This is a genomic window from Janthinobacterium sp. BCJ23 (genome assembly GCF_059617945.1).
This window is the reverse complement of the sequence record NZ_JCAQAW010000001.1, coordinates 1-57,671: the sequence shown is the minus strand read 5'-3', so window position 1 is coordinate 57,671 and position 57,671 is coordinate 1. Positions and strand designations below refer to the sequence as shown.

At 63.5% G+C, this 57,671-nt stretch carries 50 protein-coding genes and 1 tRNA gene (1 of these 51 running past the window's edge); 34 read left to right on the top strand and 17 right to left on the bottom strand.

The window, feature by feature from the left end; translation table 11 throughout:
- The 20 genes from AC54AG_RS00255 to AC54AG_RS00160 form a co-directional block, all read left to right on the top strand.
- Positions 1-490, top strand: partial view of a lysophospholipid acyltransferase family protein gene (locus AC54AG_RS00255; protein ID WP_070305201.1) — the 3' portion only. It extends 302 nt beyond the left edge of the window; 490 of the gene's 792 nt are visible here — the last part of the coding sequence; the start codon falls outside the window, past its left edge; its stop codon occupies positions 488-490.
- Positions 483-737 carry a phosphopantetheine-binding protein gene (locus tag AC54AG_RS00250; protein ID WP_034750401.1) on the top strand — a complete coding sequence of 85 codons (255 nt, stop codon included), beginning with the start codon at positions 483-485 and terminating at the stop codon, positions 735-737. Before AC54AG_RS00255 ends, AC54AG_RS00250 begins: the two co-directional genes overlap by 8 nt.
- 19 nt (positions 738-756) lie before the next feature.
- The gene (locus AC54AG_RS00245; protein WP_374106831.1) at positions 757-1,023 is read left to right on the top strand and encodes an acyl carrier protein; all 267 of its coding nucleotides are present in this window, start codon (positions 757-759) and stop codon (positions 1,021-1,023) included.
- Positions 1,024-1,026: 3 nt separating this feature from the next.
- On the top strand, positions 1,027-1,572 hold the full coding sequence (locus AC54AG_RS00240) for a COG4648 family protein (protein WP_070305203.1): 546 nt from the start codon (positions 1,027-1,029) through the stop codon (positions 1,570-1,572).
- A complete protein-coding gene (locus AC54AG_RS00235) occupies positions 1,565-3,397 on the top strand; it encodes an ApeI family dehydratase (protein ID WP_496629254.1) in 1,833 nt (610 codons plus the stop codon). Before AC54AG_RS00240 ends, AC54AG_RS00235 begins: the two co-directional genes overlap by 8 nt.
- On the top strand, positions 3,391-4,479 hold the full coding sequence (locus AC54AG_RS00230) for a class I SAM-dependent methyltransferase (protein ID WP_070305207.1): 1,089 nt from the start codon (positions 3,391-3,393) through the stop codon (positions 4,477-4,479). Before AC54AG_RS00235 ends, AC54AG_RS00230 begins: the two co-directional genes overlap by 7 nt.
- Positions 4,472-5,227 (top strand): glycosyltransferase family 2 protein, encoded by a 756-nt coding sequence (locus AC54AG_RS00225; protein ID WP_496629253.1) that lies wholly within the window; start codon positions 4,472-4,474, stop codon positions 5,225-5,227. The genes AC54AG_RS00230 and AC54AG_RS00225 overlap by 8 nt, the downstream gene beginning before the upstream one ends.
- Complete coding sequence (locus AC54AG_RS00220) at positions 5,224-6,195, top strand: lysophospholipid acyltransferase family protein (RefSeq protein WP_072454035.1); 972 nt, start codon at positions 5,224-5,226, stop codon at positions 6,193-6,195. The genes AC54AG_RS00225 and AC54AG_RS00220 overlap by 4 nt, the downstream gene beginning before the upstream one ends.
- Complete coding sequence (locus tag AC54AG_RS00215; protein ID WP_496629252.1) at positions 6,182-7,750, top strand: HAL/PAL/TAL family ammonia-lyase; 1,569 nt, start codon at positions 6,182-6,184, stop codon at positions 7,748-7,750. Before AC54AG_RS00220 ends, AC54AG_RS00215 begins: the two co-directional genes overlap by 14 nt.
- Entirely contained in the window at positions 7,743-8,198 is a 456-nt protein-coding gene (locus AC54AG_RS00210) for an acyl-CoA thioesterase (RefSeq protein ID WP_034750379.1), read from the top strand. Before AC54AG_RS00215 ends, AC54AG_RS00210 begins: the two co-directional genes overlap by 8 nt.
- Positions 8,195-8,806, top strand: coding sequence for a LolA family protein (locus AC54AG_RS00205; RefSeq protein WP_034750377.1), 612 nt, complete (start codon positions 8,195-8,197; stop codon positions 8,804-8,806). The genes AC54AG_RS00210 and AC54AG_RS00205 overlap by 4 nt, the downstream gene beginning before the upstream one ends.
- Positions 8,807-8,811: 5 nt before the next feature.
- The gene (locus tag AC54AG_RS00200) at positions 8,812-11,196 is read left to right on the top strand and encodes an MMPL family transporter (RefSeq protein WP_496629707.1); all 2,385 of its coding nucleotides are present in this window, start codon (positions 8,812-8,814) and stop codon (positions 11,194-11,196) included.
- A complete protein-coding gene (locus AC54AG_RS00195) occupies positions 11,196-11,750 on the top strand; it encodes a DUF3261 domain-containing protein (RefSeq protein ID WP_496629251.1) in 555 nt (184 codons plus the stop codon). Before AC54AG_RS00200 ends, AC54AG_RS00195 begins: the two co-directional genes overlap by 1 nt.
- Positions 11,751-12,941, top strand: a complete 1,191-nt coding sequence (locus AC54AG_RS00190; protein ID WP_496629250.1) for a beta-ketoacyl-ACP synthase — start codon at positions 11,751-11,753, stop codon at positions 12,939-12,941.
- On the top strand, positions 12,938-13,411 hold the full coding sequence (locus AC54AG_RS00185; protein ID WP_496629249.1) for a hotdog family protein: 474 nt from the start codon (positions 12,938-12,940) through the stop codon (positions 13,409-13,411). Before AC54AG_RS00190 ends, AC54AG_RS00185 begins: the two co-directional genes overlap by 4 nt.
- The gene (gene fabG, locus AC54AG_RS00180; RefSeq protein WP_374106824.1) at positions 13,404-14,129 is read left to right on the top strand and encodes a 3-oxoacyl-ACP reductase FabG; all 726 of its coding nucleotides are present in this window, start codon (positions 13,404-13,406) and stop codon (positions 14,127-14,129) included. The genes AC54AG_RS00185 and fabG overlap by 8 nt, the downstream gene beginning before the upstream one ends.
- Complete coding sequence (locus tag AC54AG_RS00175) at positions 14,126-15,358, top strand: beta-ketoacyl-ACP synthase (RefSeq protein ID WP_496629248.1); 1,233 nt, start codon at positions 14,126-14,128, stop codon at positions 15,356-15,358. Before fabG ends, AC54AG_RS00175 begins: the two co-directional genes overlap by 4 nt.
- A gap of 73 nt (positions 15,359-15,431) precedes the next feature.
- The gene (locus tag AC54AG_RS00170; protein ID WP_034750358.1) at positions 15,432-15,881 is read left to right on the top strand and encodes an excinuclease ATPase subunit; all 450 of its coding nucleotides are present in this window, start codon (positions 15,432-15,434) and stop codon (positions 15,879-15,881) included.
- Positions 15,882-15,987: 106 nt separating this feature from the next.
- The gene (locus AC54AG_RS00165; protein ID WP_034750355.1) at positions 15,988-16,584 is read left to right on the top strand and encodes a hypothetical protein; all 597 of its coding nucleotides are present in this window, start codon (positions 15,988-15,990) and stop codon (positions 16,582-16,584) included.
- 133 nt (positions 16,585-16,717) lie between these two features.
- Positions 16,718-17,341: a 4'-phosphopantetheinyl transferase family protein gene (locus AC54AG_RS00160; RefSeq protein WP_496629247.1), complete on the top strand. Its 624-nt coding sequence runs from the start codon at positions 16,718-16,720 to the stop codon at positions 17,339-17,341.
- Here the strand turns inward: AC54AG_RS00160 and AC54AG_RS00155 are convergent.
- Genes AC54AG_RS00155 through AC54AG_RS00145 form a run of 3 tightly spaced genes read right to left on the bottom strand, consistent with a single transcriptional unit; the run spans position 17,338 to position 18,992 of the window.
- Positions 17,338-18,123, bottom strand: a complete 786-nt coding sequence (locus tag AC54AG_RS00155; RefSeq protein ID WP_496629246.1) for a DUF2145 domain-containing protein — start codon at positions 18,121-18,123, stop codon at positions 17,338-17,340. The two genes, AC54AG_RS00160 and AC54AG_RS00155, sit on opposite strands and share 4 nt — an antisense overlap.
- A gap of 5 nt (positions 18,124-18,128) precedes the next feature.
- Positions 18,129-18,545: a hypothetical protein gene (locus AC54AG_RS00150; RefSeq protein ID WP_034750348.1), complete on the bottom strand. Its 417-nt coding sequence runs from the start codon at positions 18,543-18,545 to the stop codon at positions 18,129-18,131.
- Between the two features lie 24 nt (positions 18,546-18,569).
- On the bottom strand, positions 18,570-18,992 hold the full coding sequence (locus AC54AG_RS00145; protein WP_072452518.1) for a hypothetical protein: 423 nt from the start codon (positions 18,990-18,992) through the stop codon (positions 18,570-18,572).
- A gap of 160 nt (positions 18,993-19,152) precedes the next feature.
- On the opposite strand from AC54AG_RS00145, the gene AC54AG_RS00140 reads away from it, so the two are divergent.
- Positions 19,153-19,896, top strand: coding sequence for a helix-turn-helix domain-containing protein (locus AC54AG_RS00140; RefSeq protein ID WP_034750344.1), 744 nt, complete (start codon positions 19,153-19,155; stop codon positions 19,894-19,896).
- Between the two features lie 37 nt (positions 19,897-19,933).
- On the opposite strand, the gene AC54AG_RS00135 is transcribed toward AC54AG_RS00140, so the two are convergent.
- Both AC54AG_RS00135 and AC54AG_RS00130 read right to left on the bottom strand, forming a co-directional pair.
- Positions 19,934-21,385 carry a DUF3999 family protein gene (locus tag AC54AG_RS00135; protein ID WP_496629245.1) on the bottom strand — a complete coding sequence of 484 codons (1,452 nt, stop codon included), beginning with the start codon at positions 21,383-21,385 and terminating at the stop codon, positions 19,934-19,936.
- Entirely contained in the window at positions 21,382-24,588 is a 3,207-nt protein-coding gene (locus AC54AG_RS00130) for a DUF2339 domain-containing protein (RefSeq protein ID WP_496629244.1), read from the bottom strand. The genes AC54AG_RS00135 and AC54AG_RS00130 overlap by 4 nt, the downstream gene beginning before the upstream one ends.
- 232 nt (positions 24,589-24,820) lie before the next feature.
- Here AC54AG_RS00130 and AC54AG_RS00125 point away from each other — a divergent pair, with 232 nt between their 5' ends.
- The gene (locus tag AC54AG_RS00125; RefSeq protein WP_034752172.1) at positions 24,821-26,707 is read left to right on the top strand and encodes an MFS transporter; all 1,887 of its coding nucleotides are present in this window, start codon (positions 24,821-24,823) and stop codon (positions 26,705-26,707) included.
- 3 nt (positions 26,708-26,710) lie between these two features.
- Here the strand turns inward: AC54AG_RS00125 and AC54AG_RS00120 are convergent, their stop codons facing one another.
- Together AC54AG_RS00120 and AC54AG_RS00115 are read right to left on the bottom strand one after the other, a co-directional pair.
- Positions 26,711-28,249 carry a hybrid sensor histidine kinase/response regulator gene (locus AC54AG_RS00120; protein ID WP_496629243.1) on the bottom strand — a complete coding sequence of 513 codons (1,539 nt, stop codon included), beginning with the start codon at positions 28,247-28,249 and terminating at the stop codon, positions 26,711-26,713.
- 7 nt (positions 28,250-28,256) lie between these two features.
- Complete coding sequence (locus tag AC54AG_RS00115) at positions 28,257-29,762, bottom strand: ATPase domain-containing protein (protein ID WP_496629706.1); 1,506 nt, start codon at positions 29,760-29,762, stop codon at positions 28,257-28,259.
- A 422-nt stretch (positions 29,763-30,184) separates the two neighbouring features.
- Here AC54AG_RS00115 and AC54AG_RS00110 point away from each other — a divergent pair, with 422 nt between their 5' ends.
- The 6 genes from AC54AG_RS00110 (at position 30,185) to AC54AG_RS00085 (ending at position 37,446) form a co-directional block, all read left to right on the top strand.
- A complete protein-coding gene (locus AC54AG_RS00110; RefSeq protein ID WP_496629242.1) occupies positions 30,185-31,399 on the top strand; it encodes an efflux RND transporter periplasmic adaptor subunit in 1,215 nt (404 codons plus the stop codon).
- A gap of 15 nt (positions 31,400-31,414) precedes the next feature.
- Positions 31,415-34,579 (top strand): efflux RND transporter permease subunit, encoded by a 3,165-nt coding sequence (locus AC54AG_RS00105; RefSeq protein ID WP_496629241.1) that lies wholly within the window; start codon positions 31,415-31,417, stop codon positions 34,577-34,579.
- A gap of 1 nt (position 34,580) precedes the next feature.
- Positions 34,581-36,029 (top strand): AdeC/AdeK/OprM family multidrug efflux complex outer membrane factor, encoded by a 1,449-nt coding sequence (gene adeC / locus AC54AG_RS00100; RefSeq protein ID WP_496629240.1) that lies wholly within the window; start codon positions 34,581-34,583, stop codon positions 36,027-36,029.
- Positions 36,030-36,097: 68 nt separating this feature from the next.
- Positions 36,098-36,712, top strand: coding sequence for a TetR/AcrR family transcriptional regulator (locus AC54AG_RS00095; protein WP_331778089.1), 615 nt, complete (start codon positions 36,098-36,100; stop codon positions 36,710-36,712).
- A 102-nt stretch (positions 36,713-36,814) separates the two neighbouring features.
- A tRNA-Pro gene (locus AC54AG_RS00090) sits at positions 36,815-36,891 on the top strand.
- Between the two features lie 132 nt (positions 36,892-37,023).
- Positions 37,024-37,446 (top strand): hypothetical protein, encoded by a 423-nt coding sequence (locus AC54AG_RS00085; protein WP_331778088.1) that lies wholly within the window; start codon positions 37,024-37,026, stop codon positions 37,444-37,446.
- Positions 37,447-37,579: 133 nt separating this feature from the next.
- On the opposite strand, the gene AC54AG_RS00080 is transcribed toward AC54AG_RS00085, so the two are convergent.
- The 7 genes from AC54AG_RS00080 to AC54AG_RS00050 form a co-directional block, all read right to left on the bottom strand.
- The gene (locus AC54AG_RS00080; protein ID WP_331778087.1) at positions 37,580-38,086 is read right to left on the bottom strand and encodes a phage baseplate assembly protein V; all 507 of its coding nucleotides are present in this window, start codon (positions 38,084-38,086) and stop codon (positions 37,580-37,582) included.
- Between the two features lie 181 nt (positions 38,087-38,267).
- Positions 38,268-39,182 (bottom strand): hypothetical protein, encoded by a 915-nt coding sequence (locus AC54AG_RS00075; protein ID WP_331778086.1) that lies wholly within the window; start codon positions 39,180-39,182, stop codon positions 38,268-38,270.
- Between the two features lie 213 nt (positions 39,183-39,395).
- Entirely contained in the window at positions 39,396-39,599 is a 204-nt protein-coding gene (locus tag AC54AG_RS00070; protein WP_331778100.1) for a phage virion morphogenesis family protein, read from the bottom strand.
- Positions 39,596-39,862, bottom strand: coding sequence for a phage virion morphogenesis protein (locus tag AC54AG_RS00065; RefSeq protein WP_331778085.1), 267 nt, complete (start codon positions 39,860-39,862; stop codon positions 39,596-39,598). Before AC54AG_RS00065 ends, AC54AG_RS00070 begins: the two co-directional genes overlap by 4 nt.
- 183 nt (positions 39,863-40,045) lie before the next feature.
- Positions 40,046-40,459, bottom strand: coding sequence for a hypothetical protein (locus tag AC54AG_RS00060; RefSeq protein ID WP_152546466.1), 414 nt, complete (start codon positions 40,457-40,459; stop codon positions 40,046-40,048).
- A gap of 174 nt (positions 40,460-40,633) precedes the next feature.
- Positions 40,634-41,044 carry a phage virion morphogenesis protein gene (locus tag AC54AG_RS00055; protein ID WP_425324006.1) on the bottom strand — a complete coding sequence of 137 codons (411 nt, stop codon included), beginning with the start codon at positions 41,042-41,044 and terminating at the stop codon, positions 40,634-40,636.
- Positions 41,041-41,406: a phage tail protein gene (locus AC54AG_RS00050; protein ID WP_331778098.1), complete on the bottom strand. Its 366-nt coding sequence runs from the start codon at positions 41,404-41,406 to the stop codon at positions 41,041-41,043. Before AC54AG_RS00050 ends, AC54AG_RS00055 begins: the two co-directional genes overlap by 4 nt.
- A 164-nt stretch (positions 41,407-41,570) precedes the next feature.
- On the opposite strand from AC54AG_RS00050, the gene AC54AG_RS00045 reads away from it, so the two are divergent.
- The 3 genes from AC54AG_RS00045 to AC54AG_RS00035 are packed head-to-tail and all read left to right on the top strand — an operon-like array spanning position 41,571 to position 47,415.
- Positions 41,571-42,737 (top strand): efflux RND transporter periplasmic adaptor subunit, encoded by a 1,167-nt coding sequence (locus AC54AG_RS00045; RefSeq protein WP_331778084.1) that lies wholly within the window; start codon positions 41,571-41,573, stop codon positions 42,735-42,737.
- Positions 42,737-45,925, top strand: coding sequence for an efflux RND transporter permease subunit (locus AC54AG_RS00040; RefSeq protein WP_331778083.1), 3,189 nt, complete (start codon positions 42,737-42,739; stop codon positions 45,923-45,925). Before AC54AG_RS00045 ends, AC54AG_RS00040 begins: the two co-directional genes overlap by 1 nt.
- Entirely contained in the window at positions 45,922-47,415 is a 1,494-nt protein-coding gene (locus AC54AG_RS00035) for an efflux transporter outer membrane subunit (protein ID WP_496629239.1), read from the top strand. The genes AC54AG_RS00040 and AC54AG_RS00035 overlap by 4 nt, the downstream gene beginning before the upstream one ends.
- Positions 47,416-47,437: 22 nt before the next feature.
- Here AC54AG_RS00035 and AC54AG_RS00030 read toward each other — a convergent pair whose 3' ends face one another.
- Genes AC54AG_RS00030 through AC54AG_RS00020 form a run of 3 tightly spaced genes read right to left on the bottom strand, consistent with a single transcriptional unit; the run spans position 47,438 to position 49,178 of the window.
- A complete protein-coding gene (locus tag AC54AG_RS00030) occupies positions 47,438-48,277 on the bottom strand; it encodes an MBL fold metallo-hydrolase (RefSeq protein ID WP_496629238.1) in 840 nt (279 codons plus the stop codon).
- A 21-nt stretch (positions 48,278-48,298) separates the two neighbouring features.
- Positions 48,299-48,625, bottom strand: a complete 327-nt coding sequence (locus AC54AG_RS00025; RefSeq protein WP_496629237.1) for a hypothetical protein — start codon at positions 48,623-48,625, stop codon at positions 48,299-48,301.
- A 7-nt stretch (positions 48,626-48,632) separates the two neighbouring features.
- Positions 48,633-49,178 (bottom strand): sugar ABC transporter, encoded by a 546-nt coding sequence (locus tag AC54AG_RS00020; RefSeq protein WP_219327474.1) that lies wholly within the window; start codon positions 49,176-49,178, stop codon positions 48,633-48,635.
- Between the two features lie 158 nt (positions 49,179-49,336).
- Here AC54AG_RS00020 and AC54AG_RS00015 point away from each other — a divergent pair, with 158 nt between their 5' ends.
- The 3 genes from AC54AG_RS00015 to AC54AG_RS00005 all read left to right on the top strand — a co-directional run.
- Positions 49,337-50,245, top strand: coding sequence for a LysR substrate-binding domain-containing protein (locus tag AC54AG_RS00015; protein ID WP_070305253.1), 909 nt, complete (start codon positions 49,337-49,339; stop codon positions 50,243-50,245).
- Between the two features lie 189 nt (positions 50,246-50,434).
- Positions 50,435-52,456, top strand: coding sequence for a S9 family peptidase (locus AC54AG_RS00010; protein ID WP_496629236.1), 2,022 nt, complete (start codon positions 50,435-50,437; stop codon positions 52,454-52,456).
- Positions 52,457-52,936: 480 nt separating this feature from the next.
- The coding region (locus AC54AG_RS00005; protein ID WP_496629235.1) for a beta strand repeat-containing protein at positions 52,937-57,671 on the top strand (4,735 nt) is incomplete at its 3' end.

Sequence of the window (57,671 nt, the reverse complement as noted above, 5' to 3'; positions counted from 1 at the left end):
GATCGACACGATTTTCCTGATGGCGTATGTCAAGCAGGCCGATTGCATCGTCAAGTCCGATTTGTGGAATAACCCGTTTACGGGCGGCCCCGTGCGCGCGGCCGGCTATATCAATAACACGGGCGGCGCCGAACTGGTGGACGCCTGCCTGGCATCGCTGGAGCGCGGCAATAACCTGATCATTTTCCCGGAAGGCACGCGCACGCCATGCAGCGGCGAAGTCGTGCTGAAGCGGGGCGCGGCGAATATCGCCGTGCGCGGCCGCCGCGACGTGACGCCGGTGCTGATACGTTGCCTGCCCAGGACCCTGGGCAAGGGCGAGCCATGGTGGCGCGTGCCGGCCCGCCGTGCGCATTTCGAGATCGCCGTGCAGGACGACCTGGCGATCGGCGAGTTTACCGGCGGTGGCGCCAGCGACGTGATGGCGGCGCGCACCTTGACCACTCATCTGCAACATTACTTTAGCGGGAAACAGGAACAACATGCTTGAACAAGAAGTGAAGGAACTGATCATCGAGGCGCTGCAACTGGAAGACGTGAGCGCTGCCGATATCGATACGGATGCACCCCTGTTTGTCGAGGGCCTGGGACTCGATTCGATCGATGCGCTGGAACTGGGCGTCGCCCTGCAAAAAAAATATGGCATTTCCCTGTCGGCCGATTCGGCCGATACGCGCCGCCACTTTGCCTCGGTACGGGCGCTGGCGGCGATGGTTGACACTCACAGAAAGAAGTAAGGAGCAGCAAATGGTAGATATGAGCGCAATGAGCCGCGATGAACTGTACGCATGGGTGGTGCAGCTGCTGGCCGAAATGTTCGAGCTCGATCCGGCGGCGCTGACGCCGCAATCGAATCTGTACGCCGAACTCGATATCGACAGCATCGACGCGGTCGACCTGGCGGTCAAGCTGAAGCAGCTGACGGGCAAGCGCCTGCAGCCGGAAGTATTCAAGACCATCCGCACGATCGACGATGTGGTCGAAGCGCTGCGCGCGATGTCGGTGTCGGAACAGGCGGCGTAACGCGTGCTGCTCAATGCCGTCGCGTTGCTGCTGACCGTACTGTATCCGCTGGCGATCTGGTTCGGTCACGGCCAGGTCGAGCCACGCTGGCTGGCGCTGCTGCTGTTGCTGGCTGCCGCCTGCCGCCTGCCCGCGCTGAAGCTGCAGCGCGCCGCGCGCTGGTCGGTGGCGGCCGCACTGCTGCTGGCCGCCATCGCCCTGTGGAGCAACCTGCTGCTGCCGCTGAAACTGTATCCGGTACTGGTCAACGTCGTCTTGCTGGCCACCTTCGGCTACAGCCTGTGGGCGCCGCCGTCGGTGGTGGAACGCCTGGCGCGCTTGCGCGAGAAGGATTTTCCACCCGCCGCCGTGCGCTATACGCGCCGCGTGACGCAGGTCTGGTGCGGTTTTTTCATCGTCAATGGCGGCATCGCGCTGGGTACGGCACTGTGGGCCAGCGAAGCCGTCTGGTCGCTGTACACGGGCGTCATCGCCTATATCCTGATGGCCCTGTTATTTGGCGGCGAGTATCTCGTCCGCCTGCGTTTTAAGCGTTTGCACCATGCCTGAATCCTCGTTGCCGCAAGCTCCCGTGCCTGACGCACATACGCCGATTTCCCCGCTGGCGCGCCTTGCGCTGTCCATGCATGGCCGCCCGCCATCCATGCCCGTCGGCTGGCGCGATGGCGCGGTACTCGATCATGCGCACTTTGCGGCGCGCATGTCCGCCTGGGCCGGCTTGCTGGAAGGCCAGGCAGGACGCCATTTCGCTTTGTATCTGGACGACAGCATCGAGTTTGGCGCCGCCTTGCTGGGCGCCTGGCAGGCGGGCAAGACCGTCTGGCTGACGGCCGATACGCTGCCGGCCAGCTGCGCTTCGCTGGCTGCGTCCGTCGATGGTTTCCTGGGGCAGTTCCCGGCTGCGCATGCGCCGCTGCCGCTGCCAGCGGACAGCCTGGCCGAGCGTGCGTGGACGCAGCTTGCCGACGATTTCCCGGCGCTGGTGGTGTACACCTCGGGCAGCACGGGCGCGGCGCAAGCGATCCCGAAAAAACTCTCGCAGCTGGCCAGCGAGGTGGTCACGCTGGAGCGGCTGTTTGGCGAACACGCCGATGGCGCGGCCGTCGTCGCCACCGTCTCGCACCAGCATATCTACGGCTTGCTGTTCAAGGTCTTGTGGCCGCTGGCCGCCGGGCGTGCCGTGCATGCGCACAGCGTGGATTATCCGGAACAGCTGGCCGCCTTGCTGGCGCGCGGTCCGTGCGTGCTGGCCGCCAGCCCCGCGCACCTGAAACGCCTGCCGGAACACATCGACTGGTCCGGCGCGCGCGCGCAACTGCGCGCCGTGTTTTCCTCGGGCGGTCCGCTGGCCCTGGACAGCGCGCTGGCGGCGGGCCATTTGCTGGGCCGCGTGCCGCGCGAAATCTACGGCAGTTCGGAGACCGGCGGCGTCGCCTGGCGCCAGCGCGTGCCAGAGCACCCTGACGACGAGAGCTGGCAGGGTTTTCCTGGTGTGGACTGGCGCCTGATGGATGACGGCGCGCTGGAAGTGCGTTCGGCGCACCTGGCCGACGATGGCTGGCTATGTTTGGCCGACCGCGCGCGCGTAACGGCACCAGGGCGCTTCCAGCTGCTGGGACGCAGCGACCGCATCGTGAAGATCGAAGAAAAACGCATTTCCCTCAATGCCATCGAAGCGGCATTGCTGGCCACGCCGCTGGTGCTGGATGCGCGCGTGCTGCTGTGCGATGCGCCGGCCGGCGAGCGCCAGAAGGTGGCCGCCTTTATCGTCTGCAGCGCCGCCGGCCGCGCGCTGCTCGACGCCGAAGGCAAGCTGGCCCTGAATCGCCAGCTGCAAACGGCGCTGGGCGGCCAGGTCGACGCCGTTGCCGTGCCGCGCCGCTGGCGCTACCTGGAACAACTGCCCATCAATGCGCAGGGCAAGACGACCCAGGCGCTGTTGCTGGCATTGCTCGAGAAACCCCGCTTGCCGCATGCGCGGCTGATCGAGCGTTCGGCCGAAGGCGAAACGCCACGGCTGCTGTTCGAGCTGCACGTCCCGGCGAATCTGTTCTATTTCGAGGGCCATTTCACGGGCGCCCCCTTGCTGCCCGGCGTGGTGCAAGTGGAGTGGGCGCTGCACTTCGCGCGCCAGCACCTGGACCTGCCCGCGCGGTTCCGCGCCATGCATGCGCTGAAATTCCAGCAGCCGGTCATGCCGGACCGGCCCGTGCGGCTGGCGCTCGAATACGACGCGCCCAAGGCCAGCCTGCAATTTCGTTATCTGTCGGACGCCGGCCAGCATGCCAGCGGCCGCATCCTGTTTCATCCGAATGCCGCTGCCGTTCCCGATGGCGGCGCCGATACACCCACTCCAGCAGCGAGCGCATGTTAGATAAAAAATTCTCACCCGAACGCCAGACCGCCTTTGCCGCCCGTTTCGAGGCGCAAAAAATCGCTTTCGGTCCCGTCGTCTTTCAATGCGTGCGCTATGCCTGGAAGCGCGGCATGCTGCAGGCCCTGGCCGACACGGGCCACAGCGGCCTGACGATTGCCGACATGGCCGCCAGCGGCCGCTGGACGGAGTATGCGCTGAAGGTGGCGCTCGAATCGTGCCTGTCTGCCGGCGTCGTCTCGCTGCGCGATGGCGCGTATGTGCTCGATAAAGTCGGTTTTTGCATGCTGACGGACAGCATCACCCAGGTCAACCTGGACTTCATGCATGACGTCTGCTACCAGGGCTTGTTCGACCTGGACCGCTCGCTCGACGCCGAGCAGCCGCTGGGACTGGCCGCGCTGGGCGACTGGCCCACCCTGTACCAGGGCCTGTCGGCCCTGTCGGAGCCGGCCAAGGGCAGCTGGTTCGCCTTCGATCACCATTATTCGGATACATCGTTCCCCGAGATATTCCCGGACGTCTTCGCCACGGCGCCGCGCCGCATCATGGACATCGGCGCCAATACGGGCAAGTTCGCCAGTGCGGCGCTGGCCTACCATGCGGGCGTGGAACTGCACCTGGTCGACCTGGAGCGCCAACTGGCGGTGGCCGACCGGACTCTCACCGATGCCGGCGTGCGCGAGCGGGCCCATTTGCACGCCTGCGACCTGCTCGACGACGCGGCGCCGCTGCCGGCCGGCATGGACCTGATCTGGATGAGCCAATTTCTCAGCTGTTTCAGCGAGCCGGCCATCGCCAGCATCCTGCGCCGCGTGGCGCAGGCGCTGGGGCCGAACGGGCAAGTGCTGATCATGGATACCTTCTGGGACCGCCAGCAGTACGATATCGCCGCCTACTGCCTGATCAACACCTCGCCGTACTTCACGGCCATGGCCAGCGGTAACAGCAAGATTTACCAGAGCACCGACTATATCCGCCTGGCGCAAGCGGCCGGACTGGAATTGCTGACCACGCGCGACGGTATCGGCTATTGCCATTCGCTGCTGCGCTTTGGCCGCGCCGGAGCACACAGTGACTGAAGTGCGTTTTCAACCGTGCATCGTGATCCCCGTGTTCAATCATGAATACGCGATCGGCGCCGTGGTGCAGCGCCTGCTACCGCATGGCGTGCCGCTGATCCTCATCGACGACGGCAGCGCCTCTGCCGGCGCGCGCACCCTGGACGCGCTGGCCGCCGCGCATCCGTCGCGCGTGACCCTGCTGCGCCATGCGCACAACCAGGGCAAGGGCGGGGCGGTACTGACGGGCTGCGGCCACGCGCATGCGCACGGCTACAGCCATGCGCTGCAGATCGATGCGGACGGCCAGCACGAAACGGACGACGTGCCGCGCTTCCTGGCGCAGGCGCAAGCCACGCCGGCGGCGGTGGTGATCGGCTATCCCGTGTACGACGCCTCGGTACCCAGGGCGCGCTACTACGGCCGTTATGCGACGCATATCTGGGTATGGATCAATACCCTGTCGCTGCAGATCCGTGACTCCATGTGCGGTTTCCGCGTCTATCCGCTGGCGCCCCTGGCGGCGCTGGCGCAGCGTGGCGTGCTGGGACAGCGCATGAATTTCGACACCGATGTGCTGGTGCGCCTGTACTGGGATGGCTTGTCGATGGCGAATCTGCCCACGCGCGTCGGTTACCCCAGCGACGGCGTCTCGCACTTTGAACTGTGGCGCGACAATGTGCTCATTTCGCGCATGCACGCGCGTCTGTTTTTCGGCATGCTGTGGCGCGCACCGCGCCTGCTGGCCCGCCACTGGCGCGCGCGATGACGGCAGCACCGCAGCAGCCGCGCGGACACTGGTCCGGCTTCAATGAAGTCAGCTTCGTGGCCGGCATGCGCCTGCTGTTCTGGATCTGCCGCGTCTTTGGCCGCTGGCCTTTCCGCATCGTGCTGTACCCGGTGCTGGCCTGGTACGTGCTGACCAAGCCGCGTGCGCGCCGCGTGTCGCGCAGCTACCTGCGCCGCGTCGCGGCCTGCGGCGGCCCGGCAAACCTGGGCGTGCTGCGGCACTTTGCCACGTTTGCCGAAACCATCCTCGACAAGATGCTGCTATGGGGAGGCTTGTACGACACGCGTAGCGTGAGCCTGCATGGCGTCGATGGCGACGATGGCGTCAACCGCTGCCTGGACGAGGGGCGCGGCGCCTTGCTGATCTGCGCCCACCTGGGCAACCTGGATTTGTGCCGCGTGCTCTCGCAGCGCAATACGCGCTTGAAGCTGACGGTGCTTGTGCACACGCGCCATGCGCAAGCGTTCAACCGCATGCTCGAGACGCTCAATCCGGACAGCCAGCTCAATCTGATGCAGGTAACGGAAATCACGCCCGCCACGGCCATGCTGCTGGCGGAAAAGGTGGCGCAAGGCGAGTTCGTGGTGATCGCCGGCGACCGCGTTCCCGTCTCGCCGCAGCCGCGCGTGGCTGTGGCGCCGTTCCTGGGCCAGCCGGCCGCTTTCCCGATCGGCCCGTATGTGCTGGCCAGCGTGCTGCAATGCCCCGTCTATCTGCTGTTTTCCATGCGCATCGGCCAGCGCTCCGAAATACATTTCGAACTGTTCCGCGAGTCGCTGCACCTGCCGCGCAAGGCACGCGAGGCGATGCTGGCCGAACTGGCGGCCGCCTATGCGGCGCGCCTGCAGTACCACTGCCTGCGTGCGCCGCTCGAATGGTTCAACTTCTACGATTTTTGGCAACTCCCCGATACTTCAAGACTGGATACTCCCGATGCAACTCGCTGACCTGAAAAACACCCGGCGCGCCGTCCGCTTCGACCGCGAGCGCCTGCGCATCGAAGACATTACCGACATCGCGCATGGCCGGGCCAGCGCCGAACTGTCCAGCGACCCCGTCTTTCTGGCGGCGATCGCGCGCGGCGCCGATTTCCTCGACCGCCTGCTGCGCGAGGATGGCACCATCTATGGCGTGACCACGGGCTACGGCGATTCTTGCACAGTGACCGTGCCGCCGGAACTGGTGGCCGAACTGCCGCACCACCTGTACACCTATCACGGCTGCGGCCTGGGTGAATTCTTCACGCCGGCACAGACGCGCGCCATCATGGCCACGCGCCTGGCGTCGCTCTCCAAGGGTTTTTCCGGTGTCAGCGTGGAACTGCTGGCGCAGATCGCGCGCCTGCTCGATGCGGGCCTGCTGCCGCTGATCCCGTCGGAAGGCTCGGTCGGCGCCAGCGGCGACCTGACGCCGCTGTCCTATCTGGCGGCCGTCTTGTGCGGTGAGCGCGAAGTGTGGCGCGACGGCGTGCAGGTGCCGGCGCAGCAGGCGCTGCGCGAAGCGGGCATCGCGCCGCTGCGCCTGCGTCCGAAGGAAGGCCTGGCGATCATGAACGGCACGGCCGTCATGACGGCGCTGGCCTGCCTGGCGTATGAGCGCGCCGAATACCTGACGCGGCTGACGACGCGCATCACGGCCATGGCCTCGTTTGCGCTCGACGGCAACGCGCACCATTTCGATGAAACCCTGTTCTCCGTCAAGCCGCATCCCGGCATGCAGCAAGTGGCGGCCTGGCTGCGCGCCGATCTGCCCACCGATTCCTGGGAGCGCAATGGCAAGCGGCTGCAGGACCGCTACTCGATCCGCTGCGCGCCGCACGTGATCGGCGTGCTGGCCGACGCCTTGCCTTGGCTGCGTTCGTCGATCGAGAATGAACTCAATAGCGCCAACGACAACCCGATCATCGACGCCGAAGGCGAACGCGTGCTGCATGGCGGCCATTTCTACGGCGGCCATATCGCCTTCGCCATGGACAGCATGAAGAATACGGTGGCCAACCTGGCCGACTTGCTGGACCGCCAGATGGCCTTGCTCGTCGACAGCCGCTATAACCAGGGCTTGCCGGCCAACTTGTCGGGCGCCACGGGCCCGCGCGCGGCCATCAACCACGGCCTGAAGGCATTGCAGATCAGCGCCTCCGCCTGGACGGCCGAAGCGCTGAAGCTGACCATGCCGGCCTCCGTATTTTCGCGCTCGACCGAATGCCACAACCAGGACAAGGTCAGCATGGGTACCATCGCCGCGCGCGACTGTCTGCGCGTGCTGGAACTGTGCGAGCAGGTGGCCGCGGCCCTGCTGATTACCGTGCGCCAGGGCGTCTGGCTGCGCTGCAAGGTCAATCCCGACGTGCCGCCGCAAGCGGCGCTGGCGGCGATGTTGGAAGCGCTGGCCGCCGATATCGCCCCCGTCGAGGAAGACCGCCGGCTCGACCCGGAACTGCGCGTGCTGCTCGAACGCATGCGCGCCCAGGCGTGGCCACTGTACGGAGCCGTGAATGACTGAGACGCATAAAGTGCGCGGCAAGAAGGCCACGCCCAGCCGCTGGCATGCCGAAGTGGAGATGCAGGTGCAGTTCTTCGACCTGGACCCGATGGAGATCGTCTGGCACGGCCGCTACGTGAAATACCTCGAAGTGGTGCGCTGCGCGCTGCTCGACAGCATCGGCTACAACTACGTCGACATGAAGGCCTCCGGCTATGCCTGGCCCGTGATCGACATGCACTTGCGCTATGTGGCGCCAGCCACCTTTGGCCAGCGCCTGACCTTGCGCGCCGACCTGGTGGAGTGGGAAGACCGCTTGAAGATCGAGTACCTGGTCAGCGACAGCGCGACGGGCAAGCGCCTGAACCGCGCCAGCACGACGCAGGTGGCCGTCGATATCGCCAGCGGCGAGATGTGCTTTGCCTCGCCGCCCATCTTGTTTGAAAAATTGGGATTGAAGGCCGTATGAAAAAACAATTCAAAATCCTGCTGGCGGGCCTGTGCCTGCTGGCGATGGCGCCGCTGCACGCGGCCGCGCCGGTAGCGAAGATCGAGGCCATGCTGGCCAAGCCGCAGCAGCTGTGCGGCCGCTTCGACCAGAGCAAGCAGCTGGCCGGCATGAAGAAGGCACTGGCGTCGAATGGCCGCTTTTGCGTGGTGGCCGGAAAAGGCGTGCTGTGGCGCACCTTGCAGCCGTTTCCGAATACCCTGCGCCTGACGCGCGACGAGATCGTGCATTTTCAGGGCGAGCGCGTGGCCATGCGCCTCGACGCGAAGACGGAACCGGTGGTCAAGATGATCAACAGCGTGCTGTTTTCGCTGCTGGCCGGCGACCTCGCGCAACTCGATACGCTGTTTGAAGTGGACGGCAGCATCGATGGCGGCACCTGGCAGGTGGCACTGAAGGCGCGCCAGCCGGCGCTGGCCAAGGCCATCGGCAGCATCCGCCTCGATGGCGGCGCCTTCGTGAAAAACATCAGCATCAGCGAAGCGAGCGGCGACCGCACGAGCATCGTGTTCTCGGCGATTGAAACGGGACCGTCCGCCATCACGGCGCAAGAGGCGGCCCTGTTTTGAACGCATTGACGAAGCGCGGCCGCAACGCCGGGCGCCTGCTGGCCATCGCCTGGGCGCTGGTGGTGGCGCTGCTGCTCGCGCATAACGCCTGCCTGTGGCTGGGCAAACGCATCGCGCCTGAAACCGACATTCTCGCCTTGCTGCCGGTGCAGGAGCGCGACCCGGTGCTGCAGGCGTCATTTACGCACATGGTCGACGCGGCGCAGCAGCGCGTGGCGGTGCTGGTCGGCGCGGCCGAATGGAGCGATGCGAAGCGCGCGGCCGACGCCTACGGCGCCGTGCTGGCGCGCCATGCTGGCCTGTTCCAGTCCACGCCGCTCGACGAGCAGACGCAGAACGACTGGCTGGCGCTGTTCCAGCAGCATCGCTTGACCTTGCTGACGGCGCCGCAGGAAATGCAGCTGCGCCAGGAAACGCCCGCGTTCTGGCGCGATTCGGCGTTGAGTCAGCTGTATAGCCCATTCGGCGGGCCGAAACTGGGCGCCTGGCAGGACGATCCCTTCGGCCTGTTTGGCGGCTGGGTGCAGGAACGCGCGCAGGAAACGCCCGTGCGTCCGCGCGACGGCCATCTGTTCGTCGCCGACGCCGAGCGCCAGTATGTGCTGCTGCCGCTGACCTTGAGCCTGCCCGCCTTTTCGCTGGGTGCGCAGGAAAGCGCGCTGCCCGTGCTGGCGCAAGCCGAGGCGGCGGCGCGGCAGGCCGTGCCCGGCGTGGACATCATCAGCGCCGGCGTGATCCTGCATGCGGCGGCCGCCAGCAGCCAGGCGGCGGGCGAAATGTCGACCATCGGCCTGGGCTCCCTGGCCGGCATCATCCTGCTGACGTGGTTTACCTTTCGCTCGTTCAAGCCGATCTCGCTGATCCTGCTGTCGATCGGCATCGGCTGCCTCGGTTCTTTGTCCGTATGCTGGCTGCTGTTTGGCAAAATACACTTGATGACCTTGGTCTTTGGCGCCAGCCTGATCGGCGTGGCGCAGGACTACGGCATTTATTTTCTATGCAACCGCCTGGGCGCCGATCCGTCGCTCGATTCGCGCACCTTGCTGCGCCGTTTGCTGCCGGGCCTGTGCCTGACCCTGCTGGCCGCCGTCATCGGCTACATGGGCCTGGCGCTGACGCCATTCCCCGGCCTGCGCCACATGGCCGTGTTTTCCGCCCTGGGCCTGGTGTTTGCCTGGCTGACGGTGGTGTTCTGGTTCCCCGCGCTGATCGGTGGCGGCACCTTGAAGAGCGGCGCGCTGGTCAAGCAGTATGGCGCGGCGCGCGCGCGCTGGCCGCTGTTGCGGGCCAACCGCGCCACCCTGGCTGGCGGCGTGGTGTTTGCCCTGTTTGCGCTCATCGGCATCAGCCGCCTGGGTGTCAACGACGATATCCGCTTGCTGCAAACGCCACCCGCGCACCTGATACGCGACCAGATCAAATTGAGCAAATTGCTCGATGGACCCACGCCGGTGCAGTTCTACCTGGTGCGCGGCGATAGCGCGGAAGCCGTGCTGCAGCGCGAGGAAGCGTTGAAACAGCGGCTGCTGCCGCTGATCGCGCAACAGCACATCAGCGGTGTCCAGGCCATGTCGAACTGGGTGCCGTCGCTGCAGACGCAGGCGGCGCGCCGGGCCTTGCTCGACACGGCCATCCTGCAGCCGGGCGCCGCGCTCGACCTGCTGGCGCAGTCCGTCGACGAAGGCCCGGAATGGGCCGGCAAGGTGCGCGCGCAACTGGCACAAGCGGGGGCGCCGCTGTCGATCGATGCCTTCCTGAAGGTGCCGGCCAGCGAGCCGTGGCGCCATCTGTGGCTGGGCAAGGTCGAAGGCGGCTATGCCTCCATCGTTGCCTTGCGCGGCATGCAGTATGCGGCCATTCCGTTGCTTGCGAAGGCGGGCGAGGGCATGCCCGGCGTGCAGTGGGTCGACAAGGTCAGCGAAATTTCCTCGGTGCTGGGCCGCTACCGCGTCTACATGGGCGCCGTGGTGCTGGGCGCCTACCTGGTGGTCTTCGGCTTGCTGCTGCCCCGTTACGGGCGCCGCACCTGGCGTGTGCTGGCGCCCACGGCGCTGGCCAGCGTGGCGGCCCTGGCCTTGCTCGGCTATTTGAACTTGCCGCTGCAGCTGTTCCACGTGCTGGCGCTGATGCTGCTGCTGGGCGTCGGCGTCGACTACGGCATCTTCATGCAGGAGCACCCCGACCGCCGCAACGATACGCCATGGCTGGCCGTGGGCCTGTCCGCGGCCAATACCATTCTGTCTTTCGGCTTGCTTGCCCTGAGCAAGACGGCCGCATTGCAGGCGTTTGGCCTGACCATGCTGATCGGCACGGCCCTGGTGTGGCTGCTGTCGCCGTGCTTTGCCGAAGCCGAGCACCGTAGCGCGGCCGATGCCGCAGGAGAAATCTGATGTTTTTGCACTGTCAACGATGGGCGCCGGCATTGCTGCTGGCATTGGCCGGCTGCGCCAGCACGCCGCCTTCGGCACCCGCACGCCTGGGCCTGAAACTGGCGCCGCAGGCGCTGGGCGCCACGGTCAGCGTGCAGCAGCACCTGGTCGTCGAACGGGCGGGCCGCATCGACGAACTCGATGCGGCGCTGGAAGTGGAGCCGTCGCATCTCGACCTGGTGGGACTGGCGTTCGGCCAGCGCGTGCTGTCGCTGCATTACGACGGCAAGGAGATGACGTCATGGCGCCACCTGATGCTGCCGGCGCAGGTACGCGCCGAGGACGTGCTGGAAGACATGCAGCTGACCCTGTGGCCGCGCGAAGTGATCGCGCAAGCGCTGCCGGCAGGCTGGCGCATCGAGGACAGCGGCTTGCGCCGCACCCTGTTCCTGCATGACGAGGCGGTGACGGTGATCGACTACAGCGGCATGCCGCGCTGGAGCGGCACGGTCGTACTCGACAACCTGCGCTACCGCTATCGCCTGACGATACAGAACGCCCCGGAAGGAAGCTGAATGACTGGCCTGACTGTGTACCTGAACGACTGCGGCATCGTCTGCGCGCTGGGCGCGGACCGCGAAGCAGTGCGCGCGCGCCTGTTTGCCGCGCACAGCGGCGTGATGCCCGTCGATACCTACACGCCGGGGCGCCTGCTGCCGCTGGGCGTGGTCGATGCGGCCTTGCCATCGGTGGCGCAGCACGGCATCGCCGCGCGCAGCCGCAACAACCGGATGGCGCTGGCGGCGCTGGCGCAGATCCGTCCCGCCGTGGAACAGGCGATCGCCCGCTACGGCGCGGACCGCGTGGCCGTGGTGATCGGCACCAGCACGTCGGGCATCGCCGAGACGGAAGGCGCGATCGGCCAGCATGTGGCAGGCGACGGCTTGCCGGACGCCTTCCACTACGGGCAGCAGGAGATGGCGTCGCCGGCATTGATGCTGGCCGAGGAACTGGGCATCGACGGCCCGGCCCTCGTGCATTCGAGCGCCTGTTCGTCGAGCGCCAAGGCCATGGCCAGCGCGGCGCGCCTGATCCGCATGGGCCTGTGCGACGCCGTGCTGACGGGCGGTGTCGATACCCTGTGCGGCTTTACCGTGGCCGGATTTTCCGCGCTGGCGTCCGTCAGTGCGCGGCGCTGCAATCCGCTGGGCGCTAACCGCGACGGCATCAATATCGGCGAGGGTGCGGCCCTGTTCCTGATGACGGCGCAAGCGGCCAGCGTGGCCTTGCGCGGCTGGGGCGAATCGTCCGATGGCCACCACATGTCGGCGCCCGATCCCGCAGGCGGCGGCGCGCTGCTGGCCATTGCCCAGGCACTGGCGCGCGCGGGCATCGCGGCGTCGCAAGTCGACTACGTGAACCTGCACGGTACGGCCACGCCGCAGAACGATGCGATGGAAGCGCGCGTGGTGTCCGACCTGTTCGGCGCCACGGCGATGGTCAGCTCCACCAAGCCGTTGACAGGCCATGCGCTGGGCGCGGCGGCCGCCATCGAGGCGGCGCTGTGCTGGCTGGCGATGCAGGACGATAACGCCGAGGGCTTGCTGCCGCCGCATCTGTGGGACGGCGTGCCAGATGAATCCCTGCCGCCGCTGCGCCTGGCCTTGCCCGGTGCGCGCCTGGGGCGTCCGCTCGACTGGGCGCTGAGCAATTCGTTTGCCTTCGGCGGCTCGAACGCCGCCCTGCTGTTCGGGAGGGGAGCATGAGTTTCCCCCCTATCCGTGAACTGGTGCCCCATTCCGGCGCCATGGTGCTGCTCGACCGGGTGTTGTCGGCCGATGCGGAAAACCTGTGCGCCGAAGTGGCCATCCATGCCGGCAGCGTGTTTTATGACGCGTCGTCGGCAGGGGTGGGCAGCTGGGTCGGCATCGAATACATGGCGCAGGCGATCGCCGCGCATGCGGGCTACCTGGCGCGGCTGGCCGGCGCGCCCGTGAAGATCGGTTTTTTGCTGGGGGCGCGGCGCTACGAAGCGCAGCTGCCCCTGTTTGTCGATGGCAGCGTGCTGCAGGTGCATGTGCAGCAGGCCTTGCAGGGCGAGAATGGACTGGGCGCGTTCGAGTGCCGTATCGAGATGGCGGGCGCCGTGCTGGCGCAAGCGACGATTACGGTATTCCAGCCCGAGGATGCAAAGCAATTTCTGCAGGAGAGTATGAATGGAGCGCAGCATGAGTAAAAGTGTATTGGTGACGGGGTCGTCGCGCGGCATCGGCAAGGCCATCGCCTTGCGGCTGGCGCGCGACGGTTTTGACGTGGTGCTGCATTGCCGCAGCGCGCGCGGCGAAGCCGACGCGGTGGCGCAGCAGGTGCAGGCCATGGGACGCGCGGCGCGCGTGCTGCAATTCGATATCGGCGACCGTGCCGCGGCAGCTGCCGCGCTGGAAGCGGACATCGCTGAACATGGTTGCTATTACGGCGTCGTGTGCAACGCCGGCGTGGCGCGCGACAATGCGTTTCCCGCCATGTCGGGCGAGGACTGGGACATCGTCCTGCAGACCAACCTCGATGGTTTCTACAATGTGCTCAATCCGCTGGTGATGCCGATGGTACAGCGCCGCAAACCGGGGCGCATCGTCACCATGGCGTCCGTTTCGGGCCTGATCGGCAACCGGGGGCAAGTCAATTACAGCGCCGCCAAGGCCGGCATCATCGGCGCGACCAAGGCGCTGGCGCTGGAACTGGCCAAGCGTGCCATCACGGTCAACTGTGTGGCGCCGGGCCTGATCGAGACGGACATGATCAGCGAGGTGCCGCTCGACGAAGCGCTGAAGATGATCCCCGCGCGCAGAGTCGGCACGCCGGAAGAAGTGGCCGCCGCCGTCAGTTTCCTCGTCGGCGAGGAAGCGGGCTACATCACGCGCCAGGTCATTTCCGTCAATGGAGGCATGGCATGAGCCGCCGGGTAGTTGTGACCGGCATGGCCGGCATCAGCCCGATCGGCAACGACTGGCCGGCCATCCGCCAGCGCCTGGGCGAGTACCGCAACGCCGTCGTGCGCATGGAGGAATGGGCCGATTACGAAGGCTTGAATACGCAACTGGGCGCGCCGGCCGCGCCGTTCGCGCTGACGGACCGCTATAACCGCAAGGCCGTGCGCAGCATGGGACGCATCGCGCTGATGGCCACGCGCGCCAGCGAACTGGCGCTCGAGCACGCGGGCCTGGCCGGGCACCCCGTGGTCAAGAGCGGGCAGATGGGCATTTCCTTCGGCTCGTCCGCCGGCACGCCCAGCGCCATCGGCGACTTTGGCCGCATGATGGAAGAGCGCACCACCAAGGGCATCAACGCCACTACCTACATCAAGATGATGGCGCACACGGCGCCCGTCAACATCGGCGTGTTCTTCGGCGTCACGGGCAGGGTGATCACCACCTCGAGCGCCTGCACCTCGGGCAGCCAGGGCATCGGCTATGCCTACGAGGCGATCGCCGGCGGCAAGCAGCTGGCGATGATCGCCGGCGGCGCCGAGGAGCTGTGCGCCACCGAAGCGGCTGTCTTCGACACCCTGTTCGCCACCAGCACGCGCAACGACGCGGGCCACACGACGCCGCGCCCGTTCGACGCCAGCCGCGATGGCCTCGTCATCGGCGAGGGCGCCGGTTGCCTGATCCTCGAAGAATTCGGCCATGCGCAGGCGCGCGGCGCCACCATCCATGCGGAACTGGTGGGCTTCGGCACGAACAGCGACGGCTGCCACGTGACCCAGCCGAACGCCGCCACCATGCGCCAGGCGATGCTGCTGGCGCTGGCCGACGCGGGACTGCAGCCATCCGATATCGGCTACATCAATGCGCATGGCACGGGCACGCAGCAGGGCGATATCGCCGAGTCGCAAGCGACGTTCGAGGTGTTTGGCGACCGCACGCCTATCAGTTCGCTGAAAAGCTACATGGGCCATACCCTGGGTGCCTGCGGCGCGCTGGAAGCGTGGATCAGCATCGAGATGATGCGCGAAGGCTGGTTTGCGCCCACCATCAACTTGCAGCAGGTCGACCCGCAATGCGCACCGCTCGACTACATCGCCGGCGAAGGCCGGGCCATCGAATGCGAGTACGTGATGTCGAATAATTTTGCCTTTGGCGGCATCAACACGTCGCTGATCTTCAAGCGTTACCGGCCGTGAAGTTAGCTTGCGCTGACGCAAGTGGCAAGTGTGGTTCCCTTTGTACTATCTTTAACTTATCGAGGAAAACAGCATGAAAAAAATGATGATCCTGGCGGCGCTGAGTGCGGCGCTGACGGTTGCCTTGCCGGCACAGGCAGGCGATACCAAACACATGATGTCGATCGCTAATGCGATGTCCGCCAACGACGCCCAGGCCCGCCTTGGCGACACCGTCAAATTCTATTTTGGCGACCAGGCAACGCCCCCGGTTGCCACGCGCATCAGCAGCGACAAGACCAGCCAGAAAACCAATGGCGTCGGCAAGTCGGCGGAAACCTCGTGCAACTGGGCCTTCCTGTCGGCCATGCTGGCGCTGCAAAAGCGCGCCCAGTCGGTGGGCGCCGATGCCGTCGTCAATATCGTCAGCAATTACAAAAACATCGAAAATTCCAGCGCCACGGAATTCGAGTGCCATGAAGGCACGATGATGACGGGCGTGGCCTTGAAGGGCGAGTTCGTGAAGTTAAAGGCAGGCAAGTAAGTAGCAGTAGCAGGAAGCAGCAGGGAAGTCCACCCCATCGGTAACCGGCGCAATCAGAGCAGCGATCGCGTCCGGAAGCCATTCCAATAAAAAGTAGAAAGAGAATATGCAAAAAGTATCGAAAACTGTCATCCTGGCTGGCGCACTGCTGGCATTGACCATGTTGCAAGGCTGCGCCACGCGCATCAAGGCATCGTCGACGACCAATCCGCCGCCGAGCGAGGCTTTCTCGTCGTTTGGCCGCATTGAAGTCAAGCCGACAGTCTTTGCCGAAGGCTACAAGGGCAACCAGGCCGGCATGGCGAAAATCGACGAGAATATCCGCAAGGACCTGGCCGAATCGCTGACCAGCTGGAATGCCGCTCCGGCCAATGGCCGCGTGCTGACCATCGAGCCTATCGTCGAAGAAATCCAGTTCAAGAGCGGCGCCAAGCGCGTACTGCTGGGACCATTGGCCGGCAGCTCGGGCGTGCGCATGCGCGTCATGATCCGCGACAACAAGGGTGCCGTGGTCGCAACGCCAGAGTTCTTCCAGCGCGCGGACGCGATGGCGGCCGGATTCACGTTCGGCGTGCACGATAACCTGATGCTGACCCGTATTGCCAACCTGACCAGCGCTTACATCAAGGCCAACTATGTACGTGCCGAAGGCGGCCCGACGGGCGCCGACAATAAAGCGGTCGAAGCAGCAATGACGAACTAGGACGGGCGCGGCGCGCAAGCGCCTGCAGACCTGCTGAGAATGGCAGCGACGGGCAACCGCGCTGCCATTTTTTTTGCCGCATGCATGCTGGCAATTTGTGGCAGACTGCGCCTTTGCCTATCCCGACCTTCTCATGCCACCAGCCTTGCCCAGTAGCGGCGCCAGCATCTGGCTGCTCGATTCCCGCAGCATTGATCTTGCGCAGATCAGCCAGTATGAAACGTGGCTGGGTGCCGCGGAAGCGGCCCGCTACGCACGCTTTGTGCGGCCGTTGCGCCAGCGCCAGTTCCTGCTGGGGCGCGCCTTGCTGCGCGTAGCGATGGGGAAACTGCTGGACGTGGCGCCGGAATCCATCGCGCTGATAGAGAGGCCGGGCCAGGCGCCGCTGCTGCAGTCGCCTGCGGAGGGGCCGCACTTCAGTATTTCGCACAGCGGCCACTGGGTCGCCTGCGCGTTGAGCGGTACTACGCGGCTGGGACTCGATATTGAGCTGCGCGACCCGCGGCGCGACGTGCTGGCGCTGGCCCGCCAGGCGTTTGGCGCAGATGTGGCCGCCGAGCTGGAAAGCATGCCGCTTGAAGCGCGGCTGGCGGCGTTTTACCAGCGCTGGAGCGAGGCCGAGGCGCGCTACAAGCTGGGCATGGACGCGGGCGCTTGCGCGACCTTGGCGCATGCCGAGCTGTCCATCGTGCTGTGCAGCGCGGCGCCGCTGGCGCAGGCGCCCGCCTTGATCGTGCAGGGTCTGGCGCCAGGCTAATTCCCCCGCACGACGATCTCCTGCGCCTTGGGCTCGCGCTGGCGCATGAAGCGCACGATGGAGTCGACGGTGACGACGTCGATCTGGCGCGTCATGCGGCGCTCGAACGGGTGATCGTCGAACGCGATATTCGCGCGGAACATGCGCGCGCCCAGGCGCGTGGCGGCGGGGATGCTCAGCGTTTGCGGGGCGTAGCTGGCGCTGCGCAGCCAGCCTTGCGCTTCGGCACGCGTTTCGATCTTGCCAGGTTCGTTGCTGGCAGCGGCCAGGGTTTCCAGCACCCACTGGTTCGAGTTCTGGTACTTGGTGGAAAACGGGTAGGCCAGCATATTGTAGTGCGGCTCATGCAGGCGCTTGGGCGTGTTCGACGTCAGCAGGCGCGCCAGTTGCTGCTGCGTATCCTGGCCGGGAACGAGAATCAGGGTTTCATACATGAACACATCATCCATGAAGAAATTGCCCAAGCCTTCGTTGTACAGCGACGATTGCGCCGTGCCGCATTCATTGAGTTCATGCACCACCAGCCAGCGGCCTTTCGGGTGGTCGCGCCAGGCCAGCGCCATGTGCGAGTAGCGCAAATTGTATTTCGACAGGTCTTGCCCGGCGCGCGCCACCAGCGCCACTTGCGCGCCCGAGGCGTCGAGTGCCTGCAGGGTCTTTTGCGCCAGATCCATCGATTTGACGAGGGTGGTCGCATCCGTTTGCTTTTCCTCGCACGAGCGTCCCGCATGGGCGGTACCGGCCAGGGCCAGGCTGATGAGAATCACGGTCAGGCGTTTCATGGGGTTCACGCTTTCGAATGGTGGAGAATCGCATTGCCGGCCGCATTCGGCACATAGGCGATGGCCTTGCCCGACAGCACCAGCATGTGTCCCGTCGAGACGGCCACCACCTTGATCACCGTACCGGCCGCCAGCGACAGGCCTTGCGCAGCCTTCTGGCTCAGCTTGACGGAGGCCGTGGCGGCGGAGGACGCGCCCCTGGCCGCGCTTTTGAGCACGAGGACGCTGCCGTCGGCCGCGTCTTCCACCTTGTCGATGACGATTTCACCGGCGGCGGCCAGCACCGACATGGAGCCGACCAATACGATGGCTGAGGCCATGCTGGCGTTGTCGGAGGCGTTGGTGGTATCGGAGTTGGCGGCCTGGGCCAGCGGCGCCATGGTGGCGGCGCACAGCAGGGCGGTGGCGAGCAGATGTTTCATGGAATGTCCGTTCTTTATTGGTGATTACACTTTGGAGTGGTGCAGCAGCGCCTTGCCCAGTTCGTTCGGGATGAAGGCGATGGCCTTGCCGGAAAGAACCAGCATATGGCCGGTGGACATCGCCACCACATTGACCACGGTGCCGGCCGCCAGCGACAGGCCCCTGGCCGCTTGCCCGCTCATCTGGATGGACGCGCCACCCGCTTCGGAGGCGCCCTTGAGCACGATGACGATGCCTTCGCCCACCGTTTCCACGCTGGCGACGACCACTTGGCCGGAGGCGACCAGCATCGACATGGAACCGGCGACGACCACGGCGGAACCTTCGCTGAGGTTTTGCGAGCCTTTCGACAGATTCTCGGAGGCGGCGGCGTGGACCAGGCCGGGAGCGGCCAGGGAGAGCGTCAACAGCGACAGGGACAAGCAGAGGGGCAGCAGGCGTTTCATGTGTTTCTCCTTCAAGTGTGCCAAGTGGCAACGCCATCATTGTAGACTGTGGGCAATTGGTCAATGAATACGCTACTCGTAGCGGGCAGGCATACCGCAGGTAGCATATTGCGCTACTTTTCTGCCGCCAGAATCGATGCTATTTTTATAAAGGAAGTGCATGCCGCAAACCCACGCCTTGATCGAAGCCTTGAAACGCCTGTTGAAAGCGCGCTCCGTCACGTATGCCGAGCTGGCCCAGCGCATCGGCGTGTCCGAAGCCAGCGTCAAGCGGATGTTTTCGCAGAAGCAATTTACTTTGCAACGGCTGGACCAGATCCTGGTGGCCATCGGCAGCGATTTCCAGCAGCTGGCGCTGGCCGTGCAATCAGCCCAGGCCGCGCCCACCCTGATCACGGGGCTGACGTATGCGCAGGAAAAGGAAATCATCGAGGACACCCGGCTGTTCGTGGTGGCCGTCTCCGCCCTGAACTTGCTGCCGCTGGAACAGATCGTCGCCATCTACGACATCAGCGAAGCGCAAGCCGTGAAATACCTGCTGCGTCTCGACAAGATCGGTTTCCTGGAACTGCTGCCGAATAACCGGGTCAAACTGCTGGTGGCCCGCACGTTTGCGTGGATACCGAACGGTCCCATCCACACGTATTTCAAAAAGGAAGCCTATGGCGACTACTTGAATTCGCAGTTCGATGGCGAGACGGAATTGCTGCGCCTGGTGAACGTGATGCTGTCGAAGAAATCCACGGCCGCCTTGCTGGAACGCCTGAAGCAAGTGGCAGTGGAATTCTCGCAGCAACATCAGGAAGACGCGCGCCTGCCTGGCAATGAGCGCCTGGCCATCAGCTTCATGCTGGCGGCGCGTCCCTGGATGCCGCAGACGTTCAAGGCGCTGCTGCGGCAGTGAGCTGGCGAGTGCAGCGCTCAAGCGGCGGATGTTGTGGCTAAGGTTGCTGCTTGTCGGTACTGCCTTGTTCCTCTTTCATCTGCGACAGCAAACGCCAGGCGAAAAAGCCCAGCACGGCCACGCCCAGCAGGAGCGCAGTCCACAGTGCGGCCAAGCGCCATGGTGCGCCGTCCTTTGTTGCCGGTGCTGGTGCTGCCGCGCCGGCGTTGGACTGGAGCGGTCCGGTGCTGGCCGTCTTGAGCGCCAGTAATTCGTCCGCCTTGAAGCCGGGCGCTACCTGCGACAGCGGCTGCGCGACGGCGGCGGCGTTGCTGTTGCCGAACGTGAGCTGATAAGGCGGCTTGCCGCTGGCCAGGAAAACGACGGTGGCCGGCGTCCAGCCCAGGTGCAATGTGGGCGCATCGCTGGCGGAGAACGGATGTTCCGTCTGCAGCACCCATTCGTTTGTCTGCGTCACGGGCATGGCCAAGTCGCCCGAGACCCTTTCCTTGCCGTCTAGGCCGATGCGGTAAAACGTGGTGCTCAGCAGGGGATCGAAATACGCGCCTTGCGCGGGACGCGCTTGCTGGCGCAGGTGCAGCCGGTGCCGGGGAACATAACTGTTCTGGCGATATACGCCCAAGGTCACTGGCAGTACCGTATTGGTCTGCGTCAATTGCAGAGCGATGCTGTCAGCGGGGATGGCGAGCGGAGTGGCATAGCGCCATTCATTTGCCTGCTTGCTCGGCGCGCCTTGTAGCAAGACGGTGGCGCGCGGCGCGGCGATGTCCGTTTCGCTGACGGCTTGCGCCGTGATTGCCGCAAAGGCCAGCGGTTCGCCCGCTTGCCAGCTCAGGCGCGCATAGCGAAACGCGCGCGGCGCAAAGCTGATGCTGTCGTTGGCCAGGGTTTGCGTGTCGCTGTTGCTGAGCCAATTCAAGGTGGTGGTGCCGATGGCGTCCCATTGCTTCAGGTCATCGCTCACTTCCAGCAGCACTTGTGCACTGTAATTGACCGTGCGGGCCGGTGGCGTGAAGCGCAAGGCGGCGATACGCTTGTCTTGCGTTTGCTTGCCCAGGTCGAGAATCAGCGCTTGCAGGGCCGCCGTGGTCGCAGCCGTGCCGGCGCGCGTGCTGACCGATAGCAAGCGGCCATCGTCGGCCGTGCGGATGTCGATACCTTGCAAGCCGTCGCCAGTTGCCGTCGCGCCCGTCACGGGGAAGATACGGGCTGGAATGGCTGTCCGTTGCGTCGCCGATTGCGCTGGCGGTGCACCGATGGCGTAGGCCAGGCGCTTGCCGTCGGCGTCGAACAGGCGCACGTCGGCCAGGCTGGCCGAGCTGGCGTGCAGGTAGACTTCCCTGGGCAACGATAGCTGGACGATGCCCGCGCCGGCCGGCACGGTCACCGGCATGCTCCAGCCGTAGTCCTGTGGCCTGTCCTGGCCAGGCGCGGCCAGCGCGGCGCCTGCCATCAACACGATGCCGAACATGAGTGTGCTTGTTTTCATGCTGCTCCCGGTTGCGGTTCGGCTGACGCTGGCGCGGCAGCCTTGGGGAAGGGCGCCAGGTAGCCGATCAAGACCATCAGCAAGCCGACACCCACGAAAGATATGATGCGTTCGATGCCGCCCACATTGGACAGGTCGATCAGGAACAGTTTCACAACTACCAGCCCCAGCAGCACGGCACCCATGCTCCATTGCTGGCGCCGCTGCTGGCGCGCCGCGTGGCGCATCAGCAGCAGGGCCGTGACGCTCCACACGAGCGACAGCATCGCTTGCACGAACTGCGAGGCCAGCATGGCGTCAAAGGTATAGGGCACGCCGACATAGTGCGACACCGTGCGCAGCAGCATCAGGTTGAACCACACATACACGCAGCAGGCGGCTACGGCAGGCAAGCGTGCCTGCCACAGGGCGGACAGGGGCAGCTGCTGCGCCGGCAGCAGGCGGTAGCTGGCAATGGCCAGCAGCACGGCAAAGCCCGTGCTCAAGTCCAGCGGATTGAGCAGCGGCAAGTAGGGCAGCGGCGCCATGGCGCCATCGTCGAAGATGTTCCAGGCGGCGATCAGCAGCAGCGACCAGAGCGCACCCAGCGGTATCAGGGTGCGCTGGTACCACTCGGCAATCGGTGCCACCGGCCAGACGCCGGCACGGCAGCGGCGGATCAGCCAGGCCAGTACCAGCATCATGGCCCAGGCCGGCAAGTAGCGGGCCCAGGCGGGGCTGACGCTGTCTTCATGCTGTGCCAGCCAGGCGTTGACATGCATGGCGCCCACGGGCCACAGCATCAGCCATGGCGCGGCCGTGCGCAGGGTATGCAAGAGCCGCAGCGCACGCACGTCGAGTTGCCAGCCGGCTTTCGGCCAGGCCTGCAGCAGGTATTCGCCGGCCGCCAGCGCGCCGGCCAGGGCCAGCCAGCTCAAGCCCGTCAGCAGATAGTCGCGCAGGTACAGTGCCAGCAGCAGGTTGGCGCTCCACAGGCCCAGGCCGAGCCAGGCGGCCACGGTGAACCAGCGCAGCTGCGGCCAATCGAGGCGCCGCGCCACAATCGCGAACACGGGTGTCGTGACGGACACGGCGATCAGGTACAGCGCCAGCCAGTGCTCGCCCGCGTACGGCTGCATGCTCAGGTCGCCATCGATCAGGCGCAGCAGCCAGCTGGTGAACGGTACGAGGATGGCGGCAAACCACAGCAAGCCGCTCCAGACCAGCAGGGGACGCGCTGCCAGCGCCAGTAGCTCGTCGCCGCCGCGTGCGCGCAGCGCAAGGAAGCGGGCGCTGGCAAAGGCGGCGGCGCCCAGCAGCAGGGCGCTGAGGAAGGAGCCGTCGAACAGGTTGGCCGGATGCTGGTCCCAGGCCCAGCTGGCGCGGCTGAGCATGACCATGCCGGCCAGTACCTGTACGGCCAGCAGCAGGGCGCGCGGCGCATGCCATTGTTCGCGCCGCGCCAGCGCCGCTAGCAGGGCTGCTACCGCCAGCGCGCTGACGGTGAGCAGGTTCAGTTGCGTGGCGGCATCCGTGCGTAGCAGGATTTCGCTCCAGATGCCGCCCAGCAGCCAGGCCGTGGCGGCCGTCAGGAACAGCACGGACAGGCTGCTCATGAATTCAGGATGTAAGTGGCTGGCGTGGCGGCGGAAATTGTAGGCCATCACCAGCGCGGCGGCCGCCAGCAGCGCGCAGCCGAGCCAGATGTTGGCTTGCAGGGCCGCTGCCGTATTGAGTCCCTGCATGGCGCCGAGGAAGGCCAGCCAGGCGGCCCCCTGCACCAGCAGGCCGAAGACCCAGGCCAGGGTCTGGCGCTGGCGCAAGCCGACCCAGACGATGCCCGCGCCTTCCAGCGCCCAGGCGGCGGACGTCCAGCGGCCATCGAGGGCAAACGGGATGGCCAGCGTGCCGAAGACGATGCCCAGCGCGAGGAAGGCTTCGGCCAGCAGTTTGAAACCTGCGCGGCGCCACAGGGCCACGGCCAGTCCCGTGTAGGTCAAGCCGCCGAGCAGCGCGGAAAACGCCAGGCCAAACTCGAAGTGCCGGACCAGGCCGTATTGCAGGCCCATGGCCGCCAGCGGCGTGCCGAACACGAGGGTGCCATCCACATAGTGTTTCAAGCGCGGCGCCTGGCGCGCGCAGTAGGCAATCGCGATGCCGATATAGAACAGCACGAACAGGATCAGGAACAGCTGCGTCGACAGGTAGTGCTCGGGCGTGTAGCGCAGCAAGCCCCAGGTGGTGGCGACGACGAAGGTAAAGCCAAAGCTCAGCACATTCAGGACGCGCCAGGCGCGTTTCAGGGCGATGGCGAAGACGCCCGCATTGAGCAGCGCGTAATAGCTGAACAGGCCGATATGGTTGCCGCTGCCCGTCGAGACGAGCAGGGGCACGGCAAAGCCGCCGACGATGCCGAAGACGGCCAGCCAGACGGCGTTTTGCAGCACTGCCAGCAAGCACGTGAACGCCGTCAGCACGAACAGCACGGCAAACGCCAGGCCCGCCGGGATCAGTTCATACAGGCGGAAGGCGCCAAACGTCACCAGCATCAAGATCGCCAGCGCCGTGCCCTGCAGCGGCAGGCTGATGCCGGGGCGTTTGATACGGATGCGCCAGGCCCAGGCCAGCAGGGCGATGTCGGCCAGCGCGATGCCTGCCAGACGCAACTCGATGGGCACCGTGACCTGCGCCGACACGTATTTGAGCAGGAAGCTGACGCCGAGGAACAGAATCATCAAGCCCAGCTTGGCAACCAGGTTACCCGTGAACAGCCAGTTCTTCGCCTTGGCAACGAGGCCGTCCGGGTGCGCGATCCAGGACGGAGTGTTGGGGGCAGCAGGGGCGGCAGGGGCAGGTTTGGCGGGAGCCTGTGGCGTGGGTGGCGAAGGCTTCGGCGGCAGGGGCGCGGCCGGCGCGACCTTTGCCAGCTCGACCGGTTCGATCACGGCCGCCTTCGACACCTGCACCTGCACCGGCGCCGGTGCAGGCACGGAAACGGGCGTCGGCACTGTTACTGGTGCGACGGCTGCGGGCACGGCAGGTGAGGCAACTGGCGCTACGTCCTGGCCTTCCAAGGTTAGCAGGCGCTGCTGTATGCCGTCGACTTCCTTGCGCAGGCGCGCTGTCAGCAATTCCAGATCGGCCACTTTTCTGCGGTACTGCAGCACCAGCACGAAGCCGGTGATCAGCACGCCAAGGATGAACAGCGTTATCAATCCAAACATGGGTCAGCTTTCCTGGAGGGGCGGGGCGAAGACTCCGCAGTATGCGCACATTACCTTATTATCAAGAAATGGGCGTTTTTTGTTGTGTAGGGGAAAGGCGTCAGGTGCGGGGCCAGCATGGCGCGATGCGGCGCTTTCCGTATTGACGCTAAGCAAGATGGCGACATTCAGATTGTCGTGCGCAAGATAGTGCTGTATTTTAGCAATTCCTTAATTGCCGGTTCCCCATGCCATGAGTCAAAGCAGCCAGTTTTCCTTATTGTCGCAGCGCCGTTTCGGGCCCTTCTTCTGGACCCAGTTCTTTGGCGCCTTCAACGACAATCTGTTCAAGACGGCCCTGATGGTGATCCTCGCCTACGATGCGCTGAGCTGGACCACGCTCGACCCGTCCACCATCACCAATTTGATCCCCGGCCTGTTCATCCTGCCCTACGTTGTGTTTTCGGCCACGGCGGGCCAGCTGGCCGACAAGTTCGAAAAGGCGGGCCTGGCCCGCTTCGTGAAATGGATGGAACTGGCCATCATGGCGGTCGCCGCCGCCGGCTGGATGACGCACACCCTGTGGCTGCTGGTGGCCGCCGTGGTGGGCATGGGTGTACATTCGACCCTGTTCGGCCCCGTCAAGTATGCCTACCTGCCGCAGCAACTGAAACCCGAGGAATTGGTCGGCGGCAATGGCCTGATCGAGATGGGCACGTTTGTCGGCATCTTGCTGGGTGAAATCCTCGGCGCCGTGCTGATCGTGCACAAGCCGCTGGGCGTGGAACTGGTCGCCGGCGCGACGATTGCAGTAGCCGTGTTCGGCCTGATCGCCAGCTACCGCGTGCCGCGCACGCCTGCGCCCGAACCGGACTTGAAGGTGAGCCTGAATTTTGTCGCCGAATCGTTCCGCAACCTGAATTTTTCGCGCAAGAACCGTCCCGTTTTCCTGGCCATGCTGGGCAATTCGTGGTTCTGGTTTTACGGCGCGCTGATCCTGGCCCAGTTCCCCGTGTATTCGAAGGATTTCCTGCATGGCGACCACAGCGTGTTCGTGCTGCTGCTGACCGTGTTTTCCGTCGGCATCGGCACGGGCTCCCTGCTGTGTGAAAGGTTGTCCGGCCACAAGATCGAGATCGGCCTGGTGCCGTTCGGCTCCATCGGCCTGTCGCTGTTCGGCATCGACCTGTATTTCGCCAGCAATGCGTATGCGAACACGCAAGTGGTCGATGCGCTGGCGTTCGTCAGTCAGGCGGGCGTGCCGCGCATCCTGATCGACATCGTCATGATCGGCGTCTTCGGCGGCTTCTTCATCGTGCCCCTGTTCGCCCTGATCCAGACGCGCTGCGACCCGAAACACATTTCGCGCACGATCGCCGGCATGAATATTCTCAACGCCCTGTTCATGGTGGCGGCCGCCGGCGTGGCCATCGTGCTGCTGGGCAAGGGCTTTACCATCCCCGAACTGTTCCTCGTCACGGCGATCCTCAATGCGCTGGTGGCCGCCTACATCTTCTCGCTGGTGCCGGAATTCCTCATGCGCTTCCTCGCATGGATACTCATCCAGACCGTGCACCGTGTCAAAGTCGTCGATGGCGAGCGCATCCCGACGGAAGGGGCAGCCGTGCTGGTGTGCAACCATGTGAGCTATGTGGACGCCATCGTCATCATGGCGGCCAGCCCGCGCCCCATCCGTTTCGTCATGGACCACCGCATCTTCAAGATGCCACTGATGGGCTGGATTTTCCGTACGGCCAAGGCGATCCCCATCGCGCCCGCCAAGGAAGATCCTTTCCTGATGGAAAAGGCGTTCATCGATATCGCGCAAGCGCTGCACGAGGGCGAACTCGTGTGCATCTTCCCCGAAGGCAAGCTGACGCGCACGGGCCAGATCAGCGAATTCAAGGGCGGCATTGCCAAAATCGTCGAGCGCAGCAAGGTGCCCGTGATTCCGCTGGCGCTGCGCGGCTTGTGGGGACATTTGTTGAGCCATCGCAATGGCCATTTGTTCGAGCGCGCCTTCAAGGCGGGCTTGCGCTCGCGTTTGTCGCTGGCCGTGGGCGTGCCTGTGGCACCCGAGGCTGCCACGCCGGAGTTGCTGCAACAGAAGGTGCAGGAATTGCGCGGCAAGTGGAAGTAATCGCTACTGCGTCTGCGTAGCGGCCGCCGTCCGCTGCGCCAGGTGCTGTTCCAGCAGGGCGGCGATGGCGTCGAAATCCACCGGTTTCGTCAGGTGATGGTCGAAGCCGGCTTGCTCGGTCCGTGCGCGCGCCTCGCCCTGGCCCCAGCCCGTCAGGGCGATCATCAGCACGTCGCGCCCGTGCGCGCGCTGGCGGATCTGGCGCGCCGCTTCGTAGCCATCCATGTCCGGCATCCCCAGATCCATCACGACCAGTTGCGGCCACGCCATCTCGACGGCCGCCAGCGCCTGCGCGCCGCCATACGCGACCGTGGACGCATAGCCCTCGAGCTGGAACAGGCTTTGCAGGGAATCGGCCGCGTCGCGGTTATCGTCCACCACCAGCACTTGTACGGGCTGGCCCGCGCTCACGGGCGCGTCGTTCCTGGAGGCCGGCATGGCGGCCGGGGCGCCACCGGCGCTGGCCGGCAAGGTGACGATGAAGCGGCTGCCACGCCCGGCGCCATCGCTGTAGGCCTCGATGCTGCCGCCATGCATTTCGGCAAATTGGCGCGCCAGACTCAATCCGATGCCCAGGCCACTTTTTATCTGGCCTGCCACCGTGCGTCCCTGTTCGAACATGGAAAAGATGCGCGCAATGGTATCCGGGTCGATGCCGATGCCATTGTCTTCGACCATCACTTGCAACTGGCCCTGCGCCAGGCGCGCCGTCATGTGGATGTGTCCGCCGTCCTGCGTGAACTTCACGGCATTCGAGACGATATTGGAAAAGATCTGCACCACCCTGGCATAGTCGGCGTGCAAGGTCACGGCATGTGGCGGCAATTCCAGCGTGAGGCCGATGTGCCGGCTGCTGGCCGCAGGCTGGCACAGTTCGATGACATGCTCGAGCACTTGCTGCAGCTCAAACTCCTTGCGCTGCAGCACTACCTTGCCGCTGGTGATGCGCGCCACGTCGAGCAAGTCATCCACCAGCCGCGTCAGGTGCGTCACCTGGCGCTCAATCACGTCGCTCAGCTTGCCCACCTGCTCCGATGCGGGAAACAGGTGCTTGAGCAGGGCCACCGACGACTTGATGGGCGCCAGCGGATTGCGCAGTTCATGCCCGAGGCTGGCAATGAATTCATCCTTGCGCCGCTGCGTCTCGCGCACCTGGTACTGGCGCTGGCGCGCGCGCAGCATGGCGTGGGCCGAGGTGATCAGGGTCAGGATGTGGACGGGGCGTTCCAGCAGGGTCAGGTTGCCCAGGGTGGCAATGGCTTGCCGCAAGGGCAGGGAATCGAGCCGCGCGTGCGTCAGCACGGTGATCGGCAAGTCGGACCAGTCCGGCTGCTGGCGGGTATAGGCGTCGAGCACGGCGTAGACGCCCGCATGCAAGGCCTCGTCCACCGTCAGCACGCCGCCGGCGCCCAGCGCCAGCTGCTCGGCCAGTTCGCCGGGCGAGCGGCAGGCGTGGCTGGCGATGGTGCTGCCCGCCAATACCGTGCCGGCCAGGGCGGCATCCTGGCCGGCAGGCGCGTAGATCAGGATGCGCAGCTCCATGGCGTTCCTAGGGAAATGGCGTGCCGCCGATGGTGGGCAAGCCCGACAGGATGCCGTGAAAACCGGCCAGGGCCGGGCCGATGCGCACGCCCTGCGGGCTGATGTCGAAGCGGCGGATGCTGCGCTCGTGCGCGCTGCCGCGCTTCTTGAAGACGGAAATGGCTTGCCGCACTTCGCCTTCCGTTTCGTAGTAGCGCAGCATGATGACGCTGTCGGCCAGGTAGCTGGCGTCGGCCGCCGTCGTCATCGAGGTGCCCAGCATGTTTTGCTGCACGCCGACGAGCAGGGTGGCCACGCCGTGCTGGCTCAGGTAATTGAGCAGTTCGTGCAGGTAGGTGCTCTGAAAGCGTTCATCGGGCACCGCATGCATGTAGCCATTCAGGCTATCGATGACGATCACCCTGGCGCCCCGCTGCGCTGCGTCGACCACGGCCTGGGCGAATTCGCCCGGCGTCAGTTCGGCCGGGTCGATCTGCTGTGCGCTCAGCAAACCCGTGTCCAGCGCCGCCTGCAGGCGCATGCCCACGCTGTCGGCCCGGTTCAGGAGTTTGCTGCGCGCTTCCTCGAACAGGAACATGGCGCACGGTTCGCCGCGCTTTGTTGCCGCGTGCACGAATTGCGCCGCCAGGGTGGACTTGCCGCTGCCGGCGGGGCCGGAAATGAGGGTGCTCATGCCTTCTTCGAGGCCGCCGCCTATCATGGTGTCGAGTTCGGGCACGCCGCTCGACAGGCGCCGATGGCTGCCATCGCGGCGCGTGTCGGCCGCCACCAGGCGCGGAAAGACGACCAGGCCCTCATGGGCGATCTTGTAGTCGTGCGTGCCGCTGCGAAACGGCACGCCCCGGTATTTCACCACGCGCACACGGCGCCGGTCAGTGCCGTAGTCCTGGTTTTGCAATTCCAGCGAGATCACGCAATGGGCCACGCTACGCACTTGCAAGCCGTCGTCGAGCGCGGAACGGTCATCGATCAGCATGGTGGTGCAGTGCCGGCTGGCCATGTATTGTTTCAGGGCCACGACTTGGCGCCGGTAGCGCAGGGGATTTTCCGCCAGCAGCTGCAGTTCGGACAGCGAATCGAGCACGAGGCGGGCCGGGCGGTGCTTTTCGATGGCGGCCAGGATGCGCTGGTTGGTTGAGGCCAGTTCGATTTCCGACGGGTGGAAGATGGTGTACTGGCGCTCGGGGTCGAGCATGTCGTCGCTGGGCGCCACTTCTTCGATGGCGATGCCGGCCAGGTCCCAGCCGTGCGACAGGGCGGCGGTGCGCAGCTCGATCTCGGATTCGGCCAGCGCGATATACAGCACGGGCACGCCGCTGCGCACCCCTTCGGCCAGAAACTGCAGCGCCAAGGTGGTCTTGCCCGTGCCGGGCACGCCTTCGACCAAATACAGGCGCTCGGGCAGCAGGCCGCCTGTGAGAATGGCGTCGAGGCCGGGCACGCCCGTCGACAGCAGCGCGTCCAGGCCGCCCGCGCCATCGTGTTGCGCCAATCCATGAGCTTGTGCCGTCATCATCGCACCCCGCTTCGCCACGCCGTGGCCAATATAGTAGCGCGTCTGCCGGGACATGTCTTTTCGATACCATTGGTAAATAATTATTCCATCACGCCTGCCGCGTGGGGCAGTGTTGCGTCCGCGTTGGTCAGTTCAGCAAAGAAATCTTGACCCTGCTACAGTATTCACTCAATCCACCTTTTCCGCATTGCCATTTTTGCCACCGTACGCCAGCTTCGTAGCTAACTTTGCTGGCGCGCCGCTGCTGTAGTTGTCTTTATTTTGTTGCCTCATTGATAATTTAATTCGCTTGATGGTTACTATGTTTCAATTGTAACGATGCTTGACGATTTTAGAATGATCGTTCATTCTTTGATCTGCGTTAATAAATTTAGTCATTTCTAACGACACTAGCCAGCTTCTTTTTCAGAAAGTCCAAGATGCAACCAACCTTTTCCCTGACGTCGCCGCGTACGAGCGGCGCTATTGCCGTTCTGTGCGCCACTGTAATCATGGCCGGCTGCAGTAAAAAACAGGAAGCACCTCACGCGCAGCAAGCGCCACAGGTGGTCGTGTTTACTGTTAATCCGGCCGCGTTGCCGATGAGCGCCGAATTGCCCGGCCGTACCAATGCCTACCAGGTCGCCGATGTGCGCCCGCAAGTCGGTGGCTTGATCCAGAAGCGCCTGTTTGTCGAGGGTAGCGATGTGAAAGCGGGCACGGCCCTGTATCAGATCGATTCCGCCACGTACCAGGCGGCCGCCAATTCGGCCAAGGCCGCGCTGTCGAAAGCCAAGGCCAATCTGCTGACGGCCGGTCCGAAAGCGTCGCGCTACAAGGAACTGGTTGCCATCGAAGGCGTGAGCCGCCAGGAATACGATGATGCCGTCGCTGCGTTCGAGCAAGCGAAGGCAGACGTCGAGTCCGCCACTGCGGCGCTGGAATCGGCCAACATCAACCTGCGCTACAGCACCGTGACGGCGCCGATCAGCGGCCGCACCAGCCGCTCGACCGTGACGGCCGGCGCGCTGGTGACGGCGGGCCAGGCCGAAGCGCTGACGACCGTGCAGCAACTCGACCCGATCTATGTCGACGTGACCCAGTCGAGCACCGATTTGCTGCGCTTGAAGCGCCAGATGGCCGACGGCTCGCTGAAAAAAGTGGGCGAAGGCCAGGCCAAGGTCGATTTGATCTTGCCGGACGGCAGCAAGTACGGCGAATCGGGCAAGCTGCAGTTTTCCGGCGTGACGGTCGATCCGACCACGGGTAACGTGATCTTGCGCGCGCTGTTCCCGAACCCGAAAGGCGAATTGCTGCCAGGTATGTACGTGCGCGCGCAGCTGGAAACGGGCGTCGATGAGAAAGCCATTACCGTGCCGCAAGTGGGCGTGACGCGCAACCAGAAGGGCCAGGCCACGGCCATGATACTGAACAAGGAAAACAAGGTCGAACAGCGCGTACTGACCACCAGCGGCACCGTCGGCACCAACTGGCTGGTGACGTCCGGCCTGGCCGCAGGCGACCGCGTGATCGTGGAAGGCTTGCAAAAAGTCAAGCCAGGCGCCCCAGCCGTTGCCGTACCGGCCAAGGCCGAAGCTGCTCCTGCGTCCGCCGCTGCCGCTTCTGCCGCCGCATCGGCTGCCAGCGCCCACTAATTCAGGAGAATATTAATGGCCCGTTTTTTCATTGACCGCCCGATTTTTGCCTGGGTGGTCGCGATCGTCATCATGCTTGCCGGCGTGATTTCGATCCTCAGCCTGCCGATCGCGCAGTACCCGAGCATCGCTCCGCCGTCGATTTCGATCAGCGGCTCCTACCCTGGCGCCTCCGCCAAGACCGTGGAAGATGCGGTCACCCAGGTCATCGAACAAAAGATGAAGGGTATCGACGGCTTGCGCTACATGTCTTCGTCGAGCGATGCGACTGGCGGCATCAGCATCACGCTGACGTTTACCAGCGGCACCAATCCCGACATCGCCCAGGTGCAGGTACAGAACAAGCTGCAGCTGGCTACGCCACTGCTGCCGACGGCTGTCACGCAACAGGGTCTTGTCGTGTCGAAAGCCACGAAGAACTTCCTGATGGTGTTCGGCTTCATTTCCGAAAACGGCAAGATGGACCAGACCGACTTGAGCGACTATGTGGCCGCCAACGTCGTCGATCCGCTGAGCCGCGTTCCTGGTGTGGGCGACGTGACGCTGTTCGGTTCGCAGTACGCGATGCGTATCTGGCTCGACCCGGCCAAGCTGCAAAGCTTCAACCTGACCCCGGCGGACGTGATTACGGCCGTGCAGGCGCAGAATGCGGAAGTGTCTGCCGGTGAACTGGGCGGCACGCCGTCCGTCAAGGGCCAGCAGCTGAACGCCACCGTCTCGGCGCAAAGCCGCTTGCAAACGGTGGAACAGTTCGGCGCCATCTTGCTGAAAACCACCACCGAGGGTGCCATGGTGCACCTGAAGGACGTGGCCAGCATGGAACTGGGCCGCGAGAACTACAACACCGTGGCCCGCTACAACGGCCATGCGGCGACCGGCGTGGCGATCAAGCTGGCGACGGGCGCCAATGCGCTCGATACGGCCAATGCGGCGAAAGCCATGCTGGGCAACCTGAGCAAGCAATTCCCTGAAGGCATGAGCTACCAGGTGGCGTTCGACACGACCCCGTTCGTGAAACTGTCGATCGAAGAAGTGGTCAAGACCCTGGTCGAAGCCGTCATCCTGGTATTCCTGGTGATGTATCTGTTCCTGCAAAACTTCCGCGCCACCCTGATCCCGACCATGGCCGTGCCGGTCGTGCTGCTCGGTACCTTCGGCATCCTGAATGCGTTCGGCTATTCGATCAATACGCTCACCATGTTCGCCATGGTGCTGGCCATCGGCCTGCTGGTCGACGATGCGATCGTGGTGGTGGAAAACGTCGAGCGCGTGATGAGCGAAGAGGGCTTGTCGCCGCTGGAAGCGACGCGCAAGTCCATGACGCAGATCACGGGCGCGCTGGTCGGTATCGCCATGGTGCTGTCGGCCGTGTTCGTGCCGATGGCTTTCTTCGGCGGTTCGACAGGCGTGATTTACCGCCAGTTCTCGATCACGATCGTCTCGTCGATGGTGCTGTCCGTCGTCGTCGCGCTGGTATTTACGCCAGCCTTGTGCGCCACGTTGCTGAAACCGGTCGAAAAAGGCCATCACGCGACGAACAAGGGTTTCTTCGGCTGGTTCAACCGCAGTTTTGATCGCAGCAGCAACAAGTACCAAAGCATGGTTGGCGCGATGATCACACACCGTGCCCGTTCGATGCTGTTGTACGTCATCCTGCTGGCCGGCCTGGTATTCGTCTTCATGCGCTTGCCGACCTCCTTCCTGCCGGAAGAAGACCAGGGCATCCTGTTTACGCAGATTCAATTGCCGACGGGCGCCACGCAAGAGCGCACCCTGAAAGTGATCGAACAGGTCGAAGACCACTTCATGAACAGCGAAAAAGACAACGTCGCTTCCGTGTTTGCCGTCGCCGGTTTCAGCTTCGGCGGTAACGGCCAGAATACGGGTATCGCCTTCGTGCGCCTGAAAGACTGGTCGCTGCGCAAGGACGTGGCGCAAAAAGCGCCGGCCGTGGCCGGTCGCGCCATGGGCAAGCTGTTGCAGATCAAGGATGCGATGGTGTTTACGTTCGCTCCGCCTGCCGTGCTGGAACTGGGTAACGCCACCGGTTTCGACATGCAGTTGCAGGATATCGGCGGTGTCGGCCATGACGCCCTGATGGCGGCGCGTAACCAGTTGCTGGGCATGGCCTCGCAGAATCCTGCCATGGTTGGCGTGCGTCCGAACGGCCAGGAAGATACGCCGCAGTACAAGATCGACATCGACCAGCAGAAAGCTACCGCGCTGGGCTTGCAGATCTCGGAAATCAACCGCGTGCTGAGCGTGGGCTGGGGTAGTTCGTATGTGAACGACTTCCTCGACCGCGGCCGTGTGAAGAAAGTGTTCATGCAGGGTAATGCCGAATCGCGCATGCTGCCGGAAGACTTGAACAAATGGTTCGTGCGCAATAGCGCTGGCCAGATGGTGCCGTTCTCGGCATTCGCCACGGGCAAGTGGATCTATGCTTCGCCGCGCCTGGAACGCTACAACGGCTTGCCGTCGGTGGAGATCCTCGGTACGCCGGCGCCGGGCCAGAGCACGGGCGCCGCCATGAACGCGATGGAAGAGATGGTCGCCAAGCTGCCGCCAGGCATCGGCATGAGCTGGACCGGCGTGTCGCTGGAAGAGCGCGAATCCGGTTCGCAGACGCCGCAGCTGTATGCGCTGTCCTTGCTGATCGTCTTCCTGTGCCTGGCCGCGCTGTATGAAAGCTGGTCGATTCCTTTCTCGGTGCTGCTGGTGGTACCGCTGGGCGTGATCGGTGCCGTGCTGGGCACCTGGTTCTTCGGCCTGTCGAACGACGTGTACTTCCAGGTGGGCTTGCTCACGGTGGTGGGTCTGTCGGCGAAGAATGCGATTCTGATCGTCGAATTCGCCAAGGAAATGCAGGAATCGGGCATGTCGCTGCTGGACGCGACCTTGCATGCGGTGCGTCTGCGTCTGCGTCCAATTCTGATGACCTCGATCGCTTTCGGTCTGGGCGTGTTGCCACTGGCGATTTCCAGCGGCGCCGGTTCCGGCAGCCAGAACGCCATCGGTATCGGCGTGCTGGGCGGCATGTTGACGGCCACGTTCCTTGGTATCTTCTTCGTGCCGGTGTTCTTCGTGCTGGTGCGCGGCTTCTTCTCGAAGCCGGACGCGCCAACCACGCCGGCGACGCCTGGTTCGCCAGCCGTCACGCTTTCTAAGGATGCGCATTAATATGAAAAAAACGCTACTCTCCATGGCGGCACTGGCCTTGCTGGCCGGTTGCAGCCTGGCCCCCACGTACGAGCGTCCGGCAGCGCCGGCGCCCACGGCGTGGCCGACCGGTCCTTCCTACAAGGCCGACATGGCCGCCGCCGACGCCAAGCCGGTGGCGGACGTCGCCTGGCGCGAGTTCTTTGCCGATGCGCGTTTGCGCCAGGTACTGGAACTGGCGCTGGCCAACAACCGCGACCTGCGCGTCTCGATCCTGAACATCGAGAAGGCGCGCGCCACCTACGGCATCGAACGCGCCGCCCTGATCCCGACCCTGTCGGCCTCGGGCGGCCAGTCGGCCACGCGTATCTCGAAAAACCAGAGCGCCTCCGGCGAAGCGTCCATCAATCGCCAGTACACGGCGAACCTGGGCGTGTCGGCGTACGAGCTGGACTTCTTCGGCCGCGTGCGCAGCCTGTCCGACAGCGCGCTGGAACAATACCTGGGCACGGAAGAAGCACGCCGTGCACAGCAGATCAGCCTGGTGGCCGAAGTGGCCAGCACCTATCTGAACCTGGTGGCCGACCAGCAGCGCCTGCGCGTGGCGCAAGACACGCTGAAGAGCCAGCAGTCGTCGTATGACCTGGCCGTGCGCCGCTTCAGTGCCGGCGCCACGTCGGGCCTGGACAAGTACGATGCCCAGACCAGCGTGGAGGCTGCCCGTTCCGACGTGGCCGTCTACACGAGCCAGGTTGCGCTCGACCAGAACGCGCTGGTCTTGCTGGTGGGCGGCCCCGTGCCGGCCGACCTGCTGCCGCAAGGCGAGTTCGGCGCCGTGACGGCCCTGGCGGACATTCCGTCCGGCGTGCCGTCGGACGTGCTGCAACGCCGTCCCGACGTGCTGGCGGCCGAGCGCACCTTGCGCGCGGCCAACGCCAACATCGGCGCGGCGCGCGCGGCTTTCTTCCCGCGCATTTCGCTGACGGCGACGGCGGGTTCGGTCAGCGACAACCTGTCCGGCCTGTTCAAGGGCGGCAGCGGCACGTGGAGTTTCCTGCCGCAGATCAGCTTGCCGATCTTCGATGGCGGCGTGAACCGCGCCAACCTCGATATCGCCAAGGTGCAGCGTGAAATCTCCGTGGCGCAATACGAAAAGGCGATCCAGGTCGCCTTCCGTGAAGTGTCCGATGCGCTGGCCCAGCGCGGCACCATCGACGAGCGCCTGCAATCGCAGGTCTCGCTGGTCGAGGCGTCGACGAAGAGCTACACCATCCACGATGCGCGTTACAAGCAGGGCGCCGAGTCCTACCTGAACGCCCTGGTGGCCCAGCGCGCGCTGTACACGGCGCAGCAAAGCCTGATCACGGCGCGCCTGGCCAAATCGACCAACCTGGTCACCTTGTACAAGGTGCTGGGCGGCGGTTGGCAGCCTGAGCAGACAGCCGTCGCGGCGGCTGGCGGCGCCCAATAATCACGGGGACGCCGACGCCGGCCTTGCCCTTGTCCGCAGGGGCAAGGCCGGCGCGCTACTGGAAAATCATGAACCAAGTTGAAAAGAAGCATCCGGACCCCGAGCGCGCCAACACGCGGCGCAAGCAGGTCCTCGATGCGGCCGAAAGCTGTTTCAGCCGCCGCGGCTTTCACGGCGCCAGCATGGCCGAGATATCGAAAGCGGCCGGCATGAGCGCGGGCCACATCTATAATTATTTTGACAGCAAGGATGCGATCATCGCCGCCTTCGTCATGAAGAACACCGAGCGGGTGTCGAACCTGATGCAGGATCTGGCGCAGCGCGAAGATCCGCTGCAGTCCGTGATCGACAATGCGGGCGAGCATGTGCTGGAAAGCCTGGACCCGAAAACGTGGGTAATGCCGCTGGAAATTTTTGCCGAGGCCTCGCGCAATCCCGCCATTGCCGAGATGCTGCGCTGCGCGGACGTGCGTTCGCGCCAGCAGCTACTCGCCATCATCCGCGACGCGCGCATCAAGCGCGGCTTGCCGGCCGATGAGGAGATGCTGGAAGGGCGCCTGAACGCCATGATCGCCATGTACCAGGGCTTGCCCGTGCGGGTGGTGCACAATCCAGACGTCAAGGTCGAACCGCTGATCGCCGGTTTCCGCATCGTCCTCACGGCGCTGCTGCTGAGCGAATAGGGCGCCTGGACGGGGCATGCAAAAAAGTTTGCGCAGTTCGATATGAATCATGCGCAAAGCATGGCAAAAACCTAAAAGCGTCTGCTATAATTCCCACCTCGTCGGGGCGTAGCGCAGCCTGGTAGCGTACATGCATGGGGTGCATGGGGTCGGAAGTTCGAATCTTCTCGCCCCGACCATTAGATTCAAGGACTTACGGCGCAAGCTGTATAGAAACCCAGTACTGTATATTATACGTTTGTATAATATCGGTGCTGGGTTTTTCCGTTTACGCGACGTATGACCAAGCAAGCTTTGCTTGGAAAGTCAGCATGTCTCACCGTAATCCTTTTGATGTTATTTCATCCACCGTTGATCTGGATGATTCGGCAGAGCACGGTGATGCTCAATGCTTTATGGTCAGCGCCCTGGCGCGTGTGATCGAATGTCTGCCCCTTATCGCGCAATCTTCTGTTTTGGTTGCTAAGCGATATTTTGAGGGCGCGGCAACGGATAGCGAGGCCTTAGCTGCCCGGGCGATGCTTTGGGAGGCCATCCGTGGGCGCGATATGTCGGATGACCCTGATGTGTTGCGTATCAGAGCCACGATTTGTGCGCTGCATGGCATGGATGCTGAAGCTCCTTGCGACAAGTTGACATACTTTCTGACGTTTTGGGAGCGCAGCGGCCTCAGCATGATCGAGCTGGCTGGAGCGATGTTCGACACATACGGCGTTGTTTATCACGACGCTTGATCGGCAGCGGCGACATATGCCGAATGCGTCAGAACTATGTCTGCTGCGGAGCTGAAGCAGCCGCGACTACTTGCGAAGGTCGGGTTTTATTCAAGCCAGGGTAATGTTATCGGGATCTCGGAAACATCCGCAATCACTTCCTTGATGTAGATTCCGTGGTCTTGCCTGACGTGTGCACCCGGCGCTTTTGAATGTCGCTGCGGTTCTCGCCGTGCCGTGCCGCATCCTTGGCCGCCAAGGCCCGGATATCACGGAATACCACGTCATCCTTCATACCAACGCACTCCTTTGCGCGCTCCCACATCGAACCAAGGCCCAAGCTGGTGGCGGTGCTGCCTGGCAGCGTGGCCGTCAGCGCGTGTGCCGCATGGCCGTACTGCACCACGGCGCCGTCAGGATAGTGCGTGGTGTGGATGCTGTCGCTCGATTCGGCTACGTCAAATTCCTGCGAGTACAGCACCGGCAAGATGAGGCCGCGCGACAGGCCACAGCCTGTGGCAAAGACGATGACCTGTTCGCCCACGGTGGGTGCCGACCAAGTGCGCGTGCTGCCCGTGGCCCATCTCAGCCATTCCGTGGTGAGTGTCGGCCCGAGCCGCACGCGCGCCTTGACCCCTTTTACCTCGGCAATGGTGCCCAAGCGGATCAAGTTTTACAGCGACCGGGTGAGGTCGGAAAGGTCGGCGTTCATGCAGTGCATGTTGCCGAAGTCCGCGTGCGGATGCACGACGGGGGCGGGTTGATAAGCGAGTTAATGCCGATGAAGGTACGTAATAGTCCTTCGGATTTTTTCAGAATGAATCGGATTTTATTGGTGTAATTTATAAGAGGCACTGAATGTGTAAGTTTTCCAATATTATTAAATCGTTTTCTACTGATTTTTGGCGAGGTCCCGCCCTGAATTTGGAATTACTATTGTAATAAATAATAGCTTCTTTTCCCAATTCTATGCATTCGACAATATTTTCTTCTAGGCTTTCGACTTTCGATCCTGTTGCTATAGAGTTTTGAATCCTTTGAACTTTTTTTCTTAATATTTCTGCTTTTCCTCTAATTTCATCGTTGTAATTCATTGTTGAATTTTTCATTTCTCCCGTTTCTAACTTTTCGCTTCTGAAATCACGTCTTAATTGTGTGATCTCTGCCATCAATACTTGAAAATACCCTTGTGGATCGGGCTGGCCGTTTTCTATTATTTTTGCTGGGCTTGAGAGTTCAAGTAATTTTATTAAGGAATTCACATTGTACGGTTTCCCGGCTGCATCTCGAGTAGAGCGTATGGCATCAGAGATCGATTTCTGATCTTCTAAAACTTCTCTGTATCGTAGTGTCTTATGATAGGTTGTATAGCGAATCGGAGCGATGTCGAAAATATCTTGTGTATCTGCATCTTTAACCAGAATTGTTGGTTTATCAAATGCTTGGCGCAAACCAAGTTCAAACAATACGTTCGGATTTCGACTGCTAAGATCACATATAGCCATAGGCGAGTGAACAACCCTCTTCAAAATATCAAGATGTATTAAATTGCTTTCTTTAACATCGTCAGCTCTAGTTGCCTTATAACCAGCGATTTGGCATGCTGGTTTGAAAATATCTTCATAAACTTTGGCGAAATGTCCGGAATCATATCCCAATTGATCTGATATTGGCATAATTACAAAACATTCTTCTGGTAAGGAAGTTTCCTCAATATCTTGAGGAGTGCTAATTTGTGCGTGTTTTTTGGCAGTCATAGTGAAAATTCCGAGTTGATGATATTTCAGTGTATCAACTTGGTTGTTTTATGGCAATTATTTTATAGTTCGTATAACTATTTTTCATCTCGCCTTCTGTTGTTTTATTGTGAATTTCTTAATAAAATTGTGTGTGTGTTGTTCAGGTAGTGCGATGCTCGCTATGCATATGATCTGATCAGGTAGATGAAAATCTGCCATTTTCAATTTTCCCTAAGAACTTTGCAGGTGATGCAGCAAAGAATGGCGTACCAACTTCCATTCCAACATATTCAGTCCTAGTAGCGGTCGCCTCGGGTATTGGTAGATGACTTCCTTCTTGTCTACTCGCTCGTGCTGGCCGAACTGATGCACGCGCGCCACCCGCGCCACCCAGCCAAAGAAACCAACTTCGATCTGGTCGCTGGTCGCCTTTATTTCAAGTGCTTGGCGGTACGAATCTTGGCAAACATCGCCGCCTTCTGCCGCTTGATCCGCCCATTCTTGCCCTTGAATTCCTTGCGCCGCTTGCGTGCCGGGTAGGCGGTACCGTCCGGCGCCTGCTGCGCCTTGATGCGCTGCGCCTGGCTGCGGCGCAGGTCGATGGCCACCTTGTGATTGATGGCGCGGCGCTGGGCTGGCTGCAGCTTGGCCAGCAAGGCGCCGGCCCAGGCTTCCAGTGCATGCAGGTCGTCACTCATGCTGTCGCCTCGGGCGTGCGCCATTCGGCCAGCAGGGTCTCGCCGTCATACAGCTTCCAGAACTCGTCCGCATAGGCGGGCATGTGCTGTATCTCGGCCAGGTGCTGGATGTCCAGTCGGAAGGTTAGGGCAACATTCGCCAGTTGAAATTTCCGATGAGTAGTTGCAGTTAAAGTGCCAAATCTAAAAAGTTACAAGGACACATTCTCTGTCACTGCTTTCATAAAACCTGATCTCATATTCTCTGGAAGGGTAGTTCTCTGCCTGGACTTCAATAGCGACCATCGGCCGTTCATGTCCGGGCAATGCGTTTGCCGCATCGGAGACGGCGGAAACAGACACAAGGCGAGGGGATTGAATTTTCCCCCAAGATTTGACTGCTGCCAGACCAATCACATTCTCGTGTGATAACGCCATGCAAACAAGGTTGTTCCAAGTCTTGGCGTCATCTTGCTGATAGGCATCAATTAACCGGTAGGCGTTCGCCAAGAGTTTTTCTGTTCCTGGCGGTGTGGTTGCATGCATGCTGATAGGTGGCTTATTGCTCGCACATCCGCAACACAACGTGGCGAGTAAAATAACGATATTTTTTTTCATAGTTGGGTACTAAGGATAACTGTAAATGTGGCTGCGTTTGGCCGGTACCGGCCAATATCACGCGACTCTAACTCATTTGATAACTGATGTCAGTTGAAGTTTGCATTGAAGCATCTTAGTTTTTTTCCATGTGACGCAGCAGCGATTCGCGTATCAACGTCCTATCCGGTTCACTCAAGCCCAGAAACGGCCGCTCCGGGTACTTGTAGACGGGCCCCTTTTTTTGGTAACGCGGTCGGGCTGGCCAAATTGATGCACATGCGCCACGCGCGCCACCCAGCCAAAGAAGCCGACGTCGATCTGGTCGCCTGTCGCCTTCACTTTCAGGTATTTGGCTGTGCGAATTTTGGCGAACATGGCCGCTTTCTGCCGCTTGATCCGCCCATTCTTCCTCTTGAATTCCTTGCGCCGCTTGCGTGTCGGATACGCGGCGCCATCAGGCCCCTGCTGTGCCTTGATGCGCTGCGTCTGGCTGCGGCGCAGGTCGATGGCGACCTTGTGATTGATGGCGCGACGCTGGGCCGGTTGCAGCTTGGCCAGCAGGGCGCTGGCCAAGGTTGCCAAAGTGTGCAGGTTGCCGCTCATGGCGTTGCCTCGGGCGTGCGCCATTCGGGCAGAAGTGTCTCGCCGTCATACAGTTTCCAGAACTCGTCCGCGTAGGCCGGCATGTGCTGTATCTCGGCCAGGTGTTTGATGTCGAGGCGGCCCACCTCGCCGGTCTTGACGGCCACGCGTTCGGTCAGGTCCAGCTTGATGGAAATATCGACCGTTTCGTGGTTGTTGAAGTCTACTTCGAAGGCAATGCCGTGCTTGCGGGTTTCCTCGTTGGCCATCAGGTCGAGCTGGTGGACTTTCAGCCAGGCGATCAGGGCCACCACATTGCCCTCGTCGGCGAAGACCAGCAGGCGGTCATGGTTGCGCTGCAGGGCGGAGATGGCGGCGGCCATACGCGCCAAGGAAGTTTCGACACGGTGCGCATCACCGCGCCGAGCCGCCCCAGTCCTCACATCGATAAAAAAGCTTGACCTTCCAAGTGTGTCAGGTCGGATAAAGGCAATGGGAGTTGTTTCAGCTCAACAAAACCATGTCGACTCCAGTCGCGAAAGGCACAATGATGAAAGTCACACCAATAACCCTGATCACCGCGGTGCTGGGCACCGCGCTTGCCGTCAGCGGATGCAAGCAGACGGCATCGCCTGCCGCTGCGGCCAAGCCGCCCGGCGTTCCCGTTGCCGAAGTGATCGTTCGCCAGGCAACACCGTACGTCGAGTTCAACGGCTCGCTGACCGCCGTCAAGCGGGTTGAGTTGCGCCCGCAGGTGGCCGGCTACCTGCAGGACGTGAGCGTGCCGGAAGGCCGCTTTGTCGAGAAGGGCAGCAAGCTCTTCGTGATAGATCCACGCGTGTTCCAGGCGGCGGTGCATGCCGCCACGGCGCGCTTGCGCGAGGCTGAGGCGGCGTCGATGCTGGCGCAGACCGAGCATGCACGCGCCGAACAGCTGTTCGCCACGAAGATTGTCGCGCGCGACCGTCTCGACGTGGCAACGGCGGCGCTGCATGCGGGCAAGGCACAGGTCGACGCCGCCAGGGCCGCGCTCGACACTGCGCAACTGGAGCTCGGTTTCACGCGCGTCACGGCACCGATCAGCGGACGTGTCGGCCAGGTTCTCGTCACCGAGGGCAACTACGTGGCCAGCGGCGTGACGCCTCTGACGACCATCGTTTCCATCGATCCCCTGCACGTCTATTTCGATGTCGATGAACGCACCTATTTGCGCTCGCTCGCCGCCGGCCGGGCCAGCGCCACCGCGCGTGGGGCGCAGGCGGCCAAGGTCATGGTGGCGCTGGCCACGGACAAGACATACTCACGTCCCGGCCGTGTCGATTTCCTGGCCAACGCCGCTGACCGCGGCACGGGAACGGTGCGTGTCCGCGCCGTGGTCGACAATCCCGATGGAAAACTCACGCCCGGCCTGTTTGCCAAGGTCAGGCTGGAGACAGGGGCACAGCAAGCCAGAGTGCTCGTTTCCGATCAATCGATAGGCACGGACCAGGGGCGCCGCTATGTGCTCGTGGTCGGCAAAGGCGACAAGACGGAGTTCCGGCCCGTCGAACTCGGCCCGATGGTCGACGGTTTGCGCGTGATCGAGCAGGGGCTGCAGCCCGGCGAGCGCATCGTCGTCAAGGGCCTCGTGCGCCCTGGCATGCAGGTGACGCCGCAGTCGGCCGCGATTGACGGCACGCCCATCGCCGTGCCGAAAACCTCGGGGGCCGCGTAATGTCCTTCCCACGTTTCTTCATCGACCGTCCGATCTTTGCCATCGTCCTCTCGGTCCTGATGGTGCTCGCCGGCATCGTTGCTTTCTTCCAGATGCCGCTCAGCGAATATCCGGCCGTGACGCCGCCGACCGTGCAGGTGAGCGCTGCCTATCCTGGCGCCAATCCCAAGGTGATCGCCGAAACGGTGGCGGCGCCGCTCGAGCAGGCCATCACCGGAGTCGAGGGCATGCAGTACATGTCGTCGCAATCGGCAACCGACGGCCGCATGACCTTGACCGTCACTTTCGCGCAGGGGACGAACGCCGACATGGCGCAGGTCCAGGTGCAGAACCGGGTCGCGCGCGCGCTGCCGCGTTTGCCTGAAGAAGTGCAGCGCCAGGGCGTCGTCACGCAGAAAACCTCGCCGGACATCCTGATGGTGGTGCACCTGCTGTCGCCCGACAAGCGCTACGATCCCCTGTACATATCGAATTACGCCTACCTGCAGGTGCGCGACGAGCTGTCCCGCATTCCCGGCATCAGCGACGTCCTCGTCTGGGGCGCGGGCGAATACAGCATGCGGCTGTGGCTCGATCCGAACCTGATCGCCGCACGCGGCCTGACGGCCGGCGAGGTGATTGCCGCCGTGCGCGAACAGAACGTACAGGTGGCCGCCGGTTCCGTCGGCCAGTCTCCCGACTCCAGCGCCGCCTTCCAGGTGACGGTCAACACGCTCGGACGCTTGACCGACGAGGAACAGTTCGGCGACATCATCATCCGCACGGGCGCCGAAGGCCAGGTGACGCGTTTGCGCGACGTGGCCCGCATCGAAATGGGTGCCGACGCGTATGCGCTGCGCAGTCTGCTGGACGGCGAGCCGGCCGTCGCCCTGCAGATCATTCAAAGCCCAGGCGCCAATGCGCTCGATGTTGCGCAGGCGGTACGCGATACCATGCAGCGGCTGGAGGAAAATTTCCCGGCGGGACTGAGCTCGCGCATCGCCTATGACCCGACGGTCTTTGTGCGTGCCTCGCTGGAATCGGTGGCAACGACCTTGCTCGAGGCGATCATTCTCGTCGTCATCGTGGTGGTGCTGTTCCTGCGCAACTGGCGCGCGTCGCTGATTCCTCTCATGGCGGTGCCGGTGTCGCTGATCGGCACCTTCGCCGTCATGCATTTGATGGGCTTTTCGCTCAACACTCTGTCTCTGTTCGGTCTGGTGCTGTCGATCGGCATCGTCGTCGATGACGCCATCGTGGTGGTCGAGAACGTCGAGCGCCACATCGAAAATGGCGAGGAGCCCAGGCAAGCGGCAAGGCGCGCCATGGATGAGGTCACGGGCCCCATCATCGCGATCACTTCGGTGCTTGCCGCCGTGTTCATTCCCACCGCCTTCCTGAGCGGCTTGCAGGGCGAGTTCTACCGCCAGTTCGCGCTGACGATCGCCATCTCGACCATCCTGTCGGCCGTCAATTCGCTCACGCTCAGCCCGGCGCTTGCCGGCATTCTGCTCAAGCCAGGCAAGGTCAAGGCCGGGGCCGAGGCCGTGCATGATCCACGCAGCCTGCGTGGCCGCGCCGAGCGCCTGTTGCAGATGCTGGGCCGGCCGTTCCAGCGCGCGCCGGATGCGTATGGCAACACCGTGCGCAAAGTCGTCAGGGTCAGCGGCGTGGCCTTGCTCGTGTACGGCGGCCTGCTCGCGCTGACCTTCTTCGGCTTCAAGGCCGTGCCGCCGGGCTTCGTGCCGATGCAGGACAAATACTATCTGGTGGCGATCGCTCAGCTGCCCAACTCGTCATCGCTGGACCGGACCGACGCGGTCGCCAAGGAAATGTCGAAGATTGCGCTGGCCGAGCCTGGCGTTGAAAGCGTCGTCGCCTTCCCCGGCTTGTCGATCAACGGCTTCGTCAACGTGCCGAACGCGGCCGTTATGTTCGTCATGCTCGACCCGTTCAAGGCGCGCACGACGCCCGACCTCACCGCGAATGCGATCGCCGGGCGCCTGCAGGCGAAGTTCGCTGGCATTCCCGACGGTTTCCTCGGCGTGTTCCCGCCGCCGCCGGTCCCCGGCCTTGGCGCGACCGGCGGTTTCAAGATGCTGGTCGAGGACCGTGGCAGCGCCGGGCTCGATGCCCTGGTGCAGCAGACGCATATCCTGATGACCAAGGCCAGCGAGTCGGGACAGGTGGCCGGCCTCATGACCAGCCTGGACGTCAATGCCCCGCAGCTCGAGGTCGCCATCGACCGTACCCAGGTCAAGAGCCAGGGAGTGCGCCTGGCCGACGTGTTCGAATCGTTGCAGATCTACCTCGGTTCCCTCTACGTCAACGACTTCAACCGCTTCGGCCGGACCTACAAGGTGACGGCCCAGGCCGATGCCGAGCATCGCATGCAGGCCGAGGCCATCGGCCGCTTGCAGGTACGCAATGCGGCCGGCGACATGCTGCCTTTGTCGTCGTTTGTCACCGTCACGCCCAGTTCCGGTCCGGACCGCGTGGTTCACTACAATGGCTATCCCTCGGCCGACATCTCGGGCGGCGCGATGCCAGGCGTCAGTTCGGGGCAGGCCGTGGCTGTCATGGAACGGCTGGCGAAGGAGGTGCTGCCTGAAGGCATGAGCTTTGAATGGACCGACCTTACCTACCAGCAAAAGCTGGCCGGCGATTCGGCGCTGTTCATCTTCCCGCTGTGTGTGCTGCTCGCCTATCTGATCCTGGCCGCACAGTACAACAGCTGGCTGCTGCCGCTGGCCGTCCTGCTGATCGTACCGATGTGCTTGTTGAGCGCGATCATCGGCGTGTGGCTGGCGGGTGGCGACAACAACATTTTCGTGCAGATCGGGCTCATCGTGCTTGTCGGACTGGCGGCCAAGAACGCCATCCTCATTGTCGAGTTCGCCCGTAGCCTGGAAATGGAAGGGGCGAGCGCGCTCGATGCGGTCATCGAGGCTTGCCGGTTGCGGCTGCGGCCCATCCTGATGACCTCGCTTGCCTTCATCGCTGGCGTCGTGCCGCTGGTTTTTGCCAGTGGCGCCGGCTCCGAGATGCGCCAGGCCATGGGCATCGCGGTGTTCGCCGGCATGCTGGGTGTGACACTGTTCGGACTGTTCCTCACGCCCGTGTTTTATGTGGTGATGCGCGCCCTGGCGGTCCGCTTCGAACGCCACACGCCAATTACCAAGACAAGTATGGACAGGAGCACGACATGAATCGCCCGTATCAAACAATTTTAGTCTCATTGAGTGGGCTCACGTTGCTGGCCGGCTGCGCGGTCGGCCCCGATTATGCGACGCCTTTGCCGCCGCCGCTGTCCGCAGCGCAGTTTTCCGGCAGCGCAGGCCAGGCCCAAGCCGGTCTTGTGCCGGGAGCGGTCGAGGTGGAGTGGTGGCGCAGCTTCGACGACCCGGCGCTGGTCACCCTGATCCAGCGGGCGCTGGCGGCCAACCACGACGTCGGCATCGCTGCCGCCCGGCTCGCGGAGGCAAAAGCCTTGCTGCGCGAAGACCGGCAGGGCTTCCTGCCGCAAGGTGGCGCCGCGCTCGGGTATGAGAAGCGCCGCCTGAGCAAGGCCGAAACGCTGCCCGGCCAGCCGCGCCAGAGCGAAAGCTATCGCGGCACCGTCGATGCGTCCTGGGAGATCGACCTGTTCGGCCGCGTGCGGCGGTCCGTGGAGGCGGGCCAAGCGCAGGCGGGCTCGCGCGAGGCCTTGCTGCGCGGCGTGCAGGCGGGTGTTGCCGCCACGGTGGCGGCCACCTGGTTCGAGCTGGGCGGCATCGAAGCTGAACTCGCTGTCGTCGCCAGCATCACTCAAAGCCAGCGCGACAGCCTGGCGCTGGTCGAGCGCATGGTGAGCGCAGGCTCTGCCAGCGAACTCGACCGGCTCCGTGCCGAGGCCTTACTGCGCTCGGTGGAGGTGGCCGCGCCCGAACTGGAGCGCCGCCGCGCGGCCTCCGTCAACGCACTGGCCGTCCTGCTTGGCGAAGTGCCGCAGACGTTCCGCCTTCCCGCTGTCACGCCGGCAAGTGACGCGCTGACGGTGCGGACGATCGCCGTGGGCGATCCTGCCGGGCTGCTCGCGCGGCGCGCCGATATTGCGGCGGCCGAGCGCAACCTGGCTGCCGCGACGGCGCGCATCGGGGTGGAGACGGCTGGCCTGTATCCCGAGGTCCAGGTAACGGGTTCCATCGGACTCGTCGCGGGCAGCCTCGATGCGATGGGCGACGCTGGCATGCAATCGAGCTTCCTTGGCCCCGTCATCCGCTGGAATCTGCTCGATACGGGGCGCGTGCGCGCCCGCATCGCCGCCAGCGAGGCACGCGTCCGGGAAGCCCTGCTCGTCTACGACCGGGCCGTCTTGCGCGCACTCCAGGAAACGGACGATGCCTTCAAAGACCACGGCACGGCAGGCAGCACGCTCGGCTTGCGAATGCAGGAATCGGCGGCAACCCGCGAGGCTGCGCGTCTTGCCAAGCTACAGTTTTCGGCAGGCGCAGGCCTCTACCTGGACGTGCTCGAAGCGGAACGGGCCGACTTTGCCAGCCGGCGTGCGCTGGCCATCGCGCGCACCAACCAGCGGCTTGCCGTTGTCAGCATCTACAAGGCGCTGGGCGGCGGCTGGGAGATCTGCGCGCAGGCAAGCTACGACTGTGAAGGCGCCGGGTCGCTTCCCCGGACGAAGCAACTCGCCGGCAGGCCTTGACCTTACTGCGCGCGGGCAGCCGCTAGGCTTCGTAGACTATCCTGTAGAGACCGCCTTTGCGCTGGATGCGCGCGAAGCCGAGTTCGCCAAGGTGCATGCCGGCGATGAGGATGTTGTCGGCGCTGACAACATCGAGCAGTGTCGAGCGTGTTTCGGCCGATAGCAGGGGATCCTGGTCGAAGGCAATAGATACCTCGGGACGCGCAATCTGGATTTGGGGGAAGTGCACGATATCCCCCCAAATCAACAGACTGCGGCCACCGGATTCGATGCGATAACCGGAATGCCCTGCGGTATGCCCGGGAAGGGGCATCGCACTAATGCCCGGGAGAACTTCGTTTTCAGTGAACAAGCGCATCTTTCCCCGGTACTTGTCAAACACCTTGCGGGCAAACAGAAAGTTGCCGCGAGCGCGTTCACTGGCTCGGCTGAGATTGCCATCGTCTTCCCAGAAAGCAACCTCGTGCTGGTGGACCACCAGCTGCGCATCGGGAAAGGCGGCTTCTCCTGAAGCATCAAGCAGCCCGCCGACATGATCGGGATGCGCATGCGTCAGCAGTATCGTATCGATGTCCGAGGCTTGTACGCCAGCCAGCGCAAGATTGACTTTCAGCTTGCCGCCCCAGTGCTTGAATCCGCCTGCACCCGCATCAATCAGGATTGTGCGGCCACGGCCGCGCACCAGATAGCAGTTGATATGGATGGAAGAGGGATCGTTCACCCCCGCGTCTTGCTGCAATTTTGACGCATCCATCGAATCTATATTGGAGAGCAAATCCAGACTGGCGGACAGGTATCCGTCACTGATGGCCGTGATCGAAAACTCGCCTATCTGCTGGCTGGGAAATGGTATGTGATCCACTGCCGTATTCCTTTCTGATAATCAATTGCGTGCATGAATGGCCGGGGTCGCATAGCCAAAACAGCGGATGCGTGCAGCAAGGCCGGTATTTTCTTTGATGATGCCCTCCAGCCTTTCCATGAACACATCCATGACTGCTTTCGTCCTGAACGGTACAAGCCGGTATTGGATTTCTGCATAGGCCGGATTCCCCCGGCCATGATGGACACCGACATAGATGATGTGCACGTTCACCAGCGCAGCTTCAAGCATCCCTGTGCAAAGTTCGGTACATTGGTCGGTGAGTGCCGCCAGATTTGCATCTGGCGGCATCTTTTCCGTTGGCATGAAAATCGTCACGTTGGGCATGTGGGCTCTACCGCGAAATGTGCGCGGCGATGTCGCTGCCGCTCGTCAACTGACCGGTCATGGGCGCATACAGATGGACGCCCTCCGGCAGCTGATGCATGCCGGGGCCAGTGGCGCGCCCCATCTTCGCCACCCATCGATATTCAGGAAACCTTTCCAACGCGACAGCCTGCATCCGACAGGGAGCGAGGCCCATGTCGATAAGCGGCTCCGGGCCGACCGTACTTGTCACCAGATAGTCGTCTGCGCCGATGGCCGGTGCGCGCTCAAGGCCGGCATACAGATTGCGGTGCCAGTCGGTGATGTGCTGCTGCCAGCGCGCGAAATTGCCGCCGCCTTTCTGGCGATACTCCTGTCCCTGAAGCACATCGAGACTGTCGATCGTATGCATGGCGAGGTAGACAGGGCATCCGGCGCTCAAGGCCTTGAAGCGCTGCGAGGTATGGAAGCCGCTTACCGAAATGAGCGCGGGCAGTTTTTCCAGGCTATAAAAATGATTCCACTGCGCTTCGCTGGCGGGATCGGCAAAGCTGCATTCGACTGTATATATCATGAGATCGCTCGTGACCGGACGCTTTGCGCACCGGCCTTCCTTGTTGATGTTCAGTCATTGTGTACCCTGAATTTATCCTTATAAATCGATTTTTTGGTATCCTTCCATGATTAAACATCAAGGTGAGCCGCTAACCTGGCTCTGAGTCAGGAACTCTCATGCGCCGCAAGATCCCCAGCAACGCCGCATTGATGGCCTTCGAGGCCGCTGCCCGCCATGGCAGTTTCGCCCGGGCGGCGGCGGAGTTGTCGCTGACGGAAGGGGCCATCAGCCGGCAGATTGGCCGGCTCGAAGTCTTTCTTGGCGTTACCTTGTTTGAACGAGTCGGCAATCGTGTCCGGCTATTGCCGAACGGGGAGCGTTATGCGGCGCAAGTGCGCGAGTCGCTCGACCGGCTGGAGCGAGACAGCCAGTATCTGATGGGACAGCCCATCGATGGCGCAAGCCTCGACATTGCCGTCATCCCGACGTTCGCCATGCGGTGGCTGATTCCCCGTTTGCCACAATTCCAGCAGCAGCATCCGAACATCACTGTGCATCTCACCGAACGCATGCACCCCTTCGTTCTTGCCGGCAGCGGCTTCGATGCCGCCATCCATTTCGAGCATCCGGCCTGGACAGGAATGCGTACGTATCCGTTGCTGCATGAGGTGCTGGTGCCAGTTTGCCATCCTGCACTTCTGAAAGAGGGCAAAGGATCAACCGCACTGGATACGCTGCCGCGTCTGCATCGGCGGCAGAATCCGGATGCCTGGGAACGTTATTCCCGGGAAACCGGAGTCGCGCTGAACAATCCTGCGACCGGTGCGCGCTACGATCTGCATGCCATGCTGATCGAGGCAGCATTGGCCGGTCTCGGCGTCGCCCTGGTGCCGCGCCTTTACGTGGAAACAGAGCTGGCGCAAGGCCGCTTGGCCGCTCCGTGGCCCGATGGAAAAACCATCTCCAAGACCTTTTGCATCGTCCTTCCCGAGCCCATCGGCTTGAGCGGAAAACCCATCCAGACATTCACGCAATGGATACTGGCCGAGGCGAAGCAAACAACGATGGCTGCGCCGCAGACCTAGTCCATCAAGCGCAGCCCAGCGTTGGGATGGTCGTCCGCATCGCATTCCATACTCCCTTTCCCGCATTCCATCCCCCGATTCGCGTCGCCCATCACTGTCATCAACCTGGCGATATGGCTTTGGCCTATGATGTGCTGGCACATGCATAATTATTATGTTTTCCCTTCATCCCACAACCATGAGGTGTCCATGATTCGCTATGTCCTGCCTGTCCTGCCTCTCCTGTTGTTCGCCGCCGTACTGCCGGCGCACGCCCAAGCCCCTGTCAAGGAAACGCCGCTGATCGAGCGGGCCAAGCTGTTCGGCAATCCCAGCAAGTCCGGCGGCAAGCTCAGTCCCGATGGGCAGTGGCTGTCGTGGATCGCGCCGCGCGATGGCGTGCTCAATGTATGGGTGGCGCCGGCCAATGACCTGGCGCAGGCGCGCCCGTTGACGGAAGAAAAGGTGCGGCCCATCCGCAGCAGCTTCTGGTCGCCCGATTCGAAAACCCTGTTGTTCATCCAGGACAAGGGTGGCGACGAGAATTTCCTGCTGTACGGCGTGAACGTGGCGAGCGGCAAGCAGATCAACTACACGCCGTTCGAAAAGACGCGCGTGCGGATCGTCCAGATCAGCAGCAAGGTGAAGGACCGCATCCTTGTCGGCATCAATAATCGCGATGCGCGCTGGCACGACGTGTACAGCCTGGACCTGGCCAGCGGCAAGCTGACACTGGTGCAGCAGAACGATGGCTATGGCGGCTACCTGGCCGATGAGCTGCTCAATCTGCGCATCGCCAGCAAGGCGCGCGCCGATGGCGGCATGCAGTATTTCCGCCTGACGGACGGCAAGGTTGAAAGCACGCCACTGGCCGAAGTGGCCCTGGAAGACTCGCAGACGACGGCGCCGCTGGCCTTCACGGTCGATGGCAAGACTCTGTACTGGACCGATTCGCGCGGCCGCAATACCTCGGCGCTGCTGGCGCAGGATGTGGCCAGCGGCAAGAGCACGGTCGTGGCGCAAGACCCGCGTTCCGACATCGCCGATGCGCTGTACGACACGCGCACGGGCCAGGTGCAGGCCTATACGGTCAATTATCTGCAGCAGGAATATCTGCCGCTGACGAACGAGCTGAAAGCCGACCTGGCTTTCCTGAAGAAAAACACGCAGGGCCAGTTCACGGTGACGTCGCGCACGGATGCCGACGACAAATGGCTGGTGAATGTCGACGCCGTCACGGCGCCGCCATCGAGCTGGCTGTACGAGCGCAAGACCAAAAAGCTCACGCGTTTATATGTGACCCGGCCGGAACTGGAAGGCGCGCCGCTGGTGCCCATGTATCCGCAGCAACTCAAGGCGCGCGACGGCCTGACCTTGGTGTCCTATCTGACCTTGCCGCAGGCGTCGAAGGCGACGTCCGATGGCAAGGCCACGCAGGCGGTGCCGATGGTGCTGCTGGTGCATGGCGGCCCTTGGGCGCGCGACACCTATGGCTACAACGGCTACCACCAGTGGCTGGCCAACCGCGGCTACGCCGTACTGTCCGTGAACTTCCGCGGCTCGACGGGCTTCGGCAAGCAGTTCATCTCGGCCGGCGACCTGCAGTGGGGCCGCAAGATGCATGACGACCTGCTCGACGCCGTGCAGTGGGCCGTCAAGAGCGGCGTGACCACGGCCGACAAGGTGGCCATCATGGGCGGATCGTACGGCGGCTACGCCACCCTGGCCGGCATGGCGTTCACGCCGACGACGTTTGCCTGCGGCGTCGACATCGTCGGTCCGTCGAACCTGTTTACCCTGCTGCAAACCATCCCGCCGTACTGGGAAGCGGGCAAGCAGCAGTTCTACAAGCGCATGGGCGACCCGACCACGGAAGAGGGCAAGGCGCTGCTGAAGGAGCGCTCGCCGCTGAACTTTGCGCAGAACATCCAGCGTCCGCTGCTGATCGGCCAGGGCGCCAACGATCCACGCGTCAACGTGGCTGAGTCGGACCAGATCGTGGCGGCCATGGCAGCGAAGAATATCCCCGTCACGTATGTGCTGTTCCCCGACGAGGGTCATGGCTTTGCCCGGCCCGTCAACAACATCGCCTTCAATGCCGTGACGGAGAACTTCCTGGGCCAATGCCTGGCTGGCCGTGCCGAGCCGATTGGCGCCACCCTGAAGGCGTCCACGGCGCAGATCAAGCATGGCGCCGAGTTCGCGCCGGGCTTGCAGCAAGCCATGCAGTAAGCGGCCACCAGGTGGCGCGGCCTGCCGGGCAAACTGCCTGGCAGGCCGTACTGCCCACCGGCAAGAAATTCTGTGCGCGTGGCTTGCAAGATGACAGTCGCCGGCGTTGCGTGCGTACAACTGACGACAGGCTGCGCAAGGCCAATTCGCTGCCCCCACGCCCGATGAACCACAGGCATGACACACGGCGAGTTGGTCAATCCAGCCCTCCATGAGGCATTCTCTTTCAATTCTGTTGCCAGATAAATACACCATTTCAACAATAATTGTTTTTCGTTAAAAAACTTCCCTATTTGATAATATCTCGCAGTTACTTTCCTTGTAAGTCGTAGTAGCATAGATTGACGTAAAGCAAGGTTCAATCATGCTGGGAAGCCATCTTCAGGCCTGTTGAAGGTTGCTGTTATCGGTGTACAGGTTTGCCATGACCGTTATCCGTACAAGGTCCAGCGTCAAGATAAATGTATCGAGGGAAGACAAATGTTTCTAAATTTCACGAAATTTGGATGGCTGTTCACGCCTGTCCGCGGTGTTGACGGCTGCATTGCCGGGATCCATGGCGCGCCGCCAGCTCAAGGCTTGGGGCCATCGTGGCTGATGCGCCTGGCGGGAACCCTGCTGTTTCTTTTGCTGTCCCTCTTATCCAGCCAGGCTTCCGCCGCCAGCACCTGCCCGAGCCCGCGCGCGGTCAGCATCGTCGCGGGGGGCGAGTATTACGAGGATTACACCAATGCGCCTTGCTCCCAGTTCGGTCTGACGGGCACCCTGGTGGCGCCGCTATATGGCACGCTGGAAGATTCGAATGCCACGAATGCCGTGCGCTACCGGAATACCAATCTCAGCGCGACCTCGGACACGTTTACCGTCAGGGACGATGTGGGGCAGCCCATCGTGTACAACGTCACGATCACGTCCGCCATCGTGCTGGCGCCGGCCACCGTGCCGAACGCCACGGTGGCCCAGCCTTACTCCACGACAACCGTGACGGCGACGGGTGGCGCGGCGCCGTACACCTATGCCATCAGCGCTGGCGCCTTGCCGGCTGGCATGAGCTTGAATGGTGGCGGTGTGCTGTCGGGTACGCCGACAGCGGGCGGCACCTTCAACTTCACCGTGCGCGCCACCGACTCGCTGGCCGTCAATGGCACGCGCGCCTATACCTTGACGGTCTCCGCGCCCACCATCGCCATCCTGCCGACGACCCTGCCGGCAATGACATCCGGTGTCGCCTACAGCCAGACGATAGCTGCCAGCGGCGGAACCAGCACGTATACCTATGCCAGAACGGCCGGCAGCCTACCCGCAGGCTTGACCCTGGCGTCGAATGGCACCCTGTCCGGCACGCCCACGGCGGCAGGCGCCTACAGCTTTACTGTGACGGCCACTGACAGCAGCACCGGCGCCGGACCATACTCGGGCGCACGCGCCTATTCCGGCACGGTGGCTGCCGGTGCGCCCGTTGCCGGCAATGTCAGCGCCACGGTGGCCTACGGCAGCAGCGCCAATCCGATCACCCTGAACCTGAGCGGCGGCGCGGCGACTTCCGTGGCCGTGGCGTCTGCTGCCAGCAACGGCACGGCGACAGCCAGCGGCACCAGCATCACCTATACACCGACGGCAGGCTACGGCGGGCCGGACAGCTTTACCTACACGGCCAGCAACGGCATCGGCACCTCGACGCCGGCCACCGTGACGATCACGGTCAGCGGACCGACCATCACGCTTGCGCCAAGCACCGTGCCGGCGGCAACTGTGGGGACGGCCTACAGCCAGAGCGTGACCGCCGCGAACGGCGGCGCGCCATACACTTATGCCATCAGCGCCGGCGCCTTGCCAGCCGGGTTGAGTCTGAATACCTCCACCGGTTTGCTGTCGGGCACGCCGACGGCTGGCGGCGTCTTCAACTTTACCGTGCGGGCCACGGACAGCTCGACTGGCAGCGGCCCGTATTCCGGTGCGCGCGGCTACTCGCTGACGGTGGCGTCGCCGACGCTCGGCGTCGCCCCGTCGACCCTGCCGGTGCCGACAGTGGGCGTGGTCTACAGCCAGGGCATTACCGCCAGCGGCGGCACGGCAGCGTACAGCTATGCCGTCACCGCCGGCAGCGTGCCTGCGGGCTTGACCCTGGCGGCGAACGGTACCTTGTCCGGCACGCCCACAACTGCTGGTGCCTACAGCTTTACGGTCACCGCGACCGACAGCAGTGGCGGCGCCGGACCCTATACGGGTGCGCGTGCCTATTCCGGCACGGTAGCGGCCGGTGCGCCGACGGCCGGTGCTGTCAGCGCCACAGTGGCCTACGGCAGCAGCGCCAACCCGATCACCCTGAACCTGGGCGGCGGTGCGGCAACATCGGTAGCGGTGGCGTCCGCCGCCAGCCATGGCACGGCGACATCCAACGGCACCAGCATTACCTATACGCCGACGCCAGGCTACGGCGGGCCGGACAGCTTTAGCTACACGGCCAGCAACGGCATCGGCACCTCGGCGCCTGCCACCGTGACGATCACGGTTGGCGGCCCCACCATCGTCCTTGCGCCAAGCACCGTTCCTGCGGCAACTGTGGGGACGGCGTATAGCGAGAACGTGACCGCCGCGAATGGCGCCGCGCCATATATTTATGCGATCAGCGCTGGCGCCTTGCCGTCCGGGGTGAGCCTGAATACGTCCACAGGTTTGCTCTCGGGCACGCCGACGGCGGCAGGCACGTTCAATTTCACCGTGCGCGCCGAGGACAGTTCGACGGGCAGCGGCCCGTATGCTGGTGCGCGTTCCTATTCGCTGACGGTGGCGGCACCAACGATCAGCATCGCGCCGTCGACCCTGCCGGCCATGACGGCAGGCGTCGCCTTCAGCCAGGCTATCACCGCCACGGGCGGTACGGCAGCCTATAACTATGCCGTTACCGCCGGCAGCCTGCCCACCGGCTTGACCCTGGCGGCGGACGGCACCCTGTCCGGTACACCGGCGGCGGCGGGCGCATACAGCTTCACCATCACCGCTACCGACAGCAGCACCGGCGCAGGCGCTCCCTTCTCTGGCTCACGCGCCTATTCCGGCAGCGTGGCACCGGGTGCGCCCATTGCCGGCAATGTCAGCGCCACGGTAGCCTACGGCAGCAGCGCCAATCCGATCACCTTGAGCCTGAGCGGCGGCGCGGCAAGCTCGGTGGCGGTGGCATCCGCCGCCAGCCATGGCACGGCGACGGCCAGCGGCACCAGCATCACCTATACGCCGACGGCCGGTTACGGCGGGTCAGACAGCTTTACCTACACGGCCAGCAACGGCATCGGCACCTCGACGGCGGCCACCGTGACGATCACCGTGGGCACGCCGACGGTGACGATTGTGCAAACCAGCGTGGCTAGTGCCACAGTCGGTGCGGCCTACAGCCAGACCCTGACGGCCGCGAACGGTCTTGCACCCTACACCTATGCCGTCAGCGCCGGCGCCTTGCCGGCCGGCGTGACCTTGTCCAATGCCGGTCTGCTGGCGGGTACGCCGACGGCGGGCGGTACCTTCAACTTTACCGTGCTCGCCACGGACAGTTCGACGGGCAGCGGTCCGTATGCCGGTACGCGGGCGTACTCGCTGACCGTGGCAGTGCCAGCGATCAGCGTCGCCCCGGCGGCTTTGCCTGCCATGACGGCCGGCGTCGCCTTCAGCCAGGGCGTCACCGCCACTGGCGGCACGTCGCCGTATGGCTATGCCGTCACTGCCGGCAGTTTGCCCACCGGCTTGACCCTGGCGGCGAACGGTACCCTGTCCGGCACGCCGACGGTGGCGGGTGCGTACAGCTTCAGCATCATGGTCACGGACAGCAGCAGCGGTAGCGGACCATATACCGGTGTACGCGCCTATTCCGGTACGGTGGCGGTCGCCGTGCCTGTCGCCGGCGCCGTCACCACGACGGTGGCCTACGGCAGCAGCGCCAATCCGATCACCTTGAACCTGGGCGGCGGCGCGGCGGCCTCGGTGGCCGTGGCATCGCCACCCGCACATGGCACGGCGACGGCCAGCGGTACCGGCATCACGTATACGCCGACGACCGGCTACGGCGGCAGCGACAGTTTTACCTATACGGCCACGAATGGCAGCGGCACCTCGGCACCGGCCACCGTGACGGTCACTGTGGGCGCACCCGCCGTCAGTTTGATCCCGGCCACCTTGCCCAATCCCGTGGCGGAAACCCCCTACAGCGTCAGCGTCACGGCGACGGGCGGCATGGCACCGTACACCTACAGCGTGACCAGCGGCAGCCTGCCGGCCGGCTTGACCCTGAATGCATCGACCGGCGTACTGTCCGGCACGACGAATGTGGCAGGCAGCTTTACGTTCAGCCTGCGCGCCAGCGACAGCAGCACGGGCGCGGGTGCGCCATTCAGTGCGAGCAAGAGTTATACGGTGACCGTTTCCGCACCGACCATCACGGTCACGCCAGCCACCTTGCCGGCAGCGACAGCGGCCACGGCGTACAGCCGGCAACTGACGGCCAATGGCGGCGTCGCTCCGTATGCCTATACGGTGTCGAGCGGCAGCCTGCCTGCCGGCCTGACCCTGAGCGGCAGCGGCTTGCTCAGCGGTACGCCAACGGCGGCCGGCAGTTTTACGTTGACCGTGCAGGCGGAAGATGCGCACCAGTTCACCGGTACGCAAAGCTATACGCTGACGGTCGCGTCGGCCACGGTCAGCCTGACCCCGGCCAGTCTGCCCAACCCGACGGCCGAAGCGGCCTACAGCGCGACCCTGACGGCAACGGGCGGCACGGCGCCATACACCTTCAGCGTCAGCAGCGGCAACCTGCCAACGGGCCTGAACCTGAACGCATCCACCGGCGTGCTGTCCGGCACGACGAATGTGGCGGGTAGTTTCCCGTTCAGCATCAAGGTCACGGACAGCAGCACGGGCGTGGGGGCGCCGTTCAGCGCGACCAACAGCTATACCTTGGCCGTCGCGGCGCCGATCCTGACCCTGACGCCGGCCAGCCTGGCGGCGATCCGCGCCGGAGATGCCTACAGCCAGACCTTCACAGCCGCCGGCGGCGTGGCGCCGTATGCGTATGCCGTGAGCGGCGGCGCCTTGCCGGCGGGCCTGGCGCTCGATGCGGCGACCGGCATCGTCAGTGGCACGCCGACGGTGGCGGGCAGCTTTGCCTTTACCTTGCAGGCGAAGGATGTGCACCAGTTCACGGTGCAGCAAGCGCTGACCCTGCAGG

Coding starts and splice junctions, on each gene's coding strand:
- AC54AG_RS00170 (WP_034750358.1), top strand. CDS start 15,432: ATGAAAAAAATGATGATCCTGGCGGCGCTGAGTGCGGCGCTGACGGTT.
- AC54AG_RS00125 (WP_034752172.1), top strand. CDS start 24,821: ATGAGTCAAAGCAGCCAGTTTTCCTTATTGTCGCAGCGCCGTTTCGGG.
- AC54AG_RS00055 (WP_425324006.1), bottom strand. CDS start 41,044: ATGAGCGGCAACCTGCACACTTTGGCAACCTTGGCCAGCGCCCTGCTG.
- fabG (WP_374106824.1), top strand. CDS start 13,404: ATGAGTAAAAGTGTATTGGTGACGGGGTCGTCGCGCGGCATCGGCAAG.
- AC54AG_RS00190 (WP_496629250.1), top strand. CDS start 11,751: ATGACTGGCCTGACTGTGTACCTGAACGACTGCGGCATCGTCTGCGCG.
- AC54AG_RS00165 (WP_034750355.1), top strand. CDS start 15,988: ATGCAAAAAGTATCGAAAACTGTCATCCTGGCTGGCGCACTGCTGGCA.
- AC54AG_RS00215 (WP_496629252.1), top strand. CDS start 6,182: ATGCAACTCGCTGACCTGAAAAACACCCGGCGCGCCGTCCGCTTCGAC.
- AC54AG_RS00155 (WP_496629246.1), bottom strand. CDS start 18,123: ATGAAACGCCTGACCGTGATTCTCATCAGCCTGGCCCTGGCCGGTACC.
- AC54AG_RS00060 (WP_152546466.1), bottom strand. CDS start 40,459: ATGAAAAAAAATATCGTTATTTTACTCGCCACGTTGTGTTGCGGATGT.
- AC54AG_RS00045 (WP_331778084.1), top strand. CDS start 41,571: ATGATGAAAGTCACACCAATAACCCTGATCACCGCGGTGCTGGGCACC.
- AC54AG_RS00020 (WP_219327474.1), bottom strand. CDS start 49,178: ATGATATATACAGTCGAATGCAGCTTTGCCGATCCCGCCAGCGAAGCG.
- AC54AG_RS00160 (WP_496629247.1), top strand. CDS start 16,718: ATGCCACCAGCCTTGCCCAGTAGCGGCGCCAGCATCTGGCTGCTCGAT.
- AC54AG_RS00150 (WP_034750348.1), bottom strand. CDS start 18,545: ATGAAACATCTGCTCGCCACCGCCCTGCTGTGCGCCGCCACCATGGCG.
- AC54AG_RS00115 (WP_496629706.1), bottom strand. CDS start 29,762: ATGACGGCACAAGCTCATGGATTGGCGCAACACGATGGCGCGGGCGGC.
- AC54AG_RS00145 (WP_072452518.1), bottom strand. CDS start 18,992: ATGAAACGCCTGCTGCCCCTCTGCTTGTCCCTGTCGCTGTTGACGCTC.
- AC54AG_RS00105 (WP_496629241.1), top strand. CDS start 31,415: ATGGCCCGTTTTTTCATTGACCGCCCGATTTTTGCCTGGGTGGTCGCG.
- AC54AG_RS00210 (WP_034750379.1), top strand. CDS start 7,743: ATGACTGAGACGCATAAAGTGCGCGGCAAGAAGGCCACGCCCAGCCGC.
- AC54AG_RS00075 (WP_331778086.1), bottom strand. CDS start 39,182: ATGACTGCCAAAAAACACGCACAAATTAGCACTCCTCAAGATATTGAG.
- AC54AG_RS00175 (WP_496629248.1), top strand. CDS start 14,126: ATGAGCCGCCGGGTAGTTGTGACCGGCATGGCCGGCATCAGCCCGATC.
- AC54AG_RS00195 (WP_496629251.1), top strand. CDS start 11,196: ATGTTTTTGCACTGTCAACGATGGGCGCCGGCATTGCTGCTGGCATTG.
- AC54AG_RS00040 (WP_331778083.1), top strand. CDS start 42,737: ATGTCCTTCCCACGTTTCTTCATCGACCGTCCGATCTTTGCCATCGTC.
- AC54AG_RS00085 (WP_331778088.1), top strand. CDS start 37,024: ATGTCTCACCGTAATCCTTTTGATGTTATTTCATCCACCGTTGATCTG.
- AC54AG_RS00015 (WP_070305253.1), top strand. CDS start 49,337: ATGCGCCGCAAGATCCCCAGCAACGCCGCATTGATGGCCTTCGAGGCC.
- AC54AG_RS00110 (WP_496629242.1), top strand. CDS start 30,185: ATGCAACCAACCTTTTCCCTGACGTCGCCGCGTACGAGCGGCGCTATT.
- AC54AG_RS00245 (WP_374106831.1), top strand. CDS start 757: ATGAGCGCAATGAGCCGCGATGAACTGTACGCATGGGTGGTGCAGCTG.
- AC54AG_RS00185 (WP_496629249.1), top strand. CDS start 12,938: ATGAGTTTCCCCCCTATCCGTGAACTGGTGCCCCATTCCGGCGCCATG.
- AC54AG_RS00205 (WP_034750377.1), top strand. CDS start 8,195: ATGAAAAAACAATTCAAAATCCTGCTGGCGGGCCTGTGCCTGCTGGCG.
- AC54AG_RS00035 (WP_496629239.1), top strand. CDS start 45,922: ATGAATCGCCCGTATCAAACAATTTTAGTCTCATTGAGTGGGCTCACG.
- AC54AG_RS00010 (WP_496629236.1), top strand. CDS start 50,435: ATGATTCGCTATGTCCTGCCTGTCCTGCCTCTCCTGTTGTTCGCCGCC.
- AC54AG_RS00065 (WP_331778085.1), bottom strand. CDS start 39,862: ATGAGTGACGACCTGCATGCACTGGAAGCCTGGGCCGGCGCCTTGCTG.
- AC54AG_RS00025 (WP_496629237.1), bottom strand. CDS start 48,625: ATGCCCAACGTGACGATTTTCATGCCAACGGAAAAGATGCCGCCAGAT.
- AC54AG_RS00235 (WP_496629254.1), top strand. CDS start 1,565: ATGCCTGAATCCTCGTTGCCGCAAGCTCCCGTGCCTGACGCACATACG.
- AC54AG_RS00140 (WP_034750344.1), top strand. CDS start 19,153: ATGCCGCAAACCCACGCCTTGATCGAAGCCTTGAAACGCCTGTTGAAA.
- AC54AG_RS00050 (WP_331778098.1), bottom strand. CDS start 41,406: ATGGCCGCCGCCATCTCCGCCCTGCAGCGCAACCATGACCGCCTGCTG.
- adeC (WP_496629240.1), top strand. CDS start 34,581: ATGAAAAAAACGCTACTCTCCATGGCGGCACTGGCCTTGCTGGCCGGT.
- AC54AG_RS00230 (WP_070305207.1), top strand. CDS start 3,391: ATGTTAGATAAAAAATTCTCACCCGAACGCCAGACCGCCTTTGCCGCC.
- AC54AG_RS00220 (WP_072454035.1), top strand. CDS start 5,224: ATGACGGCAGCACCGCAGCAGCCGCGCGGACACTGGTCCGGCTTCAAT.
- AC54AG_RS00095 (WP_331778089.1), top strand. CDS start 36,098: ATGAACCAAGTTGAAAAGAAGCATCCGGACCCCGAGCGCGCCAACACG.
- AC54AG_RS00250 (WP_034750401.1), top strand. CDS start 483: ATGCTTGAACAAGAAGTGAAGGAACTGATCATCGAGGCGCTGCAACTG.
- AC54AG_RS00130 (WP_496629244.1), bottom strand. CDS start 24,588: ATGTTTGGATTGATAACGCTGTTCATCCTTGGCGTGCTGATCACCGGC.
- AC54AG_RS00120 (WP_496629243.1), bottom strand. CDS start 28,249: ATGGAGCTGCGCATCCTGATCTACGCGCCTGCCGGCCAGGATGCCGCC.
- AC54AG_RS00135 (WP_496629245.1), bottom strand. CDS start 21,385: ATGAAAACAAGCACACTCATGTTCGGCATCGTGTTGATGGCAGGCGCC.